This is a genomic window from Gordonia sp. ALPHA1B1, assembly GCF_005502615.1.
GTDB lineage: Bacteria > Actinomycetota > Actinomycetes > Mycobacteriales > Mycobacteriaceae > Gordonia > Gordonia hongkongensis.
Window position 1 is genome coordinate 1 of sequence record NZ_SCOC01000015.1, and the last position, 57,671, is coordinate 57,671.

Here is a 57,671-nt window from a genome sequence, read left to right on the forward strand (position 1 = left end):
CCCCACGCCCGCCCCCGTCGACCTCGCGCATCACGCCCACCTCACCGGTGTGTACGCCCCGCAGCGGGAGGAGGTCGATGTCACCGACCTGCCCGTCCGCGGCGAGATCCCCGCGGATCTGCGCGGCAGCTACCTGCGTAACGGCCCCAATCCGCGTTTCGATCCCATCGGATCGTTCGTCTATCCCCTCGACGGTGACGGCATGGTGCACCGGATCAGCATCGACGGCGGTCGCGTCGGGTACACCAACCGCTTCGTCCGGACCCCGATGGTCATCGCGGAAGAGGCTGCCGGACATGCACTCTGGTCCGGGCTCACCGACGGGTACACGCCACCCGCGAGTGTTGTCGGGGACGAACTCGCCGGCACCTACCGCGAACTGCCCGACATCAACATCGTCCGCCACGGCGGACGGTTGATGGCGATGGCCGAATCCGACCAGCCGTACCTGCTCGAGCCGTCGACACTGGCGACGCTGGCCAAGACCGACTGCGACGGCGCGATGCGGGTCGGCAGTACCGCGCACCCGAAGATCGACCCGGCCACCGGCGAGATGGTGTTGTTCAACTACAGCCTCGAAGCGCCGTATCTCACCTGGTCGATCGTGAATCCGGACGGGACGGCGGCAACCGGGCCCAACCCGGTCGACGGTCTGGACAAGTCGGTCATGATCCACGACATGGCCCTCACGTCGCGGTATCTCGTACTCTTCGTGTGCCCGTTGATCTTCGACCTCGAAGCCGCGATGACCGGTGGCTCGCTGCTGTCCTGGCAACCCGACGACGGCACGCGCATCGCCCTCATCCCGCGCGACGGCGGCCCGGTGCGCTGGGTCCAGACCGACCCGTTCTGGGTGTGGCACTTCGCCAACGCCTTCGACGGTCCGGGCCCCGACGACGGTGTCACCGTCGACTACGTGGAATGGAGCTACCCGGGTGGCTTCGCCGCCGAACCCCGGCCGGCGACGTCGGCGCTCACCCGCGCGATCATCCGCCCGGATGGCACCATCACCCGGAACACGATCAGCGACAACGCCTTCAACATGGAGTTCCCGCGAGTCGACGACCGGTTGCTCACCCGGGACCACCATCGCGTGGCAACGGTGGCGAAGGGACCCCGCGACACCGATGCCACCGACAGTCTCTGGTTCCACGATCTCTCCGCCGGCACCGAGACCTTCTGGAGTCCCGGAACCGCGATCGGCGAGCCGATCTACATCCCGGGCGCCGAACGCGATCACTGGGGCGCGATCGGCACCGACCCCGCCGACATGCGTTCGTATTTCTACCTTCTCGCCGCCGACGAGCCGACGGCCGGGCCGGTTGCCACCGTCGAACTCCCGATCCGCGTCCCCGCCGGGCTGCACGGGGCATGGCTCGCGGACCCTTCGTGACGCGCCCTCCGCAGGCTCCGGGCGCTCCTCAGGGGGCGGGGGGGTGAAGCGGGGATCGTAGACTCGTGCCTCCTTCCTGAGCAGCGAGCTTCATTCTCTGTTCCCTGAGGTGCGAGCGAAGCGAGCCGCGAAGGGTCTCGCAAGGCATCTCACCAGGCCCTTCGTGGCTCGTCGCTATCGCTCCTCGCACCTCAGGGACCAGTGCTCTTGCGATTCCTTCGGTTCAGGGAAGAGTGAGTGTGCGAATTATTCGGATTTGATTCTGTACGAGGGGCCCTTCGGATCATGTAGCAACCGGCGCGGTCACCTCGATGAACCGCGCAGCGATGTCGATGGCCGACCGCGCCTCGGCCGACAGGCGGGGGATCAGCTGGAAGACGTGACCCTGGTCGGGCCAGGCCTGGATCACCGAAACCCCTCCGGCACCGGTTATCTCGTCGTGGGTGGCCCGGGCGTCGGCCCCCATCACCTCGCGCGCCCCGTATTGGATGAGCGTCTTGGGCAGGGTCATGTCCGGGGTGAGACGGACGCGCATCCGTGGATGATCGGGATCGGCGGTCCGGGTGTAGAGCCGCAGGATCTTGCGGGCGGACATCGCGTCGATGATCGGGTCCCGCACCCCGGTGCGCTGATTACGCACGGCCAGTTGGAAAGTCGGGTCGTAGAGCGGCGAGAACAGCACCATCGAACCCGGTTGCGGGGTCCCGGTGGCGTGGTTGACGGCGAGCAGGTCGAGCGCCAGGTGGCCGCCGGCGGAGTCACCCGCGACCACGATGTCCTCGGCGCGGTACCCCTGGGACAGCAGCCAGCGATAGCCGCGGACGGCGTCGTTGCCCGCGCACGGCCAGGCGTGCTCGGGGGCGAGCCGGTAGTCCAGGCTGAAGGCGGGCAACCCGGTCTTGTTGCCGAGCCGGCCGACCAGGCCCCGGTGCGTTCGCGGCGAGCACACCACGTACCCGCTCCCGTGCATGTAATACAGAATTCGCGAACCGGGGACCGGAGCGCTCGCCTGCCGGCCGATCACCCACTCGCCACGGACCTGCCCACCCCGGAAGTTCTCACGCACGATCTCCACCCGGGTGTTGGCCGGAGGCGGGTTGATCCGCTCGATGGTCCGGTTCAGTGCCGGGCGCGTCCGCTGGATCATCTGCGCGGTGACGCGGGGGTGGCTGACCCCGGCCGCCGTCATCATCGGCCAGGTGACCCGGGCCAGATAGGCGTTGACCGCACGGGAACGCCGCGAACCGTACGGATCGACGCCCAGGCGGCCGAACGGATGCGCGAGGAGATCCGCCTCCGGGGTGGGCTCATCGGCCGATACGGTGACGCTCATCACCTGACGGTAGTGGCTCGATGCCGTGCGGGTGCGGGATCGGTGAGGGTGAGACCCGGCCGCAATCGGACCGCGACCGTCGACGCTCCCGAAAGGCCCGCGCGGGCCGTCTCCGGGGCGGACCCCGAATCGCCGGATTTCCGTCTGACGTGCACCGGCGGTGTCTCTGTGGTAACCGGATTTCGAGAGTGGGCCCTTCGCGTGGAAAAATGGCCCACAATGCTCATACGGCTGCCCGGGGGCGCTCTGGTGTGCTGCGCGCGGTAGCTGCGATGAGCAGGGTGGTTCGGGTCCCGACGATGCGGCCCGAAGGGACCGTCAGCAACGGCGCTGACCGGGACTCACCGCCGCTGTGATCGTCGGCTCTGCCCAGGTCAGCCCCGATGCGGGTGGAGCACGACGACGCCGGGGACATCGTGGTCCGCGGCCCGACACGGCCGGGTGTGGCCCCAGACATCGACGACGGGTAGTGCGTGCACTCCTCGCGCGCAAAGTGAGGCGAACTATGAAGCAGGCTCCGGGACCGGTGGGTCTCTACGACCCACGCAACGAGCACGACTCGTGTGGCGTGGCGTTTGTCGTGGACATGCACGGGCGGCGCAGTCGCGACATCGTCGACAAGGCGATCATGGCCCTGGTCAATCTCGAGCACCGCGGCGCCGCGGGTGCCGAGCCCAACACCGGCGACGGTGCGGGCATCATGATCCAGGTCCCGGACCGTTTCCTGCGGGAGACCGTGGACTTCGAGCTGCCCGCGGAGGGCAGCTACGCGACCGGTATCGCCTTCCTGCCCCAGGGCTCGGAAGACGCCCGCCTCGCCTGCGAGGGCGTGGAGAAGGTCATCGAGGCAGAGGGTCTGACCCTGCTCGGCTGGCGCGAGGTGCCGACCAACGAGAACTCGCTCGGAGCACTTGCCCGCGACGCCATGCCGACCTTCCGGCAGGTGTTCGTCGGCGGAGCCGAGGGGATGGAACTCGAGCGCCGCGCCTACGTCGTGCGCAAGCGGGTGCAGTACGAGCTCGGCAACAAGGGCGCCGGCGCCGACGGCCCGGGCCGCGAGACCGTCTACTTCCCGAGCCTGTCCGGACGCACCTTCGTCTACAAGGGCATGCTGACGACCCCGCAGCTGCGGGAGTTCTACGTCGACCTGCAGGACTCGCGTGTCGAGAGCGCGCTCGGTCTGGTGCATTCGCGCTTCTCCACCAACACCTTCCCGTCGTGGCCGCTGGCGCATCCGTTCCGCCGCGTCGCCCACAACGGCGAGATCAACACCGTCACCGGTAACGAGAACTGGATGCGGGCCCGCGAGGCGCTCATCGACACCGCGGCCTTCGGGGCCGACGCGGCGTCGAAGATCTTCCCGATCTGCACCCCGGGTGCGTCGGACACCGCCCGGTTCGACGAGGTGCTCGAGCTGCTCCACCTCGGTGGACGCTCCCTCCCGCACGCCGTGCTCATGATGATCCCGGAGGCCTGGGAGCGTCACGAGTCGATGAAGCCTGAGCACCGGGACTTCTACCGCTACCACTCCGCACTGATGGAGCCCTGGGACGGACCGGCGTCGGTGTGCTTCACCGACGGCACCGTCGTGGGTGCCGTGCTCGACCGGAACGGCCTGCGGCCCAGTCGGATCTGGGTCACCAAGGACGGGCTCGTCGTGATGGCCTCCGAGGTCGGCGTGCTCGACATCGATCACTCCGACGTCGTGCAGAAGATGCGTCTTCAGCCCGGCCGCATGTTCCTGGTGGACACCGCTGCCGGCCGCATCGTCGACGACGAGGAGATCAAGGACGAGCTCGCTGCCGAGCACCCCTACGGTGAGTGGCTCGAGCAGGGACTGGTCGCGGTCGACGACATCGAGGCGCCGCCGCATCAGCACATGCCGCACGACCGGGTCGCGTTGCGCCAGCAGGTGTTCGGCTACACCCGTGAGGAACTCGACCTGCTGGTCGCGCCGATGGCGAAGACCGGTGCCGAGGCACTCGGCTCGATGGGTACCGACACCCCGATCGCGGTGCTGTCCAAGCGTCCGCGCATGCTGTTCGACTACTTCCAGCAGCTGTTCGCCCAGGTGACCAACCCGCCGCTCGATGCGATCCGCGAAGAGATCGTGACCAGCGTCGGCGGCACCATCGGCACCGAGGCCGACCTGTTGCACCCCGGCCCCGAGTCGTGCCGTCAGATCGAGCTGCCGTCGCCGGTCCTCGACAACGACACGCTCGCGAAACTGGTGGAGATCAACTCCAACGACGCGCTGCCCGGTTTCCGCAGCGTCCACATCCACGGCCTCTACCCGGTGGCCGAGGGTGGCGCCGGTCTGCGCAAGGCCCTCGACGAGGTGCGTGCGAAGGTCAGCGCCGCGATCGACGACGGCGTGAACCTGGTGATCCTGTCCGACCGCGAGTCGGACGAGACCTACGCACCCATCCCGTCGCTGCTGCTGACGGCTGCGGTGCACCACCACCTGGTGCGGGAACGCAAGCGCACCCAGGCCGGTCTCATCGTCGAGTCCGGTGACTGCCGCGAGGTCCACCACGTGGCCGCACTCGTCGGTTTCGGTGCGGCAGCGGTGAATCCGTACATGGCCTTCGAATCGATCGAGGACATGACCGAGCGCGGTGTGCTCGGCAACCTCGACTTCGCCACCGCGCAGAAGAACTACATCAAGGCCGCCGGCAAGGGCGTGCTGAAGGTGATGAGCAAGATGGGCATCTCGACCCTCGCCTCGTACACCGGTGCACAGCTCTTCCAGGTCATCGGTATCTCGCAGGAGACCGTCGACGAGTTCTTCACCGGGCTCAACAGCCAGCTCGACGGCATCGGTCTCGACGAGATCGCCGCCGACGTCGCGACCCGCCACGCGCTGGCATTCTCCGATCGCCCGTCCGAGCGCGCCCACCGCGAGCTCGAGGTCGGCGGCGAGTACCAGTGGCGCCGCGAAGGCGAGTACCACCTGTTCAACCCGGACACCGTCTTCAAGCTCCAGCACTCCACGCGCACCGGCCAGTACAAGGTGTTCAAGGAATACACGAAGCTGGTGGACGACCAGTCCCGACAGATGGCGTCGCTGCGCGGCCTGTTCGACTTCAATTTCGGTGACCGCGACCCGATTCCGATCGAGAAGGTCGAACCGGCCCGCGAGATCGTGAAGCGGTTCTCGACCGGCGCGATGAGCTTCGGTTCGATCTCCGCGGAGGCGCACGAGACCCTCGCGATCGCCATGAACCGGCTCGGTGGTCGCTCGAATTCCGGTGAGGGCGGCGAGGATCCGCGTCGCTTCCATCACGACGAGAACGGTGACTGGCGTCGCAGCGCGATCAAGCAGGTCGCGTCGGGCCGCTTCGGCGTCACCTCGCACTACCTGTCGAACTGCACCGACATCCAGATCAAGATGGCGCAGGGTGCGAAGCCGGGTGAGGGCGGGCAGCTGCCGCCGCACAAGGTGTACCCGTGGGTCGCCGAGGTCCGTGGTTCGACGCCGGGCGTCGGCCTCATCTCGCCGCCCCCGCACCACGACATCTACTCGATCGAGGATCTCGCGCAGCTGATCCACGACCTGAAGAACGCCAACCCGCAGGCCCGCATCCACGTGAAGCTGGTGTCCGAGGTGGGCGTCGGCACCGTCGCGGCCGGTGTCTCGAAGGCGCACGCCGACGTCGTCCTCATCTCAGGGCACGACGGCGGTACCGGCGCAACGCCGTTGACCTCGGTCAAGCACGCCGGTGCGCCGTGGGAAATCGGCCTGGCCGAGACCCAGCAGACCCTGCTGCTCAACGGACTCCGCGACCGGATCGTCGTGCAGGTCGACGGCCAGCTCAAGACCGGTCGCGACGTCGTGGTCGCCGCCCTGCTGGGTGGCGAGGAGTTCGGTTTCGCCACCGCGCCGCTGGTGGTCGCGGGTTGCATCATGATGCGGGTGTGTCACCTCGACACGTGCCCGGTGGGTGTCGCCACCCAGAACCCGCTGCTGCGTGAGCGTTTCGCGGGCAAGCCGGAGTTCGTCGAGAACTTCTTCCTGTACATCGCCGAAGAGGTCCGGGAACTGCTGGCGCGCCTGGGCTTCCGCACCCTGCAGGAGGCCGTCGGTCACGTCGAGGCGCTCGACACGACCAAGGCGCTCGCGCACTGGAAGTCGGAGAAGGCGGGCAAGCTCGACCTGTCGTCGATCCTGGCGATGCCCGAGTCGCCGTTCATGAACCAGGACCTGTACTGCTCCGGCGTGCAGGACCACGGCCTGGACAAGGCGCTCGACCAGCAGCTCATCGCGCAGAGCCGCGAGGCCATCGACCACGGCACGCGGGTGTCCTTCACCTCGAAGATCACCAACGTGAACCGCACCGTCGGCACCATGCTGGGCCATGAGGTCACCAAGGCCTATGGCGCACAGGGTCTTCCCGACGGGACGATCATCGTCGACTTCGCCGGATCGGCCGGCAACAGCTTCGGTGCCTTCGTTCCCAAGGGCATCACGCTGCGCCTCGAGGGCGACGCCAACGACTTCGTCGGCAAGGGTCTCTCGGGCGGTCGCCTCGTGGTCCGTCCGGCACGCAACGCGCCGGACGACTTCGTCGCCGAGCACAACATCATCGCCGGCAACGTGATCGGCTTCGGTGCCACCGCGGGCAAGATCTTCCTGCGCGGCATCGTGGGTGAGCGCTTCTGCGTTCGCAACTCGGGCGTCACCGCGGTGGTCGAGGGTGTGGGCGACCACGGCTGTGAGTACATGACGGGTGGACGCGTCGTCGTCCTCGGCGACACCGGCCGCAACTTCGCGGCGGGCATGTCCGGCGGCATGGCGTTCGTCTTCGACCCCGAGGGCAAGCTGGCCGACAACCTCAACACCGAGCTCGTCGACCTCGAGCCGCTCGAGGAGGAGGACATCGAGTTCCTCGCCACGATCATCGAAGAGCACCGCGCCGAGACCGAATCCCCGGTCGCGGCAGCACTGCTCGGCGATTGGGACACCGCCCAGACCAAGTTCGCCAAGGTCATGCCGCGCGACTACAAGCGTGTGTTGCTGGCCATCTCCGAGGCGGAGAAGACCGGGCGAGACGTGAACGAAGCGATCATGGAGGCCGCACGTGGCTGACCCCAGAGGATTCCTCAAGCACCCCGAGCGGGAGCTGCCCGACCGCCGCCCGGTGGAACTGCGTCTGCTGGACTGGAAAGAGGTCTACACCGACTTCGACAAGGGCCATCTGAAGACGCAGGCGAGCCGCTGTATGGACTGCGGTATCCCGTTCTGCCACAACGGCTGCCCGCTGGGGAACCTGATTCCTGAGTGGAACGACCTGGTCTACAAGGACCAGTGGCGCGACGGCATCGAACGTCTGCACGCGACGAACAACTTCCCGGAGTTCACCGGCCGCCTGTGCCCGGCTCCGTGTGAGGCGTCGTGCGTGCTGGGGATCAATCAGCCGCCGGTCACCATCAAGCAGGTCGAGGTCGAGATCATCGACAACGCCTTCGACAACGGCTGGGTGACCCCGGTCATGCCGTCGGAGAAGACCGGCAAGTCGGTGGCCGTCGTCGGCTCCGGGCCCGCGGGACTCGCTGCGGCGCAGCAGCTCACGCGTGCCGGACACGACGTGACGCTGTTCGAACGGGCCGACCGCATCGGTGGCCTGCTCCGCTACGGCATCCCCGAGTTCAAGATGGAGAAGCGTCACATCGACCGTCGTCTCGCGCAGATGGAGGCCGAGGGCACCGTCTTCCGCACCGGCGTCAACGTGGGTGTCGACGTCACCGTCGAGCAGTTGCGTGCCGACTTCGACGCGGTGATCCTCGCCAACGGCTCGACCATCGGTCGCGATCTGCCGATCCCCGGGCGTGAGCTCGACGGCATCCACCAGGCCATGGAGTTCCTGCCGCAGGCCAACCGGGTGCAGCTCGGCGACGAGGTCGAGGGCCAGATCTCGGCCAAGGGCAAGAAGGTCATCATCATCGGCGGTGGCGACACCGGCGCCGACTGCCTGGGCACCTCGCTGCGCCAGGGCGCGGAGATCGTCCACCAGTTCGAGATCATGCCGAAGCCGCCGATCGAGCGTGCCGAGTCGACCCCGTGGCCGACCTACCCGCTCATGTACCGGGTGTCGTCCGCACACGAAGAGGGCGGCGAGCGCGTCTTCTCGGTCAACACCGAGCAGTTCGTCGGTGAGGACGGCAAGGTCACCGGTCTGAAGGCCCACGAGGTCCAGATGCGCGACGGCCGTTTCGAGAAGGTGGAGGGTTCGGACTTCGAGCTCGAGGCGGACCTGGTGCTGCTGGCCATGGGCTTCGTCGGTCCCGAGCGTGAGGACCTCCTCGACAAGATGGGCGTCGAGTACGACCCCCGCGGAAACGTCAAGCGCGACGGCAACTTCGCCGCTGTCGGTCAGCCGGGTGTCTTCGTCGCGGGCGACGCCGGGCGTGGACAGTCGCTCATCGTGTGGGCCATCGCCGAGGGGCGCTCGGCCGCTGCGGCCGCCGACGCGTTCCTCACCGGGGCGTCGGACCTGCCCGCACCGATCGTGCCCACGCAGGTCGCGCAGCGCTGATCGCGCGTCGCACTCAGCAGTACTCGACTCCCGCTCGCCCGCTCAGGGTGGGCGGGAGTTCTGCGTAGGCAGATCCGTCGTTCCACGGGAGTTCCGCAGGCGGCAACACGCCCGCCGGACGCCCGACCTAGACTCGGCGGTAAAGCTGCCTCCTCGGCTGGTACGAAGGGAACGGACCATGCGTCGGATCATCGCGACCGTATGCGCCCTGCTGTGTGCGATCCTGGCCGGCGGTGTGCTCGCCGTCCCGACGGCGACTGCCGCGCCCCGGGGGTGCCCGGAGATCTACGTGCTCGCGGTCCCCGGGACCTGGTCCAACGGCGCCAGCCCGGGTGTGCTGGGGGAGGTCACCGCCGGGCTCGGACCGGAAACCCGCGTGCAGTACGTCGGATACGACGCGACGGCGTTCCCGTGGGAGAAGGCGATCTACGGCAAGTCCAAGGCACAGGCGGTTGCCAACACCACGGGGCTCGCCCTTCAGATGCTCCGACGATGCCCCGGTACCCGGATCGCGCTCGTCGGCTACAGCCAGGGCGCCGACGCCGCCGGTGACCTCGCATCCGAGATCGGCACCGGTCGCGCCGCGATCCGTCCGGGTCAGGTCGCGGGGGTCGTGCTGATCGCGGACCCGCGACGGTCGAAGCGGGACAATCTCATCGGCCCCGCCCTGAGGGGTGAGGGAAGTGGCGGACCACGCCTCGACGGCATGGGGTGGGTCCTGCCCAGGGCGTTCACCCTCTGCGAACCCACCGACGTCTACTGCAACGTGCCACGCGACTACTACGTGACGCGGATCGTCGGCTACCTCGCCGAGACCAGCGACCCGACGCCGAGCCAGATCGTGCAGTACCAGGCCGAGGCGGGCGCGATCTTCTCCGAACTGCTCACCCTCGGCGGCCCCGGCGAGATCGCGCAGGAGCTCGGTGACGCGCGCGCTCGCGAGCAGATCAGGTCGTTCAACCAATTCCTCCAGTCCGGGTCGCACGGCACCTACCGGGACTTCGAGGTCCGTCCCGGCGTGACTGCGGTGCAGTGGGCCAACCGGTTCCTCGCCGGCCTCGCCTGACGGCGCCGGTCGGCTGACCTGCACGAGAACCGGATGAATCGGACGTCCGACTAGAGTGGCGGCCGAAGTGGTCACCGAAGCCGGGGACCAGCCGCCCGCCCTCGGACAGACGGACACATTCCTTGCCAACGCAGCTCGCCGCCATACTCGCCCAGACCGACCCGTCGCAAGGTCACAGCGGTTTCATCGGCTGGATTCTCGACCTCATGGACACGCTCGGCGAGCTGGGTGTCGGGGTGGCGATCCTCCTCGAGACCTTCCTGCCGCCCATTCCGTCCGAAGCCGTTCTTCCCGGCGCCGGCTTCCTCGCCTACGAGGGCCGTATGAACGTCTGGCTCGCCTGGGCCGCGGCGACCATCGGTTCGCTCGTCGGGGCTTGGCTCTGGTACTGGATCGGCGCGGCTCTGGGCCGCGATCGCACCCGGCGACTCGTCGGCCGGATGCCGCTGCTCGACTACGACGACTTCGACAAGGCGGAGGAGTACTTCGTCCGCTGGGGCGGAATGGCGGTTCTCCTCGGTCGGTGCGTGCCCCTCGTCCGATCGTTCGTCTCCATCCCGGCCGGGATCGAGAAGATGCCGTTCTGGCGTTTCACCGCCTACACGACGCTCGGCTCCGGCGTGTGGAACGCATTGTGGATCGGGATCGGCTTCGGCTTCGGTCCGGCCATCGCCCCCGCGCTCGAACGGTGGAGTGGCGTGCTGAGCAACATCGTGATCGCCGTGCTGGTCCTCATGGTCGCCTGGTTCGTCGTGAAGCGGGTCCGCCGACGCCGCGCCAGTGCCGCGGGATAGCGGGCCGGAAGAGTGGGACGACCCGTGGAATACCTCGTGCGGAAGCGCGGTTGTACCCCGCGACGGTGACGGACTCAATGCCCCGGGTCCCACCCTTTGCCGCTTCGAGCGGCCTGTTTGCCGAGAGGCGCACTGACCGCCATCGTCGTCCATCACACCGAAGCCGCCGGCCCGATTCCCGGGTCGGCGGCTTCGGTCGTTCGACGGCAACCGCGGTGGGCGAGTGGTCGCCTGCCCGCCCGGGTCATTCATGCAGGTGAGGGGCGCGTCGCTACGCGCGAGGTAACAGTTCTCGTGCGACGATCGATCTAGCCGTCGTGTGCGGCACTCGCCGTTTCGGGAACCGGAGCTGCGGGATTCACACGTGTCGGCAGTCGCGGGGGCGTGGCGAAAGCCACTGGAAAGTCCGGCGACACGACCGGGAACAGCCGCTACAGTAAAACAAAGTTCCAGTCCGTTGTAACGAATGTGAAGTATCAGGAAGTGATTGGTCATGAAGTTGGCTGACACATTTCACTCGCCCCGCCGGGGCTCTCTGTTGAACTCGCTGACCGGCTGGCGACTCGGAGGCCGCCGCGGTTCCACGACGATGTTCCCCGCCGAAGCGGAACGACTCATCACACCCGCCGAGCTCAGACGGTTCGGCGTCCGGTCCTAGCGCCCTTCGAGGCTCGCTTCGCTCGCACCTCAGGGAGCAGGAGGTCGTCGCTATCGCTCCTCAGGGAGCAATGGGGGACGCTTCTTCGGATCAGGGGGCAGGTGGCACGTCGCCTTCGGTGACGACACGCACGCTCATCCCGCCGACCGACACCACATCGCCGATCGTCAGCTGACGGCCGCGCCTGGTCTCCACCTCGTCGTTCACGGTGACCAGACCGTCGGCGATCACCTCCTTGGCCTCGGCCCCTGACTCGATCAGGTTGGCGAGTTTGAGGAATTGGCCGAGTCGGATGGAGTCGTCCCGGATCGTCACGTCGTACACGGCTTCGATCATGCCGGTCCACCGCCCGCCGGGCCACCTCGGCCGTCGGGGACGCAAGACGATCTGTGCCGGACGGGGCCCATCCGCGTGGAGTGCCGGGACATACCTCTCATCCCGACTACCTTTTACGCATGGCCACCGACACCCCCCTCGCGCCGGTCGACCCCGAGAATCCCGGCGAGCACCGCGACGTGGGACCGCGGACGCCCACCGCGGCCGACCGCAGGTCCCACGCGCTGCTCGACAAGATCCGACGGCCCTCCGGGTTCGGGTCCCGAGCCCCGCACATCGCCGGCACGATCGTCGGTGTCCTGGCGGCAATCGCGTTGCTGTCCAGCCTCTTCCCGGCGATCCGGCATCTGATCCACGACCCCCGCCGCTACGTCGACGACTACATCATCACCCTCCCCGACACCAGCTTCGCCTGGGCGTTCGTGCTCGCCCTCATCGCCGTCGCGCTCTCGGCCCGCAAGCGGATCGCCTGGTGGATCAGCGTCATCTACCTGATCCTGTTCATGGCGACCAACGCGTTCTATCTCGTGCCGTCGCTGGCCGACGACCTGGGCGTGACGCGGTGGGACCGCACGAACATCTACCTCGGACTGTTCATCGACGCGCTTGCCCTGATGTTCCTGCTGTCGACGTACCGTCAGTTCTACACACGGGTCCGCAAAGGCGCCGTCCTGGCGGCGTTCGGCACCCTGATCGCCGGACTGGCGATCGCGACCCTGCTGGGCTGGGCCTTGGTGTGGGCGTTCCCGCACACGCTGACCCGAGGCGACCGGTTGCCGTACGCGTTCAACCGGGTCGTGGCGTTCGGCGCCATCGACCAGGATGCCTCGTTCGACGGTCGGCACACCCACCTGTTCGTCAACGGCCTGCTGGGACTGTTCGGCGCCCTGGCGCTGATCGCCGCGGCCGTCGTGCTGTTCCGGTCGCAACGGCTGCGCTGGCTCATCACCGCCGAGGACGAGGCCCTCATCCGGGCGCTGATCACGCGGTTCAACGACGACGATTCGCTGGCGTACTTCTCGACCCGCCGCGACAAGGCCGTCGTGTTCTCGCCCGATGGTCGGGCAGCGATCACCTACCGGGTGGAGGTAGGCGTCGGACTGGCGGGCGGTGACCCGATCGGCGATCCGGAGTCGTGGCCGGATGCCATCGCCGAATTCCTCACCCTGTGCGAGAAGTACGGGTGGCACCCGGCGTCAATGGGGTCGAGCCCGCGCGGCGCGGCCGCCTTCGACGCCGCCGGTTTCGTCTCGCTCAACATCGGCGACGAGGCCATCCTGCACACGCGCGAGTTCAGTCTCAGTGGGCCGGCCATGAAGGCGGTGCGCCAGGCCGTGACCCGGACCCGTCGTGCCGGGGTCGGTGTCCGTATCCGACGGCACAACGAGATCGGCGACACCGAGATGGCGAAGATCGTCGCGCGCGCCGACGACTGGCGCGACACCGACGAGGAACGCGGCTTCGCGATGGCGCTCTCGCGCATCGGCGATCCCGCGGACGGCGACTGCCTCCTGGTCGAGGCCGTGATGGACGAGGGCACCCCCGACGAGCGGGTCGTCGGCATGCTGTCCTTCGTGCCGTGGGGGCGTCGTGGTGTCTCGCTCGACCTGATGCGTCGTGACCGGCACGGGCCCAACGGCGTCGTGGAGACCATGGTCGCCGAATTGTGCCGCAACTCCGAGCAATTGGGTATCACCGAGGTCTCGCTGAACTTCGCCGCGTTCCGGGCGTTCTTCGAGCAGGGTCCCCAGATTGGGGCCGGGCCCGTGATGCGGATGGGCTACTCGATCCTCATGTTCGGCTCGCGGTTCTTCCAGATGGAGTCGCTGTACAAGTCGAATGCGAAGTATCTGCCGGACTGGCAGTCGCGCTACCTGTGCTTCGAGGACAGCCGGATCCTGCCCCGGGTGGGCCTCGCCGCGATCGTGACCGAGGGTTTCATCACGTTGCCGCGCTTCGGACGGGCCAAGCACTACACGCAGGGGCCGCCGTCGATCCCGCCCGGTGTCAACGCGCCCGCGCTCATCGCCGAGCTCGACGCCGAGGCAGCCACACCCGAGGGTGCGGTCGTCCACCGGCCGGAACAGGTGCGCGTCCGACTCGAGAAGATGGACCGGCTCGTCGAGCGCGGCTTCGATCCGTACCCGCCGGCCGATCAACCCACTCATACGATCGCGGCGGCCAAGGCCGAGCCCGAGGGAACCGTCGTCACCGTCGCCGGGCGCGTGACGCGACTTCGGGACTTCGGCAAGGTGGTGTTCGCCGACGTCCACGACTGGTCCGGCGAGGTGCAGGTGCTGGTCGAGGATTCCCGGATCATCCCGGGCACACCCGATTTCGGTACCGACGTCGACCTCGGGGATCTGATCCAGGCCCGCGGCGTCGTCGGCACGAGTCGTAAGGGCGAGCTGTCGATCCTGATCGATGCCTGGCGGATCAACGGCAAATGCCTGCGCCCGCTGCCCGACAAGTGGGCCGGTCTCACCGATCCGGAAGCGCGTGTCCGGCAGCGCTATGTCGACCTCGCCATCAACGAGCAGACGCGCAAGTCGCTGGCGACCCGCAGTCTCGTGGTGAAGTCGTTGCGTGACTTCCTCGGCGCTCGTGGCTTTCTCGAGGTCGAGACACCGATCCTGCAGCAGATCCACGGCGGCGCGAACGCCACCCCGTTCCAGACGCACATCAACGCCTACAACCTCGACCTGTATCTGCGGATCGCCCCGGAGCTCTACCTCAAGCGACTGTGTGTCGGAGGTGTCGAGAAGGTCTTCGAGATCGGCCGCAACTTCCGCAACGAGGGTGTCGACTTCAGCCACAACCCCGAGTTCACGAGTCTGGAAGCCTATGAGGCGCACAGTGATTACCTCAAGATGCTCGACCTGACGCGCGAGATGATCCAGTACGCGGCGACGGCGGCCTACGGGGAACCGGTCATCGTGCGCACCGATGCCGACGGAAACGAAGAGCGCGTCGACATCTCCGGGGAGTGGCCGGTCAAGACCGTTCATCAGGTGGTCTCGGAGGGCGCGGAGCAGGAGATCACGCCGGAGACCTCCGTCGAGGAGTTGCGCGCGGTGTGTGACCGCCTGGAAATCAATCACCGGCCCGACTGGGACGCCGGGCAGATCGTCCTGGAACTGTACGAGCACCTCGGCGAGGATCGCACCACCTTCCCGACCTTCTACACCGACTTCCCGACGTCGACGTCGCCCCTCACGCGCGCACACCGGAGCAAGCCGGGCGTCGCCGAGCGGTGGGACCTCGTCGCCTGGGGCGTCGAACTCGGTACGGCTTACACCGAACTCACCGATCCGGTGGAGCAGCGGGCACGCCTCACCGAACAGTCGATCCTGGCTGCCGACGGTGATCCCGAGGCCATGGAACTCGACGAGGACTTCCTGCAGGCACTGGAATACGCGATGCCGCCGACCGGAGGTCTGGGGGTCGGTGTCGACCGGGTGGTCATGCTCATCACCGGACAGTCGATCCGCGAGTCGCTCGCGTTCCCGCTGGCGAAACCGCAGGACGCCTGAGGCGCCTTGGCGCCTTGGGCTCCTGTGTGATGAGCGTTCCTAAGCGTGATGTACACCATCCTCAATCTGTGCGACGCTGAAGACGCTGTGCAGCGCAACTTGTCTCATGAATAGCTGACCTGGAGGCTCAGAGAGATGAAAAGTGCGCGGAGAGTTGTCGTTTCGATCGCCGCGTCGGCCGTGATGCTGACGGGGTCGGGTGTGGGACTCTACGGCGGTGTGGCCGGGGCGGCACCCATTGGCGAGGGTCACGGCCTGAGTACCCCTGCGGGAGCGGGTTTCAGCTCGTTCCCGACGATTTATCAGAACTGGTTCTGGCCCAACATCGGTGTCCGTATGGAGTTCAATACGCTCTTCAATGCGGCGCAGACGCGTGACATCGCGCGTACCGGGATCGTGCCGGCTCTTGCCGGAACGGATCTGCCGTACAGCGGGATCGGCAGGTGGCTCGATGGAGGGGAACTCCAGAAACTCGTAATGACCGGTGGGTGTTTCGCGGTCGGCATCCGGCGGACCGAGGTGCTGTCTCCGGTGACGAAAAAGAAGGTCGCGTGGGCCGTCCAGACCTACCGCACTCCCGGGAACACGCCCCGAGATGTCGCGGCCGTCTGCGAAACCGGCGGGGACAACGGAGGCGGCGGGGACAATCGAGGCGGGGATTCGAATCAGGGCCTCTGATTCTGATCCGGCCACCGCTCGCCGAAACCCTCCTGACCCGAGGTGGCAGTTGAGGTGTCGCACGGGACAGGTCCATGCGTGTGACTTCTTCACGTGTGAGCCCGGCCCCCAGTTCACCTCAGCCGCAGAGTGCTCCGACGGCGTCATGGTCGTGGGTGGGGATCACGCGCACGGTGTGGCGGGCCAGGTGGAGGCGGTGCAGCGTCGCGAACGCCGCGTCGCGGTCGTCGTCGACGAATTCGCCCGGGATGCTCGGCTTCTGGCGCAGGCGCGCCACCTGCTCGAAGTGCCAGGCCGCATCGCCGGCGAGCAGGACCGGGCCGGAGCACGTGCGGGCCAGGACGCCGACGCTCCCGGGGGTGTGCCCGCCGAGGTCGACGACGACCACGGAGCCGTCGCCGAACAGGTCGTGGCTCGCGACGAATGTGGACACGGGCGGGCCGTCGAGTTCGTAGTCGAGGATCGGTCGGCCGTCGGTCAGAGCCGCCCGCACCCCGCCGACCGGTGGTCGCGTGCCCGCCAGTATCCATTCGCGTTCGGGCCGAGGTAGCCACACCGGCAGGCCGGGCAGGTCCAGCAGGCCGCACACGTGATCCCAGTGAGCGTGCGTCGGCAGGGCGAAGTCGGGGGAGCGGTGCAGCGGCCGCAGCTCGAGACCGTCGGCGGTGCTGACCGTCGACCGCGGCGGGGTGATCAGCGGGCGCAAGATCGTCGGCAATTCGGGCAGGACGCGGTGATGGGCGTCGCGGCAGAAGCCGGGATCGACCAAAAACGTGGCCTCGGGGTGCTCGACCACGAAGGTCGTCATCGCCGACGACGCGCGACGCAGGGTACGAGCTCCCTCGACGAGGCCGGCGAGCGGTACCCGTCGGGCGACCTGGGGCAGGGCGCGCACCCGGACCGTCACCTCGCCGTCGGGGAGGCCGGCGTCCTCGATCGCGTCGATGAGTCGCCGATCCGGTGGGCGCGGTCGAAATGCGCCCCGCACGGCGAGCGCACCCGTACGCACCATCTCGGCCGGCGCCGGCCCCGGCTGGCGGAAGGTGGCCACCGCGTATTACTACCCCGACGGCCGGGTGCCCGCGCCGTTTCGGGGCAAGCGGAAGTCATGTGTAGTTCACCGAGGAGAGGTTTTGGGTACCACTCCGCCGTCGTTGAATGGTCCTGGCCCCGCGGAGGGCCTGCTGTCCTCCCAACGGGCTACAACGGAACACAATGTGTAACGACGCGCTAGGGTCCAACGACCTACTCATCGACCCCCGACGTCTGACGAGAGGTACCGGAATGGTTGTCGAAGAGTTCGTACACCAGGACCGTCGGGCGGGCCGTCGCTGACATGCACCCGACCCTCAACTGGTTCGCGGCGACTCTCAGACAGCCGCTGAGTTTTCCCGTGCCTCGTCCTCGACCCGGCAGCACCTGAACCCGTGGCGCCGAGGGAGAGCGACGCCACCGCGAATGCGGATGATGGGGGCGGGGGAGAATCGCAGGTCCTGCGCGACCTGCTGGCTCTGGTGGCCGCAGGGGACCGAGCGGCATTCACGCGCTTCTACGACCTGACCAGTTCGCGGATCTACGGTTTGGCCGTCCGGGTGGTGCGTGATCGGCACTACGCCGAGGAGATCGTCCAGGAGGCATACCTGCAGTACTGGCAGCGGGCCGCCGACTACGACCCGACCCGCGGATCGGTGATCACGTGGATGATGACGATCGCGCACCGGCGCGCCGTCGACCGGGTCCGTACCGAGGACATGCAGACCGAGCGGTTGTCGGAGTACGGCGTCCGGGCCGCCGAACCCGAGATGACGCAGGATCTTCCGCTCGAAGCGGTGCTGCGGTCGGTGGAGGTGAGCGCAGTGCACACCTGCCTCGGACATCTCACGGAACTGCAACGAGGAAGCCTCGAGATGTCGTACTTCGGAGGACTCACCTATCCCGAGGTGGCGGCGCGCACCGACACGCCCCTGCCCACCACGAAATCCCGTATCCGGGACGGCCTGAGACGGCTGCGGAGCTGCCTGGACGCGCAGGACGACCGCTGACGGATCGGCGGTGAGCGCGTCGTGCCGTCCGGCGACGCCGCGCCATCCGCGCGGGCACACTGGACGGGTGCACGAGACGACACCCGACGCGGGTCTGGATTCACCCGGTGAGTTCGTGACGGTCGGGGAGCATCGGCTCCACGTGCTCGACGAGGGGGCGGGTCCGCCGCTGCTGCTCATGGCGGCGCTCGGGAGCAACTGGTTCGACCTCGATCCGCTTGTCGCGCGGCTCGTCTCGTCGTGGCGGGTCGTGCGGTACGACCGCCCGGGTTACGGGCTGTCCGATCCCATCGGTCGGCGTCACCATCCGTCGCTGCTGGGCGAGGTGGAGCGGATGGCCGCGGTGCTCGACGCTCGGGGTATCACCGAACCGGTTGTCGTCGTGGGGCATTCGCTGGCGTCGCTGTATGTGGAGGCGTTCGCACGCCGATATCCCGAGCGGACCGCGGGCGTCGTCATCCTCGACGGATCGTTCGTCCTGGTGCCGTGGCGGATCGTTCCGCTGTCGTTCCGGGTGGGCAACGCCCATCGGGTGGTCGGTGCGGCGCGCGCGGTGACGAGCCGCGTCGGGATTCGTCGCTGGCCCAGTTTCCAGGTGTGGAGCCGCGTCGTGCCCGCGCCACCGGAGGGTCGAGGCGAGCAGCAGCGCCGATGGAGTACGCGCGTCTTCGGGCAGCCGCCCTACCTCCTGGCCCTTCTCGTCGAGAACGCCGCCTTCGGATCGATGAACCAGACGTTGCGGAGTCTGCGACGGTCCGAGCCGATGCCGGACGTCCCGGTGATCGTCGTCGTGGCGTCGTCCAGGCTCCCGGGGTGGCGCCACTTCTGGGAATGGAAGCAGCGACGGTACGCCGACGTGCTCGGTGCCCGCGAGATCGCGGTACTCCCGAGGGCGCGGCACTTCCTCGTGTCGGAGCGCCCGGACGACGTCGCCGAGATCATCGGCGGGGTGCGGCCCATCCCTACCCGCGAGTAACCAGCTACTTGCGGTTACACCTAAACTGTTCGGCATGAGCGAGCTGACCTTCACCCCGACGGCCGACCTCGTCGACGACATCGGCGCCGACGTCCGAAGCTGCGACACCCAGTTCACGCAGTTCGGCGGAAACCGGGAGTTCGTCGGACGGGTGTCGACGGTCAAGTGCTTCCAGGACAACGCCCTGCTGAAGTCGGTTCTGGGTGAATCCAACCCCGGCGGGGTGCTCGTCGTCGACGGCGACGCGTCGGTCCACACCGCACTGGTCGGAGACCTCATCGCCGAGCTCGGCCGCTCCAACGGCTGGGTGGGGATCATCGTCAACGGCGCCATCCGCGACGCCAAGACCATCGGCGGGATGGCGATCGGGGTCAAGGCCCTGGGTACCAACCCGCGCAAGTCGACCAAGACCGGCGCCGGTGAACGCGACGTCCCGCTGACCATCGGCGGCGAGACCTTCACCCCCGGCGACATCGTCTACTCCGACGACGACGGCATCGTGCTCGTCGCCGCTGGAGACAACCAGTAGAGCCCCGACCGCAGACCACGATCCACATCGAAGACCGGACACCCGCACAGCGCTGAGGAGCACCGCCATGCCGAAGCCCACCGCCGACTATTTCGCTCGCCTGGGTGCGCTCGTCGCCATCGACGACGCCGCGAGTCGTCCCACGCGCCCCGTCCTCGAGGCGTTCAGCGGGACGGAGATGGCGACCATCCCGGTCGCCACCGCCGACGATCTCGAGGTGGCGGTCGCTCGGGCCCGCCAGGCGCAGGAGGGATGGGCGGCCCGCACGCCGGCCGACCGCGCCGCGATCATCGACCGCTTCTCCGACCTGGTCCACCGCAACGCGGCGTCGCTGATGGACATCGCGCAGGCCGAGACCGGCAAGGCGCGCATCTACGCGCAAGAAGAGGTCATCGACGTCTCGATCACCGCGCGGCACTACGCGACGAACGGGCCCAAGCTGCTGGCCGATCGCAAGGTCAAGGGCATGCTGCCGGGCGCGACCAGCGTGCGCGTGCGGTACCTGCCCAAGGGTGTGGTCGGCATCATCAGCCCGTGGAACTACCCGCTGACACTGGCCGTGTCCGATGCGGTGGCCGCCCTGATCGCCGGCAACGGCGTCGTGATCAAACCCGACAGCCAGACGCCGTACTGCGCGCTGGCCCTGGCCGAGTTGCTGTATGAGGCGGGTCTGCCGCGTGAGCTGTACGCCGTGGTGCCCGGACCGGGAAGCGTTGTCGGGCAAGCAATCATGGCCAGCACCGACTACGTGATGTTCACCGGCTCCTCGGAGACCGGGGCCACCCTCGCCGAACAGGCCGGGCGTCGGCTCATCGGCTTCTCGGCCGAACTCGGCGGCAAGAACCCGATGGTCGTCACCGCGAGCGCCGACATCGCCAACGCCGTGCGCGGCGCGGCGCGCGCGTCGTACTCCAACTCCGGGCAGCTGTGCATCTCGATCGAACGGATCTACGTCGACAAGAAGATCGCCGACGACTTCGCCGAGCGGTTCGCTGCGTATGTCTCCACGATGAAGCTGTCGGCCTCCTACGATTTCAGCGCCGACATGGGTTCGCTGGCCTCGGCCGCGCAGATCGACACCGCCGAAGCACACGTCGAGGACGCGGTCGCCAAGGGCGCGAAGGTGCTCGCCGGCGGCAAGCGTCGCGCGGACCTGGGCCCCTTCTTCTTCGAGCCGACGGTCCTCACCGACGTCACCGACGACATGGTGTGTTTCGCGAACGAGACCTTCGGACCGGTCGTCTCGATCTACCCGGTGGACTCCACCGACGAGGCGATCAAGCTCGCCAACGACACCGACTACGGTCTCAACGCCAGCGTCTTCGCCGGTAGCAGCGCCGAGGCGCAGCAGGTCGCCGAACAACTGCGCGCCGGGACGGTGAACATCAACGAGGGTTACGCCGCCGCATGGGCGTCGACGGCGGCCCCGATGGGCGGCATGGGCATCTCCGGCATGGGACGCCGCCACGGTGACGAGGGCCTCCTGAAGTACACCGAGCCGCAGACCATCGCCGAGCAGCGTTTCATCGGCATCGATCGCATGCCGGTGGTCCCGACGAGCATCTACCGCGCCATCACGCCGACCGCCGTCCGCGCGTTGAAGTACCTGCCGGGGCGGTAAAAGAGTTCACACTCTGCTTCGTTCGGGAGCGGGATGACTCGTTCCCTCGACGGGCGTCGAGTAGGACGAATCTCCGTCCACCTCAGGGTGTGGGAAGGGCAGATCGCCCTTCGACCTCGCTCACAGGGACGCAAATTCCTCACCTCGGACGGCGTCGCCACCACCCGGTCGCTCCGGTCGGGCCGCGACGTCTCCATCTGGCGTGCCTCGGGAGCACGATTTCGCTGATCGAGACGCCCGATGTCCTGCCCCGTCGGTGTGAGCGTGGTTACGGTAGGCCTCGTGACCCGAACACGTCATGGACGCAGAAAATCCGTCCGATCACCGGCCCGTGGGCTTGCGACGATGACCGCGTCCGCGGCCGTCGTGGCTGGGTTGTTCATCGCCGGCCCGGCGGCTCATGCTCGAGTGCCGCTGCAGGTCACTGCTGTGACTGGCGGGATGACCATCCCCTGGGGTGTAGTTGTTGCACCCGACGGCACCGTGCTTTCCGGTGAGCGCGCGGGGCGGTTTGTTGCGGTGCGCCCCGGTGGAAAACGTGTGAACGTCAGAGCAGATCTGTCGAAGATCTTCGCGGTCCACGAGGCGGGCCTCATGGGGCTCGCCATCGACCAACGGTTCTCGGACAACCGGCGTGTGTATTCGTGTCAAGCGGAGTACACGGTGCCCGGCGCCTTTGTCGTGCCGGAACCTCTTGGCGGCGCACCTCTTCCGGCCCCACAGACTGGTCAGACCATCAAGGTGGTGTCGTGGCGGGTGAGTGCGGACTGGACGCAGATGATCCGTGAACGGACGGTCCTCGGTGGAATCCCCGTGACGTCCTCCGGCAGTCGTGCCGGATGCGGCCTATCCGCTACCGCCGACAGCCTCTGGGTCGGTACCGGCGACACAGGCACACCATCCGTTGCCCAGGACCGGAAGTCGCTGGGCGGCAAAGTTTTACACATCAAATTCGACGGTACGCCCGCTCCGGGAAACCCGAACCCGCGCAGCCCGATCTACAGCCTCGGGCATCGCAACGTACAGGGCGTGGCGGTCCAGCCCGGCACGGGTCGCGTGTACGCCATCGAGCAGGGCACGAGCCGCGACGACGAGCTGAACCGCATCGTCGCCGGGGGCAACTACGGTTATAAGCCCGATCGCACACCGATCATCTACGACGAATCGGTGCCGATGACCGATCCGGTACGGGTCCCCGGCGCGATCGGTCCGGTCTGGAGTTCGGGCAACGAGACGATCGCTCTGCCCGGAATCGCATTCCTGCCCGAAACCGGTTGGGGCGCATACAACGGCGGCGTCGTGCTGACGGCGCTCAAGGGCAAACGACTGGTGTTCCTTAAGCTCTCTGACGACGGACGCCACGTGGTGTCGCGAACCGAGGCCCTGAAGGACGAGCATGGTCGCCTGCGCGGGGTGACCGTTGCGCCCGACGGCTCGCTGATCCTGACAACCAGCGACGGCGAAGGCGCAGACCGCATCCTGCGGGTGCGCTGGGACGGCTGAGCAATGTGCGACAACTTGGCCGTCGGACACGCAATCGACCGTGATCGTCGGCGCACCGAAGTTCGCCGGTGGTACCGGCGGTCCGGCGCGCGTGATCGCCATGGTGTGAATCGGACACAGAAAGGTCATCGATGACGACGCGCATCACCCGGTTCGACCGCGGACCCCACACCTTCGACGTCACCGACGAAGGTCCGATCGACGGTGAACCGATCGTGCTGTTGCACGGGTTCCCCCAGCGGGCCTCGTGCTGGGAACTGGTCGCGGAAATCTTGCACGACAACGGGTTCAGGACCCTCGCACCGGACCAGCGTGGGTACTCGCCCGGTGCTCGCCCCGCACGCCGACGGGACTACGTGCAGAGCGAACTGACCGCGGACGTGCTCGCCCTGCTCGACGCCGCAGGCCTCGAACGAGCCCACGTCGTCGGCCACGACTGGGGCGCACTCGTCGGGTGGGCGGTCGCCGCGCACCATCCCGAGCGGGTGAAAACGCTGACCGCCCTGTCTGTTCCGCACCCAGGGGCGTTCCTGCGCTCGATGCGCCACGGACAGATCTTCCGGTCCTGGTACATGGCCGCCTTCCAGATTCCGGTCCTGCCCGAGAAGTTCCTCGGCTGGGCGATGCGAACACAACCGGACTTCGGGGAGCGGATGGGACTTCCGCAACCGTTCGCGTCGCGGATCGCCCGTGAGATCGGTGACTACGGCGCCCTTCCCGGCGCGCTGGGTTGGTATCGCGCGATGCCGCTCCCCGACAAGCGATCCGCGCCCCGGCGGGTCCGCGTCCCGACCACGTTCGTGTGGGGCGACGCGGACCCGGCGATCGGCGAGGAGGCGGCCCGCCTGTGTTCGGGGTGGGTCGACGCGAAGTACGAGTTCATCGCGTTGCGCGGTGCCGACCATTGGCTGCCCGAAGCGCACGCCGACGACGTTGTCGCCGCGGTTCTCGACCGGGTCGGCGATCTCGCCCCGGCGAACGGGTCGACCACCGCCCCGTCGGCGGCGGGACCGTCAGCGCAGGACTCGGCGTAACACGACGAAGACGATCAGCGCGACCACAGCTGCGAGCCCGGCATACGCGGGCGTGAGATTGGTGGTCGGGGGTTCGGTGGGCGAACCCGATCGCAACTGCGCGAAAGTCGCACGGGCGGCGTCTGATTCGGCGACCACATCGACCGGCGGGTGCGCGGGCGTGGGATCGGCGGGCGCGGGGGCCGAGGACGCGGTCGGGGCCGGCTTCGGGGAGTGCGTCACCGGCGGCTCGGGGGGCGACGCCGGGGTCGTGGCCGACGACACCTGAGGCGCTTCGGGTTCCGGGGTCGGAGTCGGCGGATCCACTGGCTCCGGGGCGGGCGGCGCCGACTTCGGCGGCGCCTTCTTGGCAGGTGCCTTCTTGGCTGCCGACTTCTTCGCCGGTGCGGCCCCGGCGGCCTTTTTCGCGGGGCTCTTCTTGGCCGGCGCCTTTTTCGCGGGGCTCTTCTTCGCCGCCTTCTTCGGCGGGAGCTTGTCGCCGCCGGATTCGGCGGCCGCCGTCTCCGGCGAGGCCTTCTTCGCTACCGGCGCGTCGGGTACGGAGGCGGACTCTTCCGGTGCGGCAATCGGGAACAGCGCCTGCTCGTCTTGGTTCGACTCACCGGCGGACGGCGTGGCGTTCGGATCCGGCTCGGTCATACGGCGCTCCCTCGCAAGTGTCCGGCAGGCGCCCGGCAACTGCTGCGCCGCGCGACACGTTCGCACCCATCCTAATGGTGTGCCCCGGAACCGGGCACCGGCGACCGGATCCCGCAGCCTGTTTCCACACGTACCGCTGATCGCTCGCCGATCTCACCCAAGCGGCCGCCGCCCACCGGCGCGGCGAGGACCCGGCTCGGACCGTGGGTCAGGAACGGACCCCGAGCCGTGCGAGGATGTCGGCGTCGACGGCTTCGAGTTCGTCGGCGATGGACTTGTGGGCGGTGCGGCGCTGACCGGCCGACATCGTCTCGGCGGTCTGCACCGCGACGTCCAGATTGTCGAGGCGCTTGGTCATCGCCGCGACGAAATCCGTGGAGTCGGAGCTGGTGTCCTGCGCGACGACCTTCTCCAGTGCCGTACGGGTGGTCGCGATCCGCGCGGACAGGGTCGCTCCGTGACCGCTGAACTGGCGCAACACCTCCGGTGAGACCCCCGCGCGGTTCGCCTGCAGTGTGGAGAGCTGTTCGCGTCCGGCGACCGCGGCCCGGTAGACGACGGGTGCGGCGATCGGTGCCACGAGCCGGGCGACGGTGAGGTAGCGCTTCACGCTGGCCGGGCTGAGAGCCTTCGCGTCGGCCGCGGCCTGCGCCTCGACGGCGAACTTCTTCGCCTCGGCCTTGCTCACCTTCGTCTGGGACTTGGCGAGCTGCTTGGCGGTCTTGCGCTCGGCCTTCATCTCCTTCTGGAAGTACTTGTGCTCGTTCTTGCGCCGGGCCTTTTGTTCCTTGCGCCGCGACTTGGCGTCGAACTTGGCCTCCAGCTTGGCTTTCGCCTTGAGAGCCTTGGCCTCTGCCTTGCGCTGAGCACGAGTCGTACCGTCGGAGGAGAACAATCCCATCGAATGCCCTTTCGCTGCTGCCGAGAAGACCGCAGTGGACCCCCGGCCTGCTCTCGTTCCGCTCCCGGCGCCGGTGTCGACCGGCTCGCTCGATCGCGTCCGGCGCCGCACTTCGTGGCCCCGCTCGCTTCGCTCCCGACGTCAGGCGCGCGTGATAACAAGTACAAGCATGACATGTGGTTGTATCCGACCACGTGTCCGTCCGTTCGAGCCCGGAAAGGGATGGCGTGGTCCCTGTCGTGTTGTCGCCGCGCGACCTCGCCGGTTGCGAGCACCGGGTCGCCCTCGATTTCGCGCACGACAGACGTCCCGCCGACGAACCCGATCCGCCTGGCGTGCAGCGCCGCAAGGAGGCCGCGGCCGACCATCGGGCGGCGATCCGCGAGCTGCTCCGGGGGGTACACAGCGATCAGCCGGGCGCGTTCGTGGTCGTCGACGCCGATGCGAGCACCGCTGAGCGCGTCGCGGCCACGCTGCGTGCCTGCGACGCCGGGGCGTCGTGGATCTGGAACGCGACCCTGCCGACCGACCGGGAGCACGGGCGCCGTGGCCATTCCGAACTGCTGGTGCGGGTCGGGGACGGTTACACACCCGTCATCGTCGTCAACCACCGGGTCAGCCAGCCGGCGAAATCGACGCCGGAACCGGACGGGCGCGCGCCCAGCCTGGTGACCAGTCCGTTCTGGATGTGGGCACCGAGCCCCGACCCGTATCGGACCGGCCGGCCGAACCGACGGGACAACCTCCGGCTGGCTCATCTCACCGCCATGCTCGTGGAGATCGGCAGGGCGTCGTCGACCGACACGACAGAGTTGCGCGGCGGCGTGATCGGCGTGGACGCGGACTGCATCGTCGTCCTGGACACCGGGGCGATGCTCGAGGACTACTCGGCGATCCTCGAGCATCGGCTCGCGGTCGCGGGTGGGCAGGTCCCCACCGAGCCCCGCCGGATCAGCGAATGCCGTTCGTGCCCGTGGTGGGTGCGCTGCGGACCGGAGCTCGAGGAGAAGCGCGACGTCAGTCTCGTGGCGAGCGGCAACCAGGGTTCGGTCCTGATTGATGCCGGGATCACGACGATCGACGAACTGGCCGCACAGCGCGGGGCCCCACCGGAGGGCTGGCCGGGAGGCGTCCGGTTCGGCGACGCGATCATCAACGCGATCGCCTGGCTCACCGGCACCGAGCTCGTCCGGCGCGTCGACTCGCCGCGGGTCCACCGCGCCGACATCGAGATCGACGTCGACATGGAGAGCTACGGCGAGCACGGGGCGTATCTGTGGGGGACACTGCGCACCGACACCACCGACTCGTCCGCGCCCGTCGAGTACCGCCCGTTCGTCACCTGGGACCCGCTGCCCACGCGCGACGAAGCGCGGTCGTTCGCCGAGTTCTGGGGATGGCTCATGGCCGAACGCGCCGCCGCCCGCGAGGCCGGGAAGACGTTCGCGGCCTACTGCTACTCCCAGCAGGCGGAGAACCGATGGCTGCTGGGGTCGGCCGACCGCTTCGCCGGCGAGCCGGGCATCCCGGCGCGCGCCGAGGTCCAGGCCTTCATCGCATCGTCGGAATGGGTGGACATCTACGAGGCGGTCGGCGAGAACTTCATCTGCCCGCGGGGCAAGGGCTTGAAACGAGTGGCGCCGGTCGCGGGGTTCTCGTGGCGCGACGACGACGCGAGCGGCGAGGCGTCGATGGAGTGGTACCGGGCGGCTGTCGCGCTCGGGGGCGGGCGCCCCGACGACGGGCAGCGCCGGCGACTTCTCGAATACAACGAAGACGATGTCCGTGCCACAAAAGTGTTGCGCGAGTGGATGACCGACGGCGCGGCCGCGCAGGTGCCGCACGAGCGGGATCTGCTCGACCGGTTCCGGGCGAGCTGACGACCTCAGCCGAACCGTTGGGTCGAACGTCTCGCCGCCGCGTCTCAGGGACGCATCGAGCGCAACGAGTCGAGGAACGACCCGCTGCCGAGCAGGGCGACGGCGCCGAGCAGCAACAGTGCTCCCGGCGCCACGCCGAGGACGAACTTCCGCACCGACGTCAACGTCGAGTCCTCCGGCACACCGGTCGAGGCCTGCGGCGGATCGACCGGCGGACCCGCGGCACCCGCAACCGTCTGCGAGGTGTCGGTGCCGTCGGCTTCGACGCCGGTGTCGGGCTGTGGAGAACGACGATCGGTGTCCGGCCCGCTGCCGGAGCCGGAGTCCGGAGTCGGCCCGGTCGAACCACCTCCACCAGGCGGGGCGACCGTCGGTACGTCGGTGACGGCCGGACCGGTGTTCGCGGGGACCCCGGCCAGGTCGGACTCGCTCACATCGCCATCGGACGCCGAGGGAGCGTCCTCCTCCCGGCGGATGCCGCGGGACGGGTCGTCACCGTCGCCATCGCGCCCGGACGTGGTTTCGCGCCCGGACGTCGACGGATCCGGATCGCCGGTACAGGTCGTGGTCGTGGTCTCGCTCGTCGTGTCCGACGTCCCTGGCATGGGCGACGATCCACAACCGCAGCCCGTGGGATGGGACGGTGCGGAGGACTCGTCCGTGGTCTCGGGGTCCGTGGTTTCGGGTTCGGTCGTCTCGGGGTCATCGGTTGCCGAGCCCGCGGGTGTGTCGGTGTCGGTGTCGTCGACCTCGTCCGTGTCATCGGGATCGCTGTCGGAGTCGGAGTCGGAGTCGGAGTCGGAGTGGGCGTCACCGGCCCAGTCCGCGCCTGGCGCATCGGGGCCGGGTGGGGCTGTCGAGGCCACCCCGGGCGCGACGACGGTGAAGAGAATCGCGGCGAGAGCGATCAGAAGGACGGCGAGACCACGCGGCTTGGCACGGGCGCCGCGGGGGGTCGGGAGACGGTGGCTCATCGTTCGTCAGGCGTACAGTCGAGGGGGTGAAACATCGTCGCTGACACCATGCGGCGGATCGACGCGCACCGCGGGCCGAACCCGAATGTTCATCTGACGGATCCGCGTCGGCAACCCATGACCCCCATGAATGTGAAGAACGCCACACTATCGATCGTTACACCATCTTTACAGGTGATACGCGCAGAGCGCGGCGGTCCGGTACTTTCTGATCGTACCGATCGTTGCAACGGCCGTGTACAGCGGGCTTTAATGCTTGCAAATTCAAATTTTGCGTTTCGGAGAAGATTGTCATGACTTCAGGAGGGGCGGAGAAGCCTATGGGCGACACCGGACGCACCGACTCCGATCGTTCGAGGACGACGGACGCGGATGCTCTTGACCCCGGGCTGTTCGCCCGGCGGCTCGAGGAACTGTTCCGGACGGTTCCTGGTCCGAACGGTAGGGCGTACAGCGCGAAGGCGATCGCGGCGCGATCGACCGAGCGGGGGTTCCGACTCGGCGAGTCGTATCTGAGCCAACTGCGATCGGGGAAGGCCAAGTCTCCCTCGTTCCGCACGGTGGAGGGCATCGCGGCCGCTTTCGGGGTCGACGTGCACTACTTTCTCGAGGATCGGGCCGCGCAGCGTACCCGCGACGAGATCGATCTGATGCGGTTGCAGGCCGACACGAACGTCCAGCTGGCGGCCTTCCGCCTGGCCGGGTTGTCGAGTGATTCGGTCACGGTGGTGAACGAGCTGATCAAGGTGCTGCGCGAGCAGCAGGGTCTGCCCAAGGATCCGCCGGACGTGATCGCGGCCGGTCTGAGCGACACCAAGCCGTCGGCCGATTCGCGGCTTCGCGTCGTCGGAGACCACAGCGACGACTGACCGCCGGTGAGGCGTTCGCGGAGCCATTCGTTCCGGACCGAGGGGTGTCGGCCCGGACAGGCCAGCGAAGTCGATCGCTGCGGGTGGATTCCGGCGTGGTGCGCGCTCGTGATTCGATGAGCTCATGCGTCGATCCGAGCGCGCATTGCGCGCATTGTGCCGCGCCGAGCTGAAGGGGCTCGATCTCGATCTGCCCCTCGACGTGGCTCAACTCTGCGAACGGTACGGTGACCGTCGCGGTCGGCCCATCCGCTTGATCGAGCATGCCTTGCCCGCGGGGGTTCCCAACGGCATCTGGCTGGCCGCGACCGACGCGGACTACTTCTTCCACCAGGCCCACACCTCACGCTTGCACCGCAACCAGATCGTCGTCCACGAGTTCGGCCATCTGATCGCCGGCCATCAGATCCTCGGTGAGGCCTCGGCGGCGGGGATCGCCGCCCTGACGCAGGACGAGTCGGCAGCCGCGCTCCGGCGCACGTGCTACTCCGACGACGCCGAGTGGGAAGCCGAGATGCTCGCCTCGTTGATTCTCGGCTGGGCCGAGGACGCCGGCACCGGCGTCGGGAGCACCGCGTCGCACGGCGAACTGCGTGGACTCCAGAAACTGTTGGGGGGTCATCGCGGATGGCTGTGACACGCCGGTCGGTTGCGGCACCGGGAAGAATGTGAGTCCCTGTTGGGCGTGATCACTGTCGCGGGCGGGGGCCCGACGGTCAATCTGCTGGCCTCCGGGGTGGACGTCGGGATCGGCGCGGTCAACGCCGTCGCCGCGGTCGTCTTCGCCCTCGCGTTCTGTTGGCGCCTCGATCAGATCCGCCGTGCGGGATGGGGGTTGCAGCCGCTGGCGATGATGATCGCCGTGGCGGCGCTGACCCTCGCATTCGTCGTCGTCGACGACTCGGTCGCCGACGTGCTCAACGAGGTCGGTTTCACCGGCCTGTCGAGGGTGGCGTTCTACGCGCTCCTCGCGATCGGGGTCGCGGCGCTCGTGGTGGTGTTCTTCTTCCCCGGCAAGGTCACGCGCGAACGCCGGGCCGGATGGGAGGCGTTGCCCCTCGTCGTGGCACTCGTCGGGCTGCAGGTGACCATGCTGGTCATCCCGGTCGAGATCCGGACCGCGACCATCGACGAATGGACCGTCCAGAACTGGGGTTTCGCGCTGTTCATGCTGATCGCCAGCGGCTACCTCGCCTACGGCTTCGTCGCCTGCGTCAACAGCGTCCGCAAGTTCTATGCGACGGCGGACGGCTATCTCCGTGTGTCCCTTGGCCTTCTGATGACGGGTCTGACGTGTCTCGCGGTCGGCGCGGTCTGTCAGATCGTGTTCGTGATCGTGTCCGCGACGAACGTCGTTCGGTCGCCGTGGCTCCTGACGACGAATCGGGCCGTCGCCATCGTCGGCGTCGTCACGTTCCTGATGGGGATCAGCTATCCGATGGTCTACGCGCGGGTTCAGTCGGTCGCGGCCAACCGGCGTCGTCGACGCCTCGACGCCGAACTCGTGCCCCTGTGGCGACTGGTGACCGACGCGGTCCCCGAAGTGGTGCTACCGGATGCCGGCCGGCTGACACCGACCACCCGATTGCATCGGCGCGTCGTCGAGACCCGAGACGCGTTGACGCAGTTGAGTCCTCGGGTCCCGGCGGTGTTCGGGTATGCCGAACCCGAGGTGCAGGCGAGGCTGTTGCGGGCCGCCGTGGCCGGACACGATCCGCGAGAGGGTGACGGCGGTGCCGTCCGAGACCTGGCGCCGGCCGATGGCGAGGGTCTCGAAGCTGATGCCGTGCCGTTGATCAGACTGGCCCGGGCGCTCGACGCCGTGCAGTTGGTCGAGGAGCCGGCCGACCGGTGACGCGCCGGCCGGCCCTCGAACAGGCGAAGTCGCCTCAGGTGAATCCAACGAGTCGGTCGGACTAGCGCGGCGCCATCCGGATCGCGCCGTCCATGCGGATGGTCTCTCCGTTGAGGTAGTTGTGCGCGACGATGAATTCCGCCAATTGCGCGTACTCGTCGGGCTCGCCGAGACGTTGCGGAAACGGGATGCCCTCGGCGAGGGTCTTCTGGAACTCGGGGGTGACACCAGCCAGCATCGGCGTGCTGATGGTGCCGGGGGCGATGGTGCACACGCGCACGCCGACGCGTGCGAGGTCGCGAGCCGCCGAGATGGTCATCGCGTGCACACCACCCTTCGACGCCGCGTAGGCGATCTGACCGATCTGGCCTTCGAACGCGGCCACCGATGCGGTGTTGATGATGACGCCGCGCTGACCGTCGCCGTCGATGGTGGACTCTTCCTGCATGCGGTTGGCGGCCAGTCGCATGACGTTGAAGGTGCCGACCAGGTTGATGTCGATGACCTTGCGGAAGAGGTCGAGCTCGTGCGGTCCCTTCTTGCCGAGTATCCGTGCGGCCCAGCCGACGCCGGCGCAGTTGACCGCGACGCGCAGCGGTGTCCCGGACTCGGCGATGGTGTCGATGACGGCCTGGACCTGGGTCTCGTCGGTGACGTCGGCCGCGACCAGCGTGACTCCGTCGGTGGGCGCGGCCTTGTCGATCGAGGCCTGCAGGTCGAGGCCGAAGACCTGGGCGCCGGCTGCGGCGAAACGCCGTGCGGTGGCCGCACCGAGGCCGGAGGCCCCGCCGGTGACCAGTACGGAAGCGCCTGAAACGTCCATGTGTGAGGTGATCCTTTCGCGGTACCCGACCCGTTCTCCTGCCGGCCGCGCCGCCGTCGTCGGCGACGCCGCTCCGGCTCGTGCTGCGGTTTCACGATAGTCAGACGGCTCGCACCAACCGCGAAAGACCCCCTGAATTACCGAACGAGCGCTCGGACGCCCTCGTCGGAACGGAGGCGGTTCTCCCGGCGGATCAGCACGATGCCGATCCCGGTGATGATCACGACTGCACTGAGCGTGCCGGCGATCACGGGCACCGACGCACCGATCAGACCGTCGGTGATGAGCCAGGCCGCGAACGCGAAGAAGAGAACTGCCGCGCCGATCGCGATGACGCGCTCGGGGAGGTGGCGGCCGAGGAGCACACCCACGCCGATGGCGAGAGCGTCGGCGGCGACCATGCCGAGCGTGGACCCGATCCAGACCCCGAGCCAGTCGTTGTCGGTGGCCAGCGTGATGGTCGCGAGCATGGTCTTGTCGCCCAGTTCGGCGAGGAAGAACGCCGACATGACGGCGAAGAACACCGAGGCGCCGACGCGGGTCGCCCGGTTGGACTCCTCGTCGTCGAGCCGGTCTCCGCGCAGCGTCCAGAGGCCGAAGACAAGCATCGCCAGGCCGGCGAGGATCGTCAGGAGCGTGGTGGGTATCGACAGACCGAGGAAGTGGCCGAAGAACACCGAGACCGCGTGCACTGCGGTTGTGGCCACAGTGATCGCGAGGAGGACGACCCACCAGCGATAGCGCAGGGCGTAGGTCATCGCCATCAGCTGTGACTTGTCACCGAGTTCGGCCACGAAGATCACGCCGAAGCTGAGGAGCAGGGCGGCAATCACGGACGCCAGGTTAGTCAGCGCTAACTCGCGGACGCAACTCGTCGAAGACCCGTATTTCCGCAGGTAGGGACATCAAAATCAGATGTTCGGGGACCCGTATCCACGCGGTCGGTGACCCGTCGTACGGCCTTCGAGCGGCCGCCCCGCCCTACGCTGCGAGAAGCATGGCCAGCACCGCGGTGTCGGGGTCGGCGTTGGGGTCGATACCCACCTGATTGCGGAGGTTGACCACCGTGCCGTCGGCCTCCGCCTCGGCCCATCCCGCCCGGTGTTCGAGCCCGAGTTCGGGGAGTCCGGGCAGCAGCACGCACCCGGAGGCGACCTGGGAACACTCGGGCAGGGACGGGCGCGTCTGCGACGGGGGATGCAGCATGACCAGCGCCGGCGGATTGTTCAGGAAGCGGCCCGCCTCGACGAAGCTGTCGTCGACGACATTGCCGATCGCGACCATCATCCCGACGGTGTCCGCCTCACCCTGCTCCGGACGCTGCTCGACCACGCCGAAGATCGTCGTCGTGGGCAGGAAACCCGGCCGGCAGGCGATCCGGACCGAGGCCACCAGCGTCTGCGTCCACTCGAGCGTCGACTCCGGCCAGCGGCCCGAGATGAGAATGCCGTTCAGCGTGCCCTCGTGCTGGAACGGTGTGAGGCCGATCGGAATCGATTGCATCATGTCCTCCTCCGACCCGGGCACGACCTCGGGTGATCCACGGACTGGGGACCGACGGCCGACCCTGGTGAGAAGACCTTCCACCGGTGGCGAGGCGTCGACAACTCGAAACACCGTGTTGTGATGGATCTTTAACATGCGAACGAACGACAGCGGTGGTCGCGGAGCACTGTCCCCGCCGGTGGGGGCGACGACACCAGGCACACTGGACCGGTGAAGAACTCGCCCCCGCTGCGACCCATGGAGTTCGCGTCCGTCGCGATCTTCGGCGGACTGACCGTCGCGGCGGTGGTCATCGCGTCGGTCATCCCACTGGCCCAGGCCGCCGGACTGCTCGCCCCGGTGCCGCTCGCACTCATCGCGGCGCGTACGCGGCCGCGGGCCCTGGTCACCGCCACGGTCGCCACCACCGCGGTCGCGTTCGCGATGGCGGGCACCGGCGCGATGGCAACCGTCCTCGGATCCGCGCTGGTCGGCGGCCTGGTCGGCGACATCAAGCGCCGGGGCCGGGGGATCGGTGTGCTCGGGGTCGCCACGCTGGTCGCCTCGCCGGTGCTCGGTGGGATCTCCGTGCTGATCCTCCTGATCCTGGTGCCGCTGCGTGAGCTGACGATCGAGGCGATGACCAACTCCATCCACGGCGTCGCGAAGTGGCTGCACGGATGGGGCCCGACCGGCGGCGTCGCCGATGGGCTCGACGCCATGAGCCGGAGCATCGACGACGACTGGTGGGTGTGGGTCTGGGTGTCGGGAACCCTCGGCACCGCGATCTCGCTGCTCGTCGCGTGGTGGATCCTCGGTTCCGTGATCAGCAGGCTGCGGGACGTGCCGAGCGAGGACACGCTCGATGCCGTCCCGTCGGGGTTCGCCCCGGCCGCGGTGGTCACCGCGGCCCACGATCCGGGCATCGCGCCGCTTCCGGTGGTCTTCGAACATGTCGGATTCGCCTACGCACCGGAGGCGCGCCCGGTGCTGCACGACATCGACCTGCGGATCGATCCCGGTGAGTTCGTCGCCGTCGTCGGCGCCAACGGTTCCGGGAAGTCGACGCTGGCGAAGATCCTGGCCGGGCGTGACCCGTCCACCGGTGTGGTCCACCGGCCGGGCCTGCCCGGTCTGGGCGCGCACGGCGGGACCGCGCTCGTCCTGCAGCGTCCAGAGATACAGATGCTGGGTTCCCGCGTTGCCGACGACGTCGTCTGGGGTCTGCCGCCCGGCGTCGACGTCGACGTCGAAGCACTGCTCGACGAGGTCGGTCTCGCCGGACTCGGTGACCGGGAGACCACGGACCTGTCCGGCGGTCAGCAGCAGCGGCTCGCGATCGCCGCGGCGCTCGCCCGTGATCCGCAGCTCCTCATCGCCGACGAGGTGACGTCCATGGTCGACCCGGAAGGCCGGGGACAATTGCTGGCGCTGCTGGCGGGCCTGCCGGCGCGCCGGGGGATCGCCGTCGTCCTGGTGACGCACCGCGGCAGCGAGGCGGCGGCGGCCGATCGGGTGATCCACCTGGCCGGGGGACGCCTCGTGCCGCACGCGCCCGACTGGATGCCGGGTCCCGACGCCGACCTGGGCGCGCCGAACCCGCGCCCGTCGCCCCCGCCCGCACCGACCTCGCGGATCGGCGGGCCGCTCCTCGTGCTCGACCAGGTGGGTTACGCGCACCTGCCGGGCTCACCGTGGGAGGTCGTTGCCCTGCAGGACATCTCGCTGACGGTCTACCGCGGCGAGGGACTCCTCGTCGTCGGCGGCAACGGATCGGGCAAGACGACTCTCGCGTGGATCATGGCCGGCCTGCTCCCGCCCGGGACCGGTACCTGCCGTCTGCTGGACATCCACGAGAAGATCACTCCCGGAGCGGGTTTCGACGCCGGAACACCGATGACGGAGCGGGTCGGCGCGGTCGGACTCGGATTCCAGCACGCGCGTCTGCAACTGCAGAAGGTCACCGTCGCCGACGAGATCATGGCGGCCGGTGGTGAGAAGGTGGGCACCGCCGAGGTCGCCCGGGTCCTCGAACTCGTCGGGTTGCCGCGCCGGATGGCGGTCACCAAGGTCGACGCGCTGTCGGGCGGACAGATGCGGCGCGTCGTGCTGGCCGGTCTCATCGCGCGCCATCCCGACCTGCTGGTCCTGGACGAGCCGCTGGCCGGTCTCGATCCGCCGGCACGCGAGGAGATCGTCGCACTGCTGGCCCGGCTCCGCGCCGACGGGATGACCATCGTGATCATCTCGCACGACTTCGAGTCGTTGGAGTCGGTGTGCACCCGGCGGGTCCGACTGGTCGACGGGCGTCTCCTGCCCGATTCGCAGCAGATGATCGACCAGGCTCCCGGCTGGGACGGAGGAACCCGATGACGATGCGTACCGTCCCGCTGCGGCAGGTGCCCGGCGACTCGTTCGTGCACCGGCTGTGGGCGGGGACCAAACTCGTGATCGTGCTGATCCTCGGGATCATGACCTGGGTGCTGCCGTCGTGGCCGGCGCTGGGCATGGTCGCCGCGGTGGTGGTGATCACCGCCCTCGTCGCGGGAATCCCGTTGGGCGCCATACCTCGTCCGCCGTGGTGGTTCTGGGGTCTGATCGGCATCGGCGTCGCGTTCAACGTGTCGTTCGCCGGCATCCCCGGCGCCCTGGTCTTCCTGCGCGCGATCACCCTGGCACTCGTCCTCGTCGCCAGTTCGATCCTCGTCATCTGGACCACTCCCATGGCCGACGTGGCGCCGGCGCTGGCGCGGCTGATGCGCCCGCTGCGGTGGCTCCGGCTGCCCGTCGATGAGTGGGCGGTCGCGATCGCGTTGTGCCTCAGGGGTCTTCCGCTGCTCATCGAGGAGTTGCGCATGCTGCGTGCGGCGCATCGCCTCCGGCCGACGGCCAAGGGCCGCAGCGACCATCCGTCGGCGGAGATGGGGATCATGGATCTGATCACCGCGGCGATGTCGTCGGCGCTCCGACGCAGCGCCGAGATGTCCGAGGCGATCACCGCCCGGGGCGGCACCGGCCGCCTGACCGCCCATCAGGCCGGCCCCGGGCGCGCAGATGTGGTGGCGCTCATCGTCATCGGCCTGGCCTGCGCGGTCGCCATCACGGTCACGCTCGTCCTGTGATCGGGAGTGGGCGTCAGCGTCCCTCGTTCACGCGCCCCGCTCCCTGAGGAGTGAGGAGCGATAGCGACGAGCCACGAAGGGCTGGCGAGGCACGTCACTGGGCCCTTCGTGGCTCGCTTCGCTCGCACCTCAGGGAGCAAGCGTTCAGCTTCGGGCGCTCCTCAGCTCAGGGAGCAAGGGTTCAGCTTCGGGCGCTCCTCGGCTCAGTGAGCAAGGGTTCGGCTCCGAGCGCTCCTCAGGGGGCAATGGGGGTCGCTTCGCGTCGCGCAAACAAACGGCGCCGGTCACCCGAAGGTGACCGGCGCTGTTGAGGTTCGGCGAACCGGGATCAGGCCGGGACGACCAGGCCGCTTCCCTGGCTCTTCGCGCGGGCGAGACGCTCGTTGGCGTCGGCCCAGTTCACGACGTTCCACCACGCCTTGACGTAGTCGGGCTTGACGTTCTGGTAGTCGAGGTAGAAGGCGTGCTCCCACATGTCCAGCATGACGACCGGGATGATGGCGGCGGGGATGTTGCCGCTCTGGTCGGTCAGCTGCAGGATGACGAGCTTGCCGCCGATGGTGTCGTAACCCAGGATCGCCCAGCCCGAACCCTGCAGGGTGGTGGCGGCGGCGGTGAAGTGGGCCTTGAACTTGTCGAAACCACCGAACTGTTCGGTGAGGGCGGCCGCGAGGTCGCCGTCGGGCTCGCCACCGCCGTTGGGCGACAGGTTCTTCCAGAAGATGGAGTGGTTGGTGTGACCGCCCAGGTGGAACGACAGGGTGGCGGAGAGTCCGTAGACCTTGCCGGCGATGCTGTCGTCGTCGCGGGCCGCGGCCAGCTTCTCCAGGGTGTCGTTCGCGCCCTTGACGTAGGTGGCGTGGTGCTTGCTGTGATGGAGCTCCATGATCCTGCCGGAGATGTGCGGTTCCAGTGCCGCGTAGTCGTAATCGAGATCCGGCAAGGTGTATTCAGCCACGATGTTCCTCTCTGAGGTGCTACTCGTTTCCCTGTCCACGCATGGCCCCGACGACTCGGCCGGGCGCCACGCGAATGCTTCCAGCCTTCCCCAGAGCATGGGTGATTGCAACAATCCCGCGCCAAGAAACATCAAGTGCGGTTGAGATGTCATCGACGCGAGAGTGCGTCGGCTGAGTTGACCAGGCCGCATCGAGGCGGCTGGGTTCAGATGAGGACGAGCAGGATGAAGACCGCGATGAGCGCGAGAATGGTCAGGGCGCTTGTGCGGCAACTCCTCGCGACGTCGTAGTTGGCGCGTGGAGCGGTCCGACCGAGCCCGGGGGCGCGTCGGAGATCTCCGGTCGCGTGCGTCGCCATCGTCGCCTCTCGTCCCTGGAACGGCTGCACATCCCTGCCGGCGGACGGGCCGCGATGGCGTACGAGTGATCGGTATCACAGTGCCACGGATGTGACCGCCATCATAAACAGACTCGAACGGTCAGCTCAACTCGTCGTCGCCGGGCCGTATCCCACCGCGCGTAGACTTGGCGCATGTCATGGCTCGACCAGCTCTTCGCCGCCGGTTCACGCAAACAGGATCTCGTCGCCGCCGACGCTGCACTGCCCGGCCGCTCGTCCGAGATCACGGTCCCGGGCGAGCACCTCGTTCTCGGAACGCCCATGCGCGGTCGGGCCGATTCCGACGGCTCCCACGTACACGGCATCGGACGCTTCGTCGACGGCCTCGACGCGATCGTCCTGGCCGGTGGCTGCTTCTGGGGGATCGAGGAGATCTTCTGGCAGGTCCCCGGTGTGTACACGACCGCCGTCGGATACGCGGGCGGTTACACGCCGAATCCGACCTACGAGGAGACCTGCACCGCGCGGACCGGTCACACCGAGTCGGCGCTGGTGGTCTTCGATCCGGCCGTCGTCGATCTCGAAGGCCTGCTGAAGGTCTTCTGGGAGTCGCATGACCCGACGCAGGAGATGCGTCAGGGCAACGACATCGGCACCCAGTACCGGTCAGCCGTGTACGCCCTGACCGACGCGGACCTTGACGTCGTCCGCAGCACCGCCGCAACCTTCCAGACCGCACTCGACGCTGCGGGCCAGGGTGCGATCGCCACCGAGATCAAACCGCTGGCGCAGGCGGGCGACGGACGGTTCTACTACGCCGAGGACTACCACCAGCAGTATCTGGCGAAGAACCCGCATGGATACCGCTGCCATGCCGCGACCGGTGTCGCCTACCCCGCCTGACGTCGCGGTGCGCGGTCGTACCCATCGGTCGCAGACCCGACGAGACACGCGGTGACCGAACGGATCTCGCTGCGGCAGTGGAATCGCACCCTGCTGCAGCGCCAGCACCTGCTCACCCGCGTCGCGGAGGACGCCATCGAGGTCCTGGACCGCTGCGTCGGACTGCAGTCCCAGGACCCGCGGGCGGCGTTCTTCGGATTGTGGTCGCGGATCGCGGATTTCGATCCCCTCGAGCTGGACGATCTATTGACCGACCGCGAGGTCGTGCGCATGACGCTGCTGCGCGCGACGATCTTCCTGATCGACGCCGAGGACGCACGCTGGATTCGTCCACTCGCCGAGCCCACGCTGCGGCGTGGACTCACCGACATCCACGCCCAGCGACTGGTGGACGCCGACCCGACGCAAGTCGTGCGGTCCGCCGCCGAGATTCTCGCGGGTCGCGAACTCGCCGTCGCCGACCTCGGGAGCGAACTGGTTGCCCGCCATCCGGCGGAAGATGCGTCGACCCTGACCGCCATCGCACGGTCCGGGCTGCCACTGGTCCAGGTCCCCCCGCGTGGTTTGTGGCGCGGGCGGGGCGCTCCGACCTACCGCCTGTTCGACGAGTGGGCCGGCCCGGGCGAGCCGGCCGTCGTCGACGACGAAGCCCGTGCCGATCTCGTCCGGATGTATCTGCGCGGGTTCGGCCCGGCCACCGTGAAGGCCATCCAGACGTGGTCCGGGCTCACCCGGTTGCGACCCCTCGTCGAAAAGCTGGAGGCGGACTGGGAGCTCGTCCGCCTCGACGGCCCGAACGGCGAGGTTCTCTACGACCTCGACGGTCTCGCCCTCGCCGACCCGGATGCGCCGGCGCCGGCCCGGCTGATCGCCCCCTTCGACCACGTGATCGGCGCCCAGGCCGACCGAATCCGGGTCGCCGACCCGGAGATGTACCGGCGCACCGTGACTCCCAATGGCCGGTCGCCCGGATTCGTGTTCCTCGACGGATTCCTCGCGGGGACATGGTCTCTCGACGCCGAGGACGTTTCGGCGGTCGAGTATCTGCGTCCGGTGACCGCCGCCGAACGGCGCGAGGTCGACACCGAGGTCGATCGGCTCCGTGAATTCCTGGTCGATACCTGAAGCTCGGAGCGACGGGGCCCGGCAGATGTCGCACATCGTGGCGCCGAGCGCAACGACACACTACGTCTGCGCACCGGATCGAAGGAGCCCGCGACTCAATCGCCAGTGCGCGGGTTCCGCGAGGTGATGCAGTAGCGGCGACCGGCTGGATCCGCCATCGTCGTCCAGTGCGGGAAGTGCTCGATCGCGCGGGCGCCCCAGTCCTCGTGTCGTGCGACCTCGTCGGGGACGGAATTCGTGGCGATGTCGAGGTGTGCGGTCGCCACATCGCCGTCCGGTGACTCATCCTGTTTGCGCTGCAACAGGATTCCGAGGGTCACCGCGGGGTCGCGGCGAAGCGCGACCAGCTCGGGCCGACCCCGGGGCTTCGTCGGCCAGCCGGTGAACCCGGTCCAGAAGTCGACCTCGGCGTCGAACATGCCGGCGGGGATGTCGATGCACAGCTGGTCGATGATGCTGATGGCGTCGCCGGGCCAACGGATGGGCCGCGACCGTTTCGATTCGCCTTCCCACGGCACGATGCAGAACACGAAACCGGCGGGTGACCGGAGGGTGAGGTGGGTGCCGGCGTCGACGACGAGGGTCGCACCGAGTGCCTGTGCCTCGGCGGTGGCGGCGTGCGGGTCGTCGGTGTGGATGTCGAGGTGCACTCCGCCCGGTCCGTCGTCGATGCGCTGGACTCGCAGATGCGGGTCGCCGTAGAAGGGCTCCAGCGAGGCGAACTCGCGGTGCTCACCCCGCGGCGGGGAGACCGTGCTGCCCGAGATCGCGCGCCAGAAGGTCACCTCGCTGCCGAACACCTCGGCGGGGAAGTCGAGGAATGCGCTGAGCCACCGCACCTGCACCCGGCAGATTCTACGGTGCGTCCCACGTCGCGGACTGTCGCGGCGCGTGGGAAAACAGCAGGCGGGTCGCCGTCGTTACACTCGGACAGATGACTGCAGGACCGCTGGGGGCGGTGGGGAAGAAATTCTCGAAGGCGCGGACCGAGCAGGTCGCCGTCGTCCGTCTCGACGGCCCGATCGGGATCGCGGGGATGGGCAAGCACGGCGTCAACACCGAGTCCGTCGAGCCGGTTCTGAAGAAGGCGTTCGCCACGGAGCGGTTGCGGGCCGTCGTGGTCGTCATCAACTCGCCCGGTGGCTCGCCTGCGCAGTCGGAGTACATCGCCGAACGCATCCGCCAGCTGTCGGCGGAGAAGGGCGTGCCGGTCCTCGCGTTCTGTGAGGACGTCGCGGCCTCCGGTGGCTACTGGATCGCCTGCGCGGCTGATGAGATCTTCGCCGCCCACACCTCCATCGTCGGCTCGATCGGGGTCGTGTCGTCGGGCTTCGGTTTCTCGGCCGTGCTCGACCGCTTCGGTGTACAGCGCAGGCTGTACACGACCGGTGAGAACAAGGCGCGACTCGACACCTTCTCGCCCGAACAGCCCGAGGACGTCGAATGGCTGAAGGAATTGCAGGGCCAGCTGCACGAGGCGTTCATCGCGTGGGTCCGGCAGCGCCGCGGTAAAAAGCTGACCGCTTCCGACGCGGAACTCTTCAACGGCGACGTGTGGATCGGTCACCGCGCCGCGGAACTCGGGGTCGTCGACGGGATCGGCGTGATGCGCTCGGTCGTCGCCGAGCGGTACCCCGACGCGGAGATCACCGTCGTGGAGACGCCGAAGCCGCTGCTCATGAGACTCGTGGGAAGCCAGACATCGGTTGCCGGATTTGCGGAGAGCGTGACGACCGGCGTTCTGGCGGCATTCGACCGCGCCCCGTCGTTGCGGCTGTCGCTGCTCCACCGGGACTGAAAGGCCCGATCACAGCCCGTTCACATGGTTTTGCTTGTAAATTGTCCCCACGTTATCCACAGGTGCTGTTCATCGAAGGAAGAGTTCACGACGTTCCGGCGTGTGCACTTTCGTGAATTTCCTACGCGCACATTCGGCTAAACGAGTGATCGCGGTCACAAGTCGCGGGCCGGTGGCCAGCGTTTTTCCACAATTCCACAGTCTCATCCCCAAGTAGACGGTCAGTGCGCGAACGAGGGACAAATGTCCAGGACGTACATGTGGATAAATTTATGTAGGTCTACATAGCGCCTTGCTCCACACCCGTCTCGGTGATGACGGCGGGGCGCGCGGGCAGTGTGTCCGGTCGAGCTGCCGCCGCGCCCGGCCGTCTCTGTGCCACCATGGAAAACGTGAGCATGGGCGACATCACTCAGGTGCCGGTGACCGACCTTCCGGATGACTTCACCGGGCAGACCGACGCGGTGATGCTCGACGTCCGTGAGGACGACGAATGGGCGTCCGGTCACATCCGGGGCGCCGTGCACATCCCGCTGGCCGAGGTGCCCGGCCGCCTTGCCGAACTCGACCCCGATCACGATCTGTACGTGGTCTGCCACTCCAGCGGCCGATCGATGCGCGTGCTGCAGTACCTCGCCCAGGTCGGATACGACGGGATCTACGTCCGCGGCGGCATGCTCGCCTGGCAGGAACACGGCAAGCCCGTCGAGATCGGTGATACGCGACCCGCGGGCGACGCCGGCCGATGATCGACCTGTGCCCGCGGTGTCGAATCCAGGCACCGCACCGTCCCGGCCGTGAACACTGCCCCCGATGCGGCGGACCGCTCAGCGTCGTCGAGGATGCCGCGCGGGCGCTGGCCGCCCGGCAGACGCCGGCACGATCGCCGGCGCCCGGCGCGGTGCGCCCGCCGCACGTCCCGTCTCGCTCCGGCCCGGCCCCGGTGTCCGCCGGACGTCTCTACCGCAGTCGCAACGTCCGGTGGGTGGCCCGCCGCCCACCCGAGGCGATTCCTGTCCGCCGCGGCCCCTCGGGTCGACGTGGCCCCCGACTGATTCCCCGGTACGTCTACATACCCACCTGGGGTCTGCACGACGAACCGGCGGAGGTCGACACCGCGCACCAGAAACTCGAGAGTTCGCGTGTCCGACTGCAGTTCGCCCTGAACGTGGCGGGCTCTGCGCTGGCCGCGTCCGCACTGGTCCATCTCGTGCGCTACCTCCTGCTGGTCGTCAACCGCGACCGTCCGCTGCCCGAATTCCTCATCGTCGCGTCCGACTGGCTGACCATCTTCGTCGGTGTCGTCGCATTCCTCGGATTCGTCCTGGCGACGCTGGCTTTCATGCGCTGGGTCCTGGAGTTGCGCGCGGACACCTACGCCGCGGCCGGTCTCGTCGACCCGCGCCGGCCCGGTTGGGTCGCCGCGCTCGCCGGCCTGCCGCTGGTCAACCTCATCGGTGCGCCGCTGGTGGTGCAGGAGGTCGCTGTGCATCGGGTCGGCCAGGACCCCGCGCTCGATGCCGACCTCGTCGGCCGACGACTCCGCAAGTTGTGGGTCGCCTGGGTGGTGGTGAATGTGGCGGCCGGGGCGGCGATCATCGCCCGGCTCGTCGCGTGGCGCTCGGACTCGCTGCAGACCGGGGCGAACGCGATGGTGATGGTCATCGTCAGCGCAGCGGTCTCGGCTGCCTTCGCCTTCTGGATGGCACGCCGGGTGCGGACACTGTTCGACGCCGCCGCGGCGGCCCCGGTCCCGACGAGACGGTGGGTGGCGGTCGGATGAACTCAGGGGTGAACGTGGGCGCGGCCGAAAAGGTCTCCCGATCGGGCAAGCCGGCGGTGGTGGCGCACCGCGGGGCGTCGGGCGACTGTCCGGAACACACCCTGGCCGCCTACGAGCTGGCTCTCGCACAGGGCGCGGACGGCCTCGAGTGCGATGTCCGGTTGACCGCCGAGCACGAACTCGTGTGCGTGCACGACCGGACCGTCGACCGGACGTCCGACGGCTCGGGGATCGTCAGCGAGATGACGCTCGCCGAACTGCGCGAGCTCGACTTCGGGAGCTGGCATGCCGCTGGTGGACCCGCGTCGATCCTGACGCTGCGGGAGCTGCTCACGCTGACCCTGGACTGGCGCCGACCCGTCCGCCTGTTCATCGAGACCAAGCATCCGGTGCGGTTCGGCAGTCTCGTCGAGCAGAAGCTCCTCGAGATGCTGCACGAGTTCGGGGTGGCGACGCCGCCGTCGGCCGATCACAGCCGCGCCGTGGTCATCTCGTTCTCGTCGGCCGGGGTCTGGCGGATCCGGCGCCACGCCCCGATGCTGCCGACGATCCTGCTCGGTGACACCGCCCGGGTCCTGGGCGGGGGCGCCGCGACCGCGGTCGGGGCGACCGGCATCGGACCGTCGGTGATGACCCTGCGGCAGTACCCGGACCTGGTCGATCGCGCCGCCGCCGCCGGTCGGGTCACCTACTGCTGGACCGTCGACGAGCAGGTCGACGTCCAGCTGTGTGCCGATCTCGGTGTGCGGTGGCTGGCCACCAACCACCCGGCGAAGGTGCGCGACTGGCTGGTCACCGTCGACTGAGCTGCCGCCCGCACGACCTGTCGGGCGCCGCGGGCCGACGTGAGAGAGTGGACCGATGGGCAAGAAGAGCAAACGGGGTAGTGGACCACGTCCGGGAAGCAATCGCGCCGAGCGCGTCGCAGCACGTAAGGCACGCCAGGCCGCAGCTCTGGCGCCGCCGCCCCGGCCCTTCGCCGGGTTCGCGTCCGAATGCGATTTCGTCGCGCTGCGGACCTTCGTCGCCTCGGCGACTGCGCGGTTGGAGCTCACCGAGCCGGCCGGTTCCCGCAACGACGTCTCGATGGTGACGATCCTGCCGGGCGCGGTACCTGCTCTCGCGCGCGACCTCGACGGTGCGACAGAGGGTTTCGTGGGTCTGCAGACCGACCCCGATCGCTCGGCGCTGACCGTCGAACTCGCCGCGGCCATCGCGTGGGCCGCTCACGCCGACGCCGGCAGTGAGTTCGACCTCGAGGCTGCCGACGAGGCCCCGAGCCTCGACGAGGTCGTGAAGACCGACGCCGCCTTGGACATCACGGTGCACCAGGACTTCGGCTGGTGGTTCGTGGAGGGCACCGAGGTCCCGGCGGAGATCACGGCCATGTTCGAGCGCGCCAACGACTCGGTGCTGCCGACCGCGCGGCTCGTGGTCGACAGCGGCGCCGGTGCGCCCTGGTGGGTCGATGCGGGCGAACGTGCGCACCTGCGCTGGATTCGACCCGAGCCGGAGGACGACCTGATGTCGGCGATGGCCCGGCTCCACGCCGCCGGTCATCTGACGATGGGTGAGGGTTCCCGGTTCGCCGGATCGTTCCGCACCCACGGATTGCTCGTCCCGGTCTTCGACCTCGACAACGAGATGCACCACGAAGAGTGGTACGCCGGTCTCAACGAGCTCGATCGCCGCCTCGGCGAAGCGCTCGCCGACACCTCGCCGCTGAAGATCGAACAACGCAGCTCCCGCAACGGCATTCGCGGTCGCCAGGTCACGCTGCGCTGACCGGCGTGGTCCGTAACCGCGCTGTTTCTGCTCCCTGAGAGCCTTCTTCTGCTCCCTGAGGTGCGAGCGAAGCGAGCCACGAAGGGGCGTGGTGACGTCCGTCGCCAGCCCTTCGTGGCTCGTCGCTTGCGCTCCTCGCACCTCAGGGAGCGAGGGTTATGTCGTTCTCTCGGATCTGGAGCGGGGGTTTCGCGGCTCTTTCGGATTGGGGCGGATGGAACTCCGTCAGATGTTCCCGCCGGCCGCGACCGGTGCGGTGGCGTCGGATGTCTTCTCGCCGTTGAACTCTCGTTCGACGAAGTTCTCCAGGTCGAAGAGGTTTCCGTTGCAGCGTTCGGCGATGGTCTGCAGGGTCGTCATGGTCGCGACCTCCTCGACCTGTTCCTTGAGGAACCACTGCACGAACTGCTCGCCGAGGTAGTCGCCGGTGTCGCGGGCCGACTTCGCCAGGTCGACGACCTGCTGGGTCACCGTCTTCTCCTGTGCGAGAGCGAGATCGATGGGCGCACGGTAGTCCTCGAACCGGTTGTTCGGTGCCGGGATGCCGGGGATCTCGACCTCCATGTCGCGGTCGAGGAAGTACTGCACGATCATCATCGCGTGATTGCGCTCTTCGACGGCCTGGCGGTAGAAGAGCTTTGCCAGCTGGGGCATGTCGTGGTTGTCGAAATAGGTGGCGACCGCGATGTACTGCTGCGAGGCGTAGAACTCGTTGCTGATCTGGTCGTGCAGCAGCTGATGGAACTTCGTGTGTTCGGACATGCGGCCCATCGTAGAACCGAAAAATGGCTCTCACCAGCAAGTTCAGGCTAAGTAAGGCAAGTCTGGCCTGCGTTTGGCGACCCTTTCACGACGGCCCGCCGGCGTCGACGAGAAGCTCGTCGGGGACGGGCTGACCTGCGCGGAGGTAGCCGAAGAACTCCTCGGTCTGCTCGGTGACGGGCAGCGCCAGTCCTTCGTCGGTGAAGGTGCTCTCGCCGGCCGGGGTCGTCGTCGTGATGGGGTCGCGCAGCGCGAACATGAGGGACGCGAGGTTCCAGATGTGATCTCGCTCATCGACGGTGAGCGCGTCGATGGCGCCGCCGACAAATCCGAAGAGTCGGAACGGGTTGAGCAGGACCGACGGACTGGTCGCCCGAGACACGAGTGCGGCGAGGAACTTCCGCTGATTGACCACTCGCGCGAGGTCGGCGCGCGGGAATGCGCGCGTCCGGACCAGCCCGAGAGCCTGCCTGCCGTCGAGGCGGTGACAGCCTTTCGCCAGGCGCAGACCGGCTTTGGGGTCGTTGAGCGGTTGGTCTATACACATGTCGACGCCGCCGACCGAGTCGACGAGGGTGTCGAATCCGCCGAAGCCGATCTCGGCGTAGTGGTCGATGCGGATGCCGGTCAGGTTCTCGACGGTCTGCACGAGCAGCGCCGGACCGCCGATGCTGAACGAGGCGTTGATCTTCAGGCTGCCGTGACCCGGCACCTCCACGTACAGGTCGCGCGGGATGCTCACCACGATCGCCTTGCCGCCGCCGGGTGGGTTGTGGACGAGCATGATCGTGTCGGTGCGGGAGCCGTCGGCGTCACCCGTGGCCAGCGCCCGGCGTTGTTCCTCGGTGAGATCGGATCGCGAGTCGGTGCCGACGATGAGCCAGTTGGTGCCGGGGGTGTCCGACGGGCGTCCGGCGTAGGCCGGCAGGGCGTCGATCCGGTCCAGTCTCGTGTCGTAGTAGAACAGCAGTCCCACACTGCCGAGGACGACGACGAGCAGCAGGATCATCAGGATCTTGCCCACCCGGACCGCGCGGCGCCCCGTGCGCCGGGGCCGGGGAGGACCGGCCGGCCGCGGGGGCGCGGGCGGACGTCCGACGGCCCGGTCGCGGTCGCGACGGTCGCCACGCGGCGGACGAGGTCCACGAGACCGATCGTCGGGGATCGGCTCCGGCTTCTGGGTGGGCGCATACCCGCCGGGAGCGGGCCGCGCCGACGGTGGCGGCCGATCGGCCGGGGACGGGTGCGGGGGCCGGCCGGTGGGACCGGGGCCCGGCGCCCGGCGCGGGTCGGGACCGCGTGCAGGGATCCGCGGCATGGCCTGCGGATGAGCGGACGGACCGACGGCACCGGGAGGCGGGCGGTGGCCTTGTCCGGGTGGCGGCCCCGGGCGCGGAGACGGGCCCGCTGGCCGCCCGGGCGGCATCGGCGGTCCGGGGCGACCTCGCCGGAGGATCGGCGGGTCCTGCTCGTTCATCCCAACCAATGTACGCATGGGCGGTGGCGACGGATGTCGGTCGGTTGGTTGCCGACGTGGCGTCGAACCGCCCACATGAGGTCTCGTTCCGGACCGAACGGGGTACAGGACACGCCATGACCGACAAACACGTCGCCGACGCCACGTCGCAGGACTCCGGGAACGATGACGCCCGGACCGACGGCGGGCACACCCCGCTGCGTCGCGCCATCACCGGCAAACTCCTGTTCCTGTTCATCCTGGGCGACGTCCTCGGTGCGGGCATCTATGCGCTCGTCGGTGAGGTCGCCGGTGAGGTCGGGGGAGCGATCTGGGTGCCGTTGGCGCTCGCCCTCGCGCTGGCGATGCTGACCGCGGCGTCGTATGCGGAGCTCGTCACCAAGTACCCGGGGGCCGGCGGCGCGGCGGTGTTCGCGCGGCACGCGTACCGCCATCCGCTCATCTCGTTCCTGGTGGGGTTCTGCATGCTGGCGGCCGGGGTGACGAGCGCCGCCGGGTTGGCGCTCGCCTTCGCGGGTGACTACCTGCAGGTCTTTCTGGACGTGCCCACCACCGCGGCGGCCCTGGTGTTCCTGCTCGCCGTCGCGGCGCTGAACGCCCGCGGGATCACCGAGTCCCTGCGGGCCAACGTGGTGATGACGGTGGTGGAGGTCTCCGGACTCCTGCTCGTCGTCGTGCTGGCCGGGATCGTGCTGGGTCGCGGTGACGGTGAGCCGCAGCGGGTGCTGGAGTTCACCGACGAGACCACCCCGGCTCTCGCCGTGCTGGGCGCGGCGTTGCTCGCCTACTACTCGTTCGTCGGGTTCGAGACCTCCGCGAACATGGCCGAAGAGGTTCGTGACGTGCGGCGGGTCTATCCGAAGGCGCTGTTCGGTGCGCTGATCGCCGCCGGCGTCGTCTACGTCCTCGTCGGTCTCGCCGTGTCGGTCGTCGCGCCACCGGAGCGCCTGGTGGAGTCGTCGGGCCCGCTGCTCGAGGTCGTCTCGATCGCCGATGTCGGGATCCCCGACCAGCTGTTCTCCCTGATCGCGCTCATCGCCGTCGCGAACGGCGCGCTGCTCACGATGATCATGGCGTCGCGCCTGACCTTCGGCATGGCCCGCGACGGGTTGCTGCCGGGTGCGCTGGCGAAGGTGCTGCCCGGTCGTCGGACGCCGTGGACGGCGATCGTCGCCACCACCGCCGTCGCGATGATCCTCTCGGCGACCGGGACCGTCGCGGCACTCGCCGAGACGGTGGTGCTCCTGCTGCTGTTCGTGTTCGTCAGCACCAACGTCGCCGTCCTCGTCCTGCGCCGCGACCGCACGGACACCGACCACTTCCGGGCGCCGACGATCCTGCCCGTGCTCGCGGTGATCTCCTGCATCGTCCTGATGACGCAGCAGAGCGCGTCGACCTGGTTGCGCGCGGGCATCCTGATCGTCGTCGGACTCGTGCTCTATCTCCTCGCGCGTGTGACCGGGTCGGGTGGGCGCCGGGTCATCGACGACGACATCGACGACGACCACAGCCCCGGGCGCCTCACCTGACGCGGATGTTGTTCGCGCGGTAGTCGTATCCGTCCTGACTCGCTCGCTCGTACTGGAACTCGACGGTCTGCCCCGGCACCAGGTCCCGGAAACCGGTACCGACGATCTCGCCGTAGAACGCCCACGCCCCGCCCGGGGTGGCGTCGGAATCGAGTACGCCCCATCCCTCTTCGCCGTTCCACGACCGAACGGTCCCGGTGGTGTTCGGGCCGAGGGCGGTCGGTGTCGGTGACGTCGGTGCGTCGGTGAGGGCGGTCTCCTCGATCGTCGTGAGTCCGTCCGGTCCGGCATCACCGACGCTGTGCCACAGGGCAGTTCGGAACACGCCATTGTGCTTCGGATCCGGCCGGGCCACCTCGGTCGGCCAGACCGAGAGCGCCACATATCGGCATCCGCTTTCCGGTGGCACAGCTATCGCATGGTCGAAGTCGACGACAGTCCCCGGACGCAAGCCGGGCAGGGACAGCTCGTCGAGATTCTGAACGGCCCGAACACGGACGACGAAAGTGGTCACGTGGACGGTGCCGGACAACGCCGGTGACTCGATGACACCCCAGCCCTCGTCGTGGTGCCATTCGCGGATCGTCCCGGTTGTCGACATCGGTCCACCGTAGGCGCCGGACCCGTGGCGCGACAGTGAATTACCGTTGGGGCACTTCGCGTCCGGGTGGGGCGAACGCCGCTAGGACAGGGGTGCAGGCCGAGGCCTGGGAAAACGTATGATCTCGAGCCCGGAATCCGGGCACGACGTCATACGGCTTCTCAACGCTCCGCGAGCGATCCGATCTCGGGGGCGTCCGGGCCGAAGTGGCGGAAGAGTGCTCGGCGTCGGGAACGGGTGCCGGTCCATTCCAGATAGCGCGGACCGGCCGGTGTCCGTGCGATGACCTGGTAGACAACAGCGTTGCGGACCCACGCGAGACCGAACGCCCACGGCGCCGCAGGGCGGAGACCGAGGTCGCGCATGCCGCGCACGCCGAGGAAGCCCTGCAGCATGCTCAGCAGGCGGGCGCGGGTGTAGCGCGCGGCGAGGCGGGGGAACAACCGGTAGTGCAAGCGGCTCTGGGCGTCGACGATCGCCGTCGTGAGGGCCGCGCCGGCGTCGGTCACGTCGTGCTGCGCGAGTAAGACCGCATAACTCAGCTGATGCTGGTCGCGTTCGGAGTCGAAGAGCCAGTCGTCGTCGACGCCGATCAGCCACCCGACGTACTTCCAGAGGTGCATGAGGGCGCGGGAGTCGTCACGGCTCACCGGGACGCCGAGGGCGCGGACCCCCATCATCAGTGCGCCGCTGAAGAGGTTCAGCGTCGCGGCGAGGTCGGACTGGTTGATCGGCAGGCCCCACTGGTCGATGTCCCAGCGGCCGTTGTGCTCATACCGCTCGTTGACCAGGGCGTGCATGAGGCGCACATGGACGGTGAGTCGCCAGCCGTCGCCGTCGCGTGCCATCCCGCCCGGTTCGCCGACCGCGATGGCCCAGGTCTGCGTCTCGCCGAGTCGTCGGATGACCGTGTTCCCGGTGAGGCCGCCGGTCGCGACCAGCAGGTCGGCGGGCCCGCCGAAGCGGTAGCCGCCGATCAGGGAGAGCTGGAGCAGGACGTCGTTGGCGTTCTGGCCGAACCGTCGATAGACGGCGGCCCCGCGGTCGCAGAGAGCGCGATCGACCCAGTCCGGTGTCTTCTCTACGAGTGCGAAGAAGTCGCGCAGGGCGTCGGGCGCATCGGAGGGCATGTCACCGGCAAGCGCCTGCTCGAACTGGCGCATCGTGACCCGGCCGTCGGCGTCCCGCGGGAGGCGCATGGCCCGGACCAGCGCCGCGGCGGGTTCGTCTCGCGTGCGCAGCCGACGCCCGAGCTCCGCGAGCTCGTCGTCGCCGGGCTCACGGAGGTGGTTGTAGACCTTGAGGAGTCTGCCGATGCGCCGGCCGCGGGACTCGGCGGCTCGATGGCGTCGCGGGAAGGGGAGGCTCGCCGGCTCGGCGGTCGGGTCGGACGGCGCATCGACGGTCATGAGACGAATCTAGCTAATCATCTCACCCCGTTCAATGGTGGCCGGTAGGGGCGCACGGTCGGAGTGCACAGTCGACGGGAATCGACGCACAGTCGACGAGATAGGCCGCACGGTCGACGATGTCTCGGTTCTCAGCCGACCCAGGACAGATGGTCGCGGAGCAGTCCGTAGCCGACGAAGGCGACCACGTCGATGACCGCGTGGGCGATCACGAGGGGCCAGACGCGGCCGGTGACCTGGAAGAAGCGCCCGTAGACCACGCCCATGACCAGATTCCCGAGTCCGCCGCCGAAGCCCTGGTACAGGTGATAGCCGCCGCGGAGGATCGCGCTGGCGGCGAGCGACGCGTTGTCGGACACCCCGAGTTGTCGCAACCGGGTGATGAAGTACGCGACCACCACGATCTCCTCGGCGGCGGCGTTGCCGATCGCGATGAGCACCAGAACCGGCCACTCCCACCAGGTGTCGGCCTGGCTGGGCACCAGGCTCGCGTTGAGGCCCAGGGCCCGGGCCACGGCGACGAGTCCCAGGCCGGGCAGACCGATGACGGCGGCGAGAACCAGGCCCGAGGGGATGTCGCGGCGCGGGGTCCACCGACCCAGACCGACGCGCGACAGTCCGATCCCGCTGCGCCACAACAGGTATATGCCCAAACCGGCGATGGCGAACAGTCGGAGGCCGCCCATGATCTGCCGGACGGCGTCGATGAGACCGAGGTCGGAACGACTGGGATTGAGTGCGACCGTCGTCTCGCCGATTCCGCCGGCGAGCTGCGCCTCGAGCAGTGCGAGTGCCGCGGACAGTGCCGAGAACGCGAATGTGAGGACACCGACGATGACCAGTTCGACGATGATGCCGCGTCGTTCGGTCCGGTCGGTCACGACCGGGATGCCGTGGGGCGACGGTGTGAGGTACTCGCGCAAGGCCATGCCGGTCAGCCTAGGACCCCGCGATCCGTGGTGCGGATGCGTGATCCGCGGGCGGCGATGCTACGGAAGCCGGATCAGTCGGGCATCGAGTTCAGGAACGGACAGCCCGCTAGATTCCGCAGCGCGCGGGACAGTTCGAACACGTCGGAGACCGGCCGCGCGAACGGGAGGCGGACGTCGGAGTCGCTGTCGAGTCCCTCGATGCGGAACCGGATGCCGAAGCGGTCGAGGCCGAGCGGCCGCACCCGTCCGGTGCGCAGCTCGACGGGAAGCTTGCGGACCAGTTGTCCGACGATGTCGGCGTGGTCGCTGTCGAGATGTTCGAGCCAGCTGCCCTCGTGCTCCCAGAAGGGGTCGGGGTCGGCGTCGGCGAGCTCGGTGGCCGACACCGACGCCGCGCCGTCCGAGGACGCGATGACCGCGGTGTCGACCTGCAGACGCATCATCGACGCGCCGTGTCCGATGTCGAGGAGACCGTCGTCGGGGTGTTCGCCCGCGATCTCGATGGCCAGGTCGCGTTCCAGGTCGCGCGGGACCTCGTGCAACGTGCCGTTCAGCCAGATCACCGAACGCACGCGTTCACGCAGGTCGATGGGTGCCCAGTCGGTGACCTCGAGCATGGCGGGCACGCCCTCGGCGCCGTCGACGGTCCGCATCGCGTCGCCGTCGGTGGGGACGAGGACGAAGGCCTGGGACTCGAAGAGGTGCACGACGTCGATCGGGGTGGCGTCCGCGCCCTCGACGGCCAGGATGGCGGAACCGCCGCGACGACAAGCCGTCTGGATCATCTCGGCATCCGTGGGGCGGTCGGTCGTCGTTCTCGTCATGACAGTCTCTCCGGTCGGCGTCGCGGGGCGCGGGTCGTATGAAAGGTAACCCTAACCTAAATACCCGGAGCGCACGCGTCAATGGTTTCGACACCCCTGCGTAGAGCCTGGGACACATGCGCGAAAGGGTCTCGGCAGGCCTGTTCCACTAGGCTCGTGTGGTGCCTGTGATCGCCTACTTCGGCCCGCCCGGAACCTTCACCGAGATGGCGCTCGACGCGGTCCTCGCCGAACAACGGTCCGCGGACGGCCTCGACCTGTCGGGCGGGGTCGACCGGGTCGCCGCGTCGAGTCCTGCCGCCACCATCGCCATGATCCGCTCCGGAGATGCCGACTACGGCTGTGTGCCGATCGAGAGTTCGCTGGAGGGTTCGGTGCCGGCGACGATGGACGCACTGGTGCCGCCCGCGGCCGACGCCGTAAACGGTCGGGTGCAGGCCTTCGCCGAGACGGTGCTCGACATCTCGTTCGCCATAGCCGCAGCCGCGCCGATGGTCGCGGCCGATGTCCGCACGATCGCCGCCTACCCGGTTGCCTCCGCGCAGGTGCGTCAGTCGATCGGTGAGCTTTTCCCCAACGCCGAGTTCGTGATCGCGAGCTCCAATGCCGCTGCCGCGCAAGATGTCGCGGCCGGGAAGGCGGACGCCGCGGTCACCACGGGGCTCGCGGCTCGCCTGTCCGGACTCGTCGTGCTCGCCGACGGTGTCGCCGACGCGCGGGAGGCGACCACGCGGTTCCTCCTGCTCGGTCGGCCCGGGGTGCCGTTGCCCCGCACCGGCGCCGACCGCACCTCGGTCATCCTCGAGCTGTCGAACGAGCCGGGTAGCCTGATGGCGGCGATGAACGAATTCGCCTCGCGCGGAATCGACCTCACTCGTATCGAGTCGCGCCCGCAGCGTGACGAGGCCGAGGGTCGCAGCATCGCCGGCCGATACCGGTTCTTCCTGGACGCGGTCGGACACATCGACGATGCGGCCGTCGCCGAAGCCCTTGCCGCCCTTCACCGCCGGTGCGAGCGGGTGGTGTTCCTCGGCTCGTGGCCCGCGGTGCGCACCACCGGCTCCGCGCCGCCGGACCACACCGAGTCGCTTGCATGGGTCGACTCGATGCGTCGGGGAGGGAAGTGATGGCGCGGCTGCATCTGGTCCGTCACGGTGAGACCACCTCGAACGTCATGCGCCGCCTCGACACCGCTCTGCCCGGTGCCGCACTCACCGATTTCGGTGCGCGACAAGGTGTTCGGTTCGGTCTCGAGAACGTGCCGGAACAGCACGCGGTACTGCTCAGTTCACGCGCGCTCCGCGCCCGGCAGACCGCCGAGCTGATCGGGTCGGTGTGGGATGTGGAGACCGCGGCGATCGACGGCGTGCACGAGGTCCAGGCCGGCGAGCTCGAGGACCGCTCCGACCGCGAATCGCATGAGGTCTTCCAGGACATCATGCACCGCTGGCACGCCGGCGACCTCGACGCACGCATCCCCGGCGGCGAATCCCTTGCGATGGTCTACGACCGGTACCTGCCGACGGTCGAGGACCTCGCCGACATGTACCTCACCGGCCCAGACCAGCGCGATGTGTTCCTGGTGAGTCACGGTGCGGCCATCCGCCTGATCGCCGCCCGGCTCGCCGGGATCGACTCCCGGTTCGCCGCGGCGACCCACCTCGGCAACACCGGTTCCATCGAACTCGAGTACTCCGACGGCATCTGGGTGTGCACCCGATGGGGCGCCACAACGGCCCCGTTCGAGATCGCCGACGAGCCGCTCGTCGACGAACCGATGGGCTGACGGCGTCCCTCCGTTCCCTGAGGAGCGAGCTTGCGACGTCACCCCGTTCCCTGAGGAGCGAGCTTGCGAGCGTCACGAAGGGTTACTTGATGATGGCGTCGACCGTCTTCTTCAGCGCCGACGGTTGCGACGGGCGTCGGGGAGCCTTCTCCCGGCGACGCAGCATCTCCTCACCGATCTCCCGGAGTTCCTTGCGGCTCAGCGCCTCTCGGACCTTCGGGAACCACTCGTCCTCTTCCTCCTCGATGTGGTGCTCCACGTTCTCGATCAGGACGGTGGTCTTGGCGTCGAACCGCTCGTTGTCCGGCGAGAGAGCGGCCAACTCGACGACCAGTACGTCGGCGACGTGGTGCTCCTCGTAGGACTCGAGGATGTCGTCCTCGAGATCGGGGACCCGCTTGCGGATCTCGGGGTACATCACCTCGTTCTCGATGTAGGTGTGCACGGTGAGGGCCTCGATGATCTTGTCGACGATCTTGCCCTTGGTCTTCACGGCGTTGTCGCCCTGCGACCTGAAGTCGCGGAACAGTTTGCGGATCTCCTTGTGGTCGTCCCGGAGGATGACGATGGCGTCTGAGGACATGGACGTACTCCTGAGATAGAGGGCTGCTCGATCTGCTACCCCTCATACCGCGTTCCGCCGCAGGTCAAACATCGAGTCGGCGGCATCGGGGCGCCGGCCACACCACTAGCCCCAGCCGTTGGCGTGCAGCCACTCGTCGTCGATGCCGAAGTGGTGTGCGATCTCATGGACGACGGTGACCGCCACCTCGTGGACGACCTCCTCCCGCGAGTGGCACATCGCGAGGATGGGGTCGCGGTAGATGGTGATGGTGTCGGGCAGGAATCCGCCGTAGTCGGTGGTCCGCATCGTCAGTGCCACACCGTGATACAGCCCGAGGATGCCGGGTTCTTCCGGGTTGTGCGGTTCGACGAGGATCACGACGTTGTTCATCGCGTCGGTCAGTTCGCCGGGGATGGTGTCCAGCGCGTCGGACACCAGCCCGTCGAACTCGTCGTCGGACATGTACACGGCCATCGGGTCAGCCCGCCGGGGCCGGTGCTTCGGCGGGGTTGGGCGCGATGCCCGGCGGGAGCGGCACCGGCGTCGGCAGGGCCCGGCCCGGGGGCGCCTCCGGGGGTGCGACCGGCGCGCGCCCGTTGATCAGCAGCGCGCCGCCCTTGGCGTCGCCCACCAGGGTCGCGAAGCCGCCGCGCTTGTCGGGTAGCCCGAGGTAGCACACCACCTTGCGGCTTCCGGCGAGCCAACTCGGCTCGCTGAGCACCGACCACTGGACGTTGAGCGTGGTCGCGTCGAGCTGCTTGCGCCCACCCACGAACCTTTCGGCCTGGACCGGGCAGATCGAGCCGAGGTAGCTGTTCTGCGCGCCGGTCGGCGGCCACTGCCTGTTCGACATCCGGTCGCCGAAGCGGACCGACAGATCGACGATCCCGGTCGTTTGGAAGGCATGCGGCTCAGCACAACTCACCGCGAAACCGGTCGGGGTGCGTGTTTCGGGATCGATCCCGACGCAGGTGCCCTCGGGCCAGACGTACGACTGGTTCTGGTCGGCGACCCGGCCGGAGAACTGGACCGGGGCGCCGTCGGCCCCGTTCTCCTGGACCCCGCACCGCAGCTGACGCGCGCCCTTGTCCCACTGCACCTGGGAGGGGTACATCATCCCGACGGCGAAGCGACCCTGCGGGTCGAGGCGCCCGGCGAGATACTGGTCCACCATCACCGGGCACTGTTCGTCGCGGATCGTCGCGAACCGCTCGGCGCCGGGCCAGAGAGCGTCTTCGCCGAACTCCGCGCCGGGGATCAATGCGGTGTCGATGGCTCCCGCGACCTCGAAGCGGTGTTTCTGCTCGCACGGCACATCGACCGGCTGGCCGGGGTTGCCGGCCGGCCAGTCCAGACAGTCGCCCGCGACCGACTTCGTGAAGGCGTTCTCGACCAACCGCTCACCCTCGCCGATGTTGCTGCCGCCGACGCTGCCGCTGTCGTCGAAGACCCCCGCAGCGAAGGCGATCCCGCCTGCCACGAGTGCGCCGACGACGATCGCGCCCAGGACCACGAAGACCGGGTTGCGGGCGAAAGCGCCTGGTCGGCGGGGTCCGCCGGCCGGTGCGTCGGCGTCGGCGGGGTGGCTGCGGTCGGGGTCGGGCGCGTTCATCGGGATCCATCATGCCTAACGGATCGGACGGGGCACACCCTCGTGCGCCGATGGCCGGACCGGGCCGATGCACCGCATGACCGCGCCGGTCGGGTTCGGAGACCCGGTTCCTCACTCCCCGTCGGGTGCCAGGTGCCGGGCGGTGAGTCCGGTGAGCTCGCTGCGAAAGCCCTCGTACCCCTCGCGGAGCCGATCCCCGGGCCAGGCGTCGGGGAGGAGTTCCGCGGGCAGGAGCGGGTCGCGGAGGATGTGTCGCACGATGGCGGCGGCGACCTCGAATCGATCGGCGACCGTCGCCGCGGCGGCGAGTGCGTCGAGCAATTCGTCTGCGGCCCCCGCCCAGGTCGACGGGGTGAACAGTCGTGCGGCCAGTTCGGTCGACGCCTCCTCGGGAGCCGCGCGGAAGAGGCTCAGACGACGGCGCAGTGCGGGCGGGAGCTCGATGTCGAGGTTGGCCGGGCGGGCCCAGACGCCCTCCCGGATCTCGCCGAGCCGGGCCTTTCGCAGCGTGTCGCGCAGCAGCGCCCGTTCGGTCGAGCTCTCCGAACCGATCGTCACGATCGCGAGATCCCAGCTGCCGTCCCAGTCCCGTCGTGCCGGATGGAGTGCCCGGTCCTGGCGCTGCTGACGTTCGACCAGGCGGGGCGAGAGTCGGCATCTGCCGTCGGTGCGTTCCAGGTCTCCCGCCGCGACCAGTCGCGTCAGCGCCACCCGGACGGTCGATTCGCGGAGCCCGAGCTCGGTGGCCGTGGCCAGGAGCCCGTTGATCGACGCATCGGGGGAGTCGAGGCCGAGGAGGGCGCTGAGGATGACCGATCGCGCCGTGAGCTTGGGAATGTCCACGCGTCCGGGCACGGCGTCGATGCTATCGGGCGGGTTCGGCTCGGCGGCGACGCCGGGT

General features: G+C 68.5%; 51 protein-coding genes. 29 read left to right on the forward strand and 22 right to left on the reverse strand.

What is annotated here, in order from left to right:
• The coding region (locus FFS52_RS12080; protein WP_212743752.1) for a carotenoid oxygenase family protein at positions 1-1,393 on the forward strand (1,393 nt) is incomplete at its 5' end.
• 283 nt (positions 1,394-1,676) lie between these two features.
• Here FFS52_RS12080 and FFS52_RS12085 read toward each other — a convergent pair.
• Positions 1,677-2,726: an alpha/beta hydrolase gene (locus FFS52_RS12085; RefSeq protein ID WP_137809834.1), complete on the reverse strand. Its 1,050-nt coding sequence runs from the start codon at positions 2,724-2,726 to the stop codon at positions 1,677-1,679.
• Between the two features lie 505 nt (positions 2,727-3,231).
• On the opposite strand from FFS52_RS12085, the gene gltB reads away from it, so the two are divergent.
• The 4 genes from gltB (at position 3,232) to FFS52_RS12105 (ending at position 11,122) form a co-directional block, all read left to right on the forward strand.
• Positions 3,232-7,815 carry a glutamate synthase large subunit gene (gene gltB / locus FFS52_RS12090; RefSeq protein ID WP_137809835.1) on the forward strand — a complete coding sequence of 1,528 codons (4,584 nt, stop codon included), beginning with the start codon at positions 3,232-3,234 and terminating at the stop codon, positions 7,813-7,815.
• Entirely contained in the window at positions 7,808-9,262 is a 1,455-nt protein-coding gene (locus FFS52_RS12095) for a glutamate synthase subunit beta (protein ID WP_137809836.1), read from the forward strand. The genes gltB and FFS52_RS12095 overlap by 8 nt, the downstream gene beginning before the upstream one ends.
• 178 nt (positions 9,263-9,440) lie before the next feature.
• On the forward strand, positions 9,441-10,328 hold the full coding sequence (locus tag FFS52_RS12100; protein ID WP_137809837.1) for a cutinase family protein: 888 nt from the start codon (positions 9,441-9,443) through the stop codon (positions 10,326-10,328).
• Positions 10,329-10,450: 122 nt separating this feature from the next.
• The gene (locus tag FFS52_RS12105) at positions 10,451-11,122 is read left to right on the forward strand and encodes a DedA family protein (protein WP_137809838.1); all 672 of its coding nucleotides are present in this window, start codon (positions 10,451-10,453) and stop codon (positions 11,120-11,122) included.
• Positions 11,123-11,870: 748 nt separating this feature from the next.
• Here FFS52_RS12105 and FFS52_RS12110 read toward each other — a convergent pair.
• Entirely contained in the window at positions 11,871-12,116 is a 246-nt protein-coding gene (locus FFS52_RS12110) for an RNA-binding S4 domain-containing protein (protein ID WP_137809839.1), read from the reverse strand.
• Between the two features lie 119 nt (positions 12,117-12,235).
• Between FFS52_RS12110 and lysX the strand changes: the two genes are divergently transcribed.
• Positions 12,236-15,649 (forward strand): bifunctional lysylphosphatidylglycerol synthetase/lysine--tRNA ligase LysX, encoded by a 3,414-nt coding sequence (gene lysX, locus FFS52_RS12115; protein WP_137809840.1) that lies wholly within the window; start codon positions 12,236-12,238, stop codon positions 15,647-15,649.
• A gap of 219 nt (positions 15,650-15,868) precedes the next feature.
• Positions 15,869-16,327, forward strand: a complete 459-nt coding sequence (locus FFS52_RS12120; RefSeq protein WP_137809841.1) for a hypothetical protein — start codon at positions 15,869-15,871, stop codon at positions 16,325-16,327.
• Between the two features lie 118 nt (positions 16,328-16,445).
• Here FFS52_RS12120 and FFS52_RS12125 read toward each other — a convergent pair whose 3' ends face one another.
• Positions 16,446-17,378 carry an MBL fold metallo-hydrolase gene (locus FFS52_RS12125; protein WP_249356575.1) on the reverse strand — a complete coding sequence of 311 codons (933 nt, stop codon included), beginning with the start codon at positions 17,376-17,378 and terminating at the stop codon, positions 16,446-16,448.
• A gap of 376 nt (positions 17,379-17,754) precedes the next feature.
• On the opposite strand from FFS52_RS12125, the gene sigK reads away from it, so the two are divergent.
• The 6 genes from sigK to FFS52_RS12160 all read left to right on the forward strand — a co-directional run bounded on the left by sigK (position 17,755) and on the right by FFS52_RS12160 (position 24,032).
• Positions 17,755-18,369 (forward strand): ECF RNA polymerase sigma factor SigK, encoded by a 615-nt coding sequence (gene sigK, locus FFS52_RS12130; RefSeq protein ID WP_137809842.1) that lies wholly within the window; start codon positions 17,755-17,757, stop codon positions 18,367-18,369.
• A gap of 67 nt (positions 18,370-18,436) precedes the next feature.
• Positions 18,437-19,345 carry an alpha/beta hydrolase gene (locus FFS52_RS12135; protein ID WP_137809843.1) on the forward strand — a complete coding sequence of 303 codons (909 nt, stop codon included), beginning with the start codon at positions 18,437-18,439 and terminating at the stop codon, positions 19,343-19,345.
• 34 nt (positions 19,346-19,379) lie between these two features.
• On the forward strand, positions 19,380-19,874 hold the full coding sequence (rraA, locus tag FFS52_RS12140; RefSeq protein ID WP_078111901.1) for a ribonuclease E activity regulator RraA: 495 nt from the start codon (positions 19,380-19,382) through the stop codon (positions 19,872-19,874).
• A gap of 67 nt (positions 19,875-19,941) precedes the next feature.
• Complete coding sequence (locus FFS52_RS12145) at positions 19,942-21,495, forward strand: succinic semialdehyde dehydrogenase (protein WP_137809844.1); 1,554 nt, start codon at positions 19,942-19,944, stop codon at positions 21,493-21,495.
• 345 nt (positions 21,496-21,840) lie between these two features.
• Complete coding sequence (locus FFS52_RS12150; RefSeq protein ID WP_247450880.1) at positions 21,841-22,998, forward strand: PQQ-dependent sugar dehydrogenase; 1,158 nt, start codon at positions 21,841-21,843, stop codon at positions 22,996-22,998.
• Positions 22,999-23,129: 131 nt separating this feature from the next.
• Entirely contained in the window at positions 23,130-24,032 is a 903-nt protein-coding gene (locus FFS52_RS12160; RefSeq protein WP_137809846.1) for an alpha/beta fold hydrolase, read from the forward strand.
• Here FFS52_RS12160 and FFS52_RS12165 read toward each other — a convergent pair.
• Together FFS52_RS12165 and FFS52_RS12170 are read right to left on the reverse strand one after the other, a co-directional pair.
• Complete coding sequence (locus FFS52_RS12165; RefSeq protein ID WP_137809847.1) at positions 24,012-24,671, reverse strand: hypothetical protein; 660 nt, start codon at positions 24,669-24,671, stop codon at positions 24,012-24,014. The genes FFS52_RS12160 and FFS52_RS12165 overlap by 21 nt on opposite strands.
• Positions 24,672-24,879: 208 nt before the next feature.
• Entirely contained in the window at positions 24,880-25,572 is a 693-nt protein-coding gene (locus tag FFS52_RS12170) for a DUF6474 family protein (RefSeq protein WP_065631292.1), read from the reverse strand.
• A 227-nt stretch (positions 25,573-25,799) separates the two neighbouring features.
• Here FFS52_RS12170 and FFS52_RS12175 point away from each other — a divergent pair, with 227 nt between their 5' ends.
• The gene (locus FFS52_RS12175; protein WP_058253705.1) at positions 25,800-27,452 is read left to right on the forward strand and encodes a TM0106 family RecB-like putative nuclease; all 1,653 of its coding nucleotides are present in this window, start codon (positions 25,800-25,802) and stop codon (positions 27,450-27,452) included.
• Positions 27,453-27,496: 44 nt separating this feature from the next.
• On the opposite strand, the gene FFS52_RS23685 is transcribed toward FFS52_RS12175, so the two are convergent.
• Positions 27,497-28,426 (reverse strand): hypothetical protein, encoded by a 930-nt coding sequence (locus FFS52_RS23685; protein WP_171011619.1) that lies wholly within the window; start codon positions 28,424-28,426, stop codon positions 27,497-27,499.
• Positions 28,427-28,719: 293 nt separating this feature from the next.
• Here FFS52_RS23685 and FFS52_RS12190 point away from each other — a divergent pair, with 293 nt between their 5' ends.
• From FFS52_RS12190 to FFS52_RS12200, 3 genes are all read left to right on the forward strand, one after another.
• Positions 28,720-29,295 (forward strand): helix-turn-helix transcriptional regulator, encoded by a 576-nt coding sequence (locus tag FFS52_RS12190; protein WP_058253707.1) that lies wholly within the window; start codon positions 28,720-28,722, stop codon positions 29,293-29,295.
• A 124-nt stretch (positions 29,296-29,419) separates the two neighbouring features.
• The gene (locus tag FFS52_RS12195; protein ID WP_058253708.1) at positions 29,420-29,932 is read left to right on the forward strand and encodes a hypothetical protein; all 513 of its coding nucleotides are present in this window, start codon (positions 29,420-29,422) and stop codon (positions 29,930-29,932) included.
• A gap of 42 nt (positions 29,933-29,974) precedes the next feature.
• Complete coding sequence (locus FFS52_RS12200; protein ID WP_137809850.1) at positions 29,975-31,150, forward strand: MAB_1171c family putative transporter; 1,176 nt, start codon at positions 29,975-29,977, stop codon at positions 31,148-31,150.
• Between the two features lie 61 nt (positions 31,151-31,211).
• On the opposite strand, the gene FFS52_RS12205 is transcribed toward FFS52_RS12200, so the two are convergent.
• The 3 genes from FFS52_RS12205 to FFS52_RS12215 all read right to left on the reverse strand — a co-directional run bounded on the left by FFS52_RS12205 (position 31,212) and on the right by FFS52_RS12215 (position 33,476).
• Complete coding sequence (locus FFS52_RS12205) at positions 31,212-31,973, reverse strand: SDR family NAD(P)-dependent oxidoreductase (protein WP_137809851.1); 762 nt, start codon at positions 31,971-31,973, stop codon at positions 31,212-31,214.
• A 137-nt stretch (positions 31,974-32,110) separates the two neighbouring features.
• A complete protein-coding gene (locus FFS52_RS12210) occupies positions 32,111-32,806 on the reverse strand; it encodes a TMEM165/GDT1 family protein (protein ID WP_137809852.1) in 696 nt (231 codons plus the stop codon).
• A 148-nt stretch (positions 32,807-32,954) separates the two neighbouring features.
• A complete protein-coding gene (locus FFS52_RS12215) occupies positions 32,955-33,476 on the reverse strand; it encodes a hypothetical protein (protein ID WP_058253731.1) in 522 nt (173 codons plus the stop codon).
• A gap of 213 nt (positions 33,477-33,689) precedes the next feature.
• Here FFS52_RS12215 and FFS52_RS12220 point away from each other — a divergent pair, with 213 nt between their 5' ends.
• Both FFS52_RS12220 and FFS52_RS12225 read left to right on the forward strand, forming a co-directional pair.
• Positions 33,690-35,831, forward strand: coding sequence for a DUF2232 domain-containing protein (locus FFS52_RS12220; RefSeq protein WP_212743640.1), 2,142 nt, complete (start codon positions 33,690-33,692; stop codon positions 35,829-35,831).
• Positions 35,828-36,580 (forward strand): energy-coupling factor transporter transmembrane protein EcfT, encoded by a 753-nt coding sequence (locus FFS52_RS12225; RefSeq protein ID WP_065631284.1) that lies wholly within the window; start codon positions 35,828-35,830, stop codon positions 36,578-36,580. Before FFS52_RS12220 ends, FFS52_RS12225 begins: the two co-directional genes overlap by 4 nt.
• A 328-nt stretch (positions 36,581-36,908) precedes the next feature.
• Here the strand turns inward: FFS52_RS12225 and FFS52_RS12230 are convergent, their stop codons facing one another.
• Both FFS52_RS12230 and FFS52_RS23690 read right to left on the reverse strand, forming a co-directional pair.
• On the reverse strand, positions 36,909-37,538 hold the full coding sequence (locus FFS52_RS12230) for a superoxide dismutase (RefSeq protein ID WP_004021423.1): 630 nt from the start codon (positions 37,536-37,538) through the stop codon (positions 36,909-36,911).
• 206 nt (positions 37,539-37,744) lie between these two features.
• A complete protein-coding gene (locus FFS52_RS23690) occupies positions 37,745-37,897 on the reverse strand; it encodes a hypothetical protein (RefSeq protein WP_165629232.1) in 153 nt (50 codons plus the stop codon).
• Between the two features lie 174 nt (positions 37,898-38,071).
• On the opposite strand from FFS52_RS23690, the gene msrA reads away from it, so the two are divergent.
• Positions 38,072-38,782 (forward strand): peptide-methionine (S)-S-oxide reductase MsrA, encoded by a 711-nt coding sequence (gene msrA, locus FFS52_RS12235; protein WP_137809853.1) that lies wholly within the window; start codon positions 38,072-38,074, stop codon positions 38,780-38,782.
• A gap of 51 nt (positions 38,783-38,833) precedes the next feature.
• Complete coding sequence (locus tag FFS52_RS12240; RefSeq protein WP_137809854.1) at positions 38,834-39,907, forward strand: winged helix DNA-binding domain-containing protein; 1,074 nt, start codon at positions 38,834-38,836, stop codon at positions 39,905-39,907.
• A 95-nt stretch (positions 39,908-40,002) separates the two neighbouring features.
• Here FFS52_RS12240 and FFS52_RS12245 read toward each other — a convergent pair whose 3' ends face one another.
• Positions 40,003-40,752: a VOC family protein gene (locus FFS52_RS12245; RefSeq protein WP_137809855.1), complete on the reverse strand. Its 750-nt coding sequence runs from the start codon at positions 40,750-40,752 to the stop codon at positions 40,003-40,005.
• Positions 40,753-40,841: 89 nt separating this feature from the next.
• On the opposite strand from FFS52_RS12245, the gene FFS52_RS12250 reads away from it, so the two are divergent.
• The 5 genes from FFS52_RS12250 (at position 40,842) to FFS52_RS12270 (ending at position 45,273) form a co-directional block, all read left to right on the forward strand.
• On the forward strand, positions 40,842-41,705 hold the full coding sequence (locus tag FFS52_RS12250; protein ID WP_137809856.1) for a S49 family peptidase: 864 nt from the start codon (positions 40,842-40,844) through the stop codon (positions 41,703-41,705).
• Positions 41,706-42,103: 398 nt separating this feature from the next.
• Positions 42,104-42,454 (forward strand): rhodanese-like domain-containing protein, encoded by a 351-nt coding sequence (locus FFS52_RS12255; RefSeq protein ID WP_137809857.1) that lies wholly within the window; start codon positions 42,104-42,106, stop codon positions 42,452-42,454.
• Complete coding sequence (locus FFS52_RS12260) at positions 42,451-43,488, forward strand: DUF4328 domain-containing protein (protein ID WP_137809858.1); 1,038 nt, start codon at positions 42,451-42,453, stop codon at positions 43,486-43,488. The genes FFS52_RS12255 and FFS52_RS12260 overlap by 4 nt, the downstream gene beginning before the upstream one ends.
• Positions 43,485-44,294, forward strand: a complete 810-nt coding sequence (locus FFS52_RS12265; protein WP_137809859.1) for a glycerophosphodiester phosphodiesterase family protein — start codon at positions 43,485-43,487, stop codon at positions 44,292-44,294. The genes FFS52_RS12260 and FFS52_RS12265 overlap by 4 nt, the downstream gene beginning before the upstream one ends.
• A 55-nt stretch (positions 44,295-44,349) precedes the next feature.
• Positions 44,350-45,273, forward strand: a complete 924-nt coding sequence (locus tag FFS52_RS12270) for a DUF5926 family protein (RefSeq protein WP_137809860.1) — start codon at positions 44,350-44,352, stop codon at positions 45,271-45,273.
• 225 nt (positions 45,274-45,498) lie between these two features.
• Here the strand turns inward: FFS52_RS12270 and FFS52_RS12275 are convergent, their stop codons facing one another.
• A complete protein-coding gene (locus tag FFS52_RS12275) occupies positions 45,499-46,035 on the reverse strand; it encodes a ferritin (RefSeq protein ID WP_058253734.1) in 537 nt (178 codons plus the stop codon).
• A gap of 85 nt (positions 46,036-46,120) precedes the next feature.
• On the reverse strand, positions 46,121-47,044 hold the full coding sequence (locus tag FFS52_RS12280) for an LCP family protein (protein ID WP_137809891.1): 924 nt from the start codon (positions 47,042-47,044) through the stop codon (positions 46,121-46,123).
• 584 nt (positions 47,045-47,628) lie between these two features.
• On the opposite strand from FFS52_RS12280, the gene FFS52_RS12290 reads away from it, so the two are divergent.
• Positions 47,629-49,041, forward strand: coding sequence for an APC family permease (locus FFS52_RS12290; protein WP_137809861.1), 1,413 nt, complete (start codon positions 47,629-47,631; stop codon positions 49,039-49,041).
• Here FFS52_RS12290 and FFS52_RS12295 read toward each other — a convergent pair.
• The 4 genes from FFS52_RS12295 to FFS52_RS12310 all read right to left on the reverse strand — a co-directional run bounded on the left by FFS52_RS12295 (position 49,034) and on the right by FFS52_RS12310 (position 52,807).
• Entirely contained in the window at positions 49,034-49,642 is a 609-nt protein-coding gene (locus tag FFS52_RS12295; protein WP_137809862.1) for a cold shock domain-containing protein, read from the reverse strand. The two genes, FFS52_RS12290 and FFS52_RS12295, sit on opposite strands and share 8 nt — an antisense overlap.
• A 161-nt stretch (positions 49,643-49,803) precedes the next feature.
• Positions 49,804-51,051, reverse strand: coding sequence for an oxygenase MpaB family protein (locus tag FFS52_RS12300; RefSeq protein WP_137809863.1), 1,248 nt, complete (start codon positions 51,049-51,051; stop codon positions 49,804-49,806).
• Positions 51,052-51,182: 131 nt separating this feature from the next.
• Positions 51,183-51,980, reverse strand: a complete 798-nt coding sequence (locus FFS52_RS12305) for a type II CAAX endopeptidase family protein (protein ID WP_137809864.1) — start codon at positions 51,978-51,980, stop codon at positions 51,183-51,185.
• A 74-nt stretch (positions 51,981-52,054) separates the two neighbouring features.
• On the reverse strand, positions 52,055-52,807 hold the full coding sequence (locus FFS52_RS12310) for a DUF2470 domain-containing protein (RefSeq protein WP_058253724.1): 753 nt from the start codon (positions 52,805-52,807) through the stop codon (positions 52,055-52,057).
• A 158-nt stretch (positions 52,808-52,965) separates the two neighbouring features.
• Here FFS52_RS12310 and pheA point away from each other — a divergent pair, with 158 nt between their 5' ends.
• The gene (gene pheA / locus FFS52_RS12315) at positions 52,966-53,934 is read left to right on the forward strand and encodes a prephenate dehydratase (protein ID WP_137809865.1); all 969 of its coding nucleotides are present in this window, start codon (positions 52,966-52,968) and stop codon (positions 53,932-53,934) included.
• Complete coding sequence (locus FFS52_RS12320; protein WP_058253726.1) at positions 53,934-54,593, forward strand: histidine phosphatase family protein; 660 nt, start codon at positions 53,934-53,936, stop codon at positions 54,591-54,593. The genes pheA and FFS52_RS12320 overlap by 1 nt, the downstream gene beginning before the upstream one ends.
• An 82-nt stretch (positions 54,594-54,675) precedes the next feature.
• Here FFS52_RS12320 and FFS52_RS12325 read toward each other — a convergent pair whose 3' ends face one another.
• The 4 genes from FFS52_RS12325 to FFS52_RS12340 form a co-directional block, all read right to left on the reverse strand.
• Positions 54,676-55,176 (reverse strand): hemerythrin domain-containing protein, encoded by a 501-nt coding sequence (locus tag FFS52_RS12325; protein ID WP_058250908.1) that lies wholly within the window; start codon positions 55,174-55,176, stop codon positions 54,676-54,678.
• A 105-nt stretch (positions 55,177-55,281) separates the two neighbouring features.
• On the reverse strand, positions 55,282-55,632 hold the full coding sequence (locus FFS52_RS12330; RefSeq protein WP_058250909.1) for a metallopeptidase family protein: 351 nt from the start codon (positions 55,630-55,632) through the stop codon (positions 55,282-55,284).
• A 4-nt stretch (positions 55,633-55,636) separates the two neighbouring features.
• On the reverse strand, positions 55,637-56,770 hold the full coding sequence (locus FFS52_RS12335; protein ID WP_137809866.1) for a septum formation family protein: 1,134 nt from the start codon (positions 56,768-56,770) through the stop codon (positions 55,637-55,639).
• 111 nt (positions 56,771-56,881) lie between these two features.
• Positions 56,882-57,625, reverse strand: coding sequence for a PaaX family transcriptional regulator C-terminal domain-containing protein (locus FFS52_RS12340; protein ID WP_212743639.1), 744 nt, complete (start codon positions 57,623-57,625; stop codon positions 56,882-56,884).
• Positions 57,626-57,671: the final 46 nt, after the last annotated feature.

Coding starts and splice junctions, on each gene's coding strand:
- FFS52_RS12085 (WP_137809834.1), bottom strand. CDS start 2,726: ATGAGCGTCACCGTATCGGCCGATGAGCCCACCCCGGAGGCGGATCTC.
- gltB (WP_137809835.1), top strand. CDS start 3,232: ATGAAGCAGGCTCCGGGACCGGTGGGTCTCTACGACCCACGCAACGAG.
- FFS52_RS12100 (WP_137809837.1), top strand. CDS start 9,441: ATGCGTCGGATCATCGCGACCGTATGCGCCCTGCTGTGTGCGATCCTG.
- FFS52_RS12110 (WP_137809839.1), bottom strand. CDS start 12,116: ATGATCGAAGCCGTGTACGACGTGACGATCCGGGACGACTCCATCCGA.
- lysX (WP_137809840.1), top strand. CDS start 12,236: ATGGCCACCGACACCCCCCTCGCGCCGGTCGACCCCGAGAATCCCGGC.
- rraA (WP_078111901.1), top strand. CDS start 19,380: ATGAGCGAGCTGACCTTCACCCCGACGGCCGACCTCGTCGACGACATC.
- FFS52_RS12145 (WP_137809844.1), top strand. CDS start 19,942: ATGCCGAAGCCCACCGCCGACTATTTCGCTCGCCTGGGTGCGCTCGTC.
- FFS52_RS12150 (WP_247450880.1), top strand. CDS start 21,841: ATGACCGCGTCCGCGGCCGTCGTGGCTGGGTTGTTCATCGCCGGCCCG.
- FFS52_RS12160 (WP_137809846.1), top strand. CDS start 23,130: ATGACGACGCGCATCACCCGGTTCGACCGCGGACCCCACACCTTCGAC.
- FFS52_RS12165 (WP_137809847.1), bottom strand. CDS start 24,671: ATGACCGAGCCGGATCCGAACGCCACGCCGTCCGCCGGTGAGTCGAAC.
- FFS52_RS12170 (WP_065631292.1), bottom strand. CDS start 25,572: ATGGGATTGTTCTCCTCCGACGGTACGACTCGTGCTCAGCGCAAGGCA.
- FFS52_RS23685 (WP_171011619.1), bottom strand. CDS start 28,426: ATGAGCCACCGTCTCCCGACCCCCCGCGGCGCCCGTGCCAAGCCGCGT.
- FFS52_RS12190 (WP_058253707.1), top strand. CDS start 28,720: ATGACTTCAGGAGGGGCGGAGAAGCCTATGGGCGACACCGGACGCACC.
- FFS52_RS12195 (WP_058253708.1), top strand. CDS start 29,420: ATGCGTCGATCCGAGCGCGCATTGCGCGCATTGTGCCGCGCCGAGCTG.
- FFS52_RS12205 (WP_137809851.1), bottom strand. CDS start 31,973: ATGGACGTTTCAGGCGCTTCCGTACTGGTCACCGGCGGGGCCTCCGGC.
- FFS52_RS12215 (WP_058253731.1), bottom strand. CDS start 33,476: ATGCAATCGATTCCGATCGGCCTCACACCGTTCCAGCACGAGGGCACG.
- FFS52_RS12225 (WP_065631284.1), top strand. CDS start 35,828: ATGACGATGCGTACCGTCCCGCTGCGGCAGGTGCCCGGCGACTCGTTC.
- FFS52_RS23690 (WP_165629232.1), bottom strand. CDS start 37,897: ATGGCGACGCACGCGACCGGAGATCTCCGACGCGCCCCCGGGCTCGGT.
- msrA (WP_137809853.1), top strand. CDS start 38,072: ATGTCATGGCTCGACCAGCTCTTCGCCGCCGGTTCACGCAAACAGGAT.
- FFS52_RS12250 (WP_137809856.1), top strand. CDS start 40,842: ATGACTGCAGGACCGCTGGGGGCGGTGGGGAAGAAATTCTCGAAGGCG.
- FFS52_RS12255 (WP_137809857.1), top strand. CDS start 42,104: ATGGGCGACATCACTCAGGTGCCGGTGACCGACCTTCCGGATGACTTC.
- FFS52_RS12260 (WP_137809858.1), top strand. CDS start 42,451: ATGATCGACCTGTGCCCGCGGTGTCGAATCCAGGCACCGCACCGTCCC.
- FFS52_RS12265 (WP_137809859.1), top strand. CDS start 43,485: ATGAACTCAGGGGTGAACGTGGGCGCGGCCGAAAAGGTCTCCCGATCG.
- FFS52_RS12270 (WP_137809860.1), top strand. CDS start 44,350: ATGGGCAAGAAGAGCAAACGGGGTAGTGGACCACGTCCGGGAAGCAAT.
- FFS52_RS12275 (WP_058253734.1), bottom strand. CDS start 46,035: ATGTCCGAACACACGAAGTTCCATCAGCTGCTGCACGACCAGATCAGC.
- FFS52_RS12280 (WP_137809891.1), bottom strand. CDS start 47,044: ATGATCCTGCTGCTCGTCGTCGTCCTCGGCAGTGTGGGACTGCTGTTC.
- FFS52_RS12290 (WP_137809861.1), top strand. CDS start 47,629: ATGACCGACAAACACGTCGCCGACGCCACGTCGCAGGACTCCGGGAAC.
- FFS52_RS12295 (WP_137809862.1), bottom strand. CDS start 49,642: ATGTCGACAACCGGGACGATCCGCGAATGGCACCACGACGAGGGCTGG.
- FFS52_RS12300 (WP_137809863.1), bottom strand. CDS start 51,051: ATGACCGTCGATGCGCCGTCCGACCCGACCGCCGAGCCGGCGAGCCTC.
- FFS52_RS12305 (WP_137809864.1), bottom strand. CDS start 51,980: ATGGCCTTGCGCGAGTACCTCACACCGTCGCCCCACGGCATCCCGGTC.
- FFS52_RS12310 (WP_058253724.1), bottom strand. CDS start 52,807: ATGACGAGAACGACGACCGACCGCCCCACGGATGCCGAGATGATCCAG.
- FFS52_RS12320 (WP_058253726.1), top strand. CDS start 53,934: ATGGCGCGGCTGCATCTGGTCCGTCACGGTGAGACCACCTCGAACGTC.
- FFS52_RS12325 (WP_058250908.1), bottom strand. CDS start 55,176: ATGTCCTCAGACGCCATCGTCATCCTCCGGGACGACCACAAGGAGATC.
- FFS52_RS12330 (WP_058250909.1), bottom strand. CDS start 55,632: ATGGCCGTGTACATGTCCGACGACGAGTTCGACGGGCTGGTGTCCGAC.
- FFS52_RS12335 (WP_137809866.1), bottom strand. CDS start 56,770: ATGAACGCGCCCGACCCCGACCGCAGCCACCCCGCCGACGCCGACGCA.